This is a genomic window from Pseudomonas sp. Sample_16 (genome assembly GCF_004307665.1).
In the GTDB taxonomy this organism is placed as follows: Bacteria; Pseudomonadota; Gammaproteobacteria; order Pseudomonadales; family Pseudomonadaceae; genus Aquipseudomonas.
In genome coordinates, this window is the sequence record NZ_RCOB01000176.1 from 1 (window position 1) to 56,097 (window position 56,097).

General features: G+C 59.1%; 53 protein-coding genes and 1 tRNA gene. 37 read left to right on the forward strand and 17 right to left on the reverse strand.

What is annotated here, in order from left to right; translation table 11 throughout:
* Positions 1-147 precede the first annotated feature (147 nt).
* The 5 genes from D8U69_RS23235 to D8U69_RS23255 all read right to left on the reverse strand — a co-directional run bounded on the left by D8U69_RS23235 (position 148) and on the right by D8U69_RS23255 (position 7,137).
* Positions 148-615, reverse strand: coding sequence for an SRPBCC family protein (locus tag D8U69_RS23235; protein WP_130904537.1), 468 nt, complete (start codon positions 613-615; stop codon positions 148-150).
* Between the two features lie 28 nt (positions 616-643).
* Positions 644-4,060: a non-ribosomal peptide synthetase gene (locus D8U69_RS23240; RefSeq protein ID WP_130908208.1), complete on the reverse strand. Its 3,417-nt coding sequence runs from the start codon at positions 4,058-4,060 to the stop codon at positions 644-646.
* A 13-nt stretch (positions 4,061-4,073) separates the two neighbouring features.
* Positions 4,074-5,003 (reverse strand): diiron oxygenase, encoded by a 930-nt coding sequence (locus tag D8U69_RS23245; protein ID WP_130908209.1) that lies wholly within the window; start codon positions 5,001-5,003, stop codon positions 4,074-4,076.
* Positions 5,000-5,776 carry a DUF3050 domain-containing protein gene (locus D8U69_RS23250; protein ID WP_130908210.1) on the reverse strand — a complete coding sequence of 259 codons (777 nt, stop codon included), beginning with the start codon at positions 5,774-5,776 and terminating at the stop codon, positions 5,000-5,002. The genes D8U69_RS23245 and D8U69_RS23250 overlap by 4 nt, the downstream gene beginning before the upstream one ends.
* 650 nt (positions 5,777-6,426) lie before the next feature.
* On the reverse strand, positions 6,427-7,137 hold the full coding sequence (locus tag D8U69_RS23255; protein WP_130908211.1) for a GntR family transcriptional regulator: 711 nt from the start codon (positions 7,135-7,137) through the stop codon (positions 6,427-6,429).
* A gap of 197 nt (positions 7,138-7,334) precedes the next feature.
* Here D8U69_RS23255 and lapG point away from each other — a divergent pair, with 197 nt between their 5' ends.
* The 3 genes from lapG (at position 7,335) to D8U69_RS23270 (ending at position 10,785) form a co-directional block, all read left to right on the forward strand.
* Positions 7,335-8,027 carry a cysteine protease LapG gene (gene lapG / locus D8U69_RS23260; RefSeq protein WP_130908212.1) on the forward strand — a complete coding sequence of 231 codons (693 nt, stop codon included), beginning with the start codon at positions 7,335-7,337 and terminating at the stop codon, positions 8,025-8,027.
* Positions 8,028-8,040: 13 nt separating this feature from the next.
* Complete coding sequence (gene lapD, locus D8U69_RS23265; protein ID WP_130908213.1) at positions 8,041-9,987, forward strand: cyclic di-GMP receptor LapD; 1,947 nt, start codon at positions 8,041-8,043, stop codon at positions 9,985-9,987.
* Between the two features lie 480 nt (positions 9,988-10,467).
* On the forward strand, positions 10,468-10,785 hold the full coding sequence (locus tag D8U69_RS23270) for a DUF6124 family protein (protein WP_130908214.1): 318 nt from the start codon (positions 10,468-10,470) through the stop codon (positions 10,783-10,785).
* A gap of 134 nt (positions 10,786-10,919) precedes the next feature.
* On the opposite strand, the gene D8U69_RS23275 is transcribed toward D8U69_RS23270, so the two are convergent.
* Positions 10,920-11,285, reverse strand: coding sequence for a hypothetical protein (locus D8U69_RS23275; protein ID WP_056852035.1), 366 nt, complete (start codon positions 11,283-11,285; stop codon positions 10,920-10,922).
* Between the two features lie 226 nt (positions 11,286-11,511).
* Between D8U69_RS23275 and D8U69_RS23280 the strand changes: the two genes are divergently transcribed.
* Genes D8U69_RS23280 through D8U69_RS23295 form a run of 4 tightly spaced genes read left to right on the forward strand, consistent with a single transcriptional unit; the run spans position 11,512 to position 15,199 of the window.
* On the forward strand, positions 11,512-12,402 hold the full coding sequence (locus tag D8U69_RS23280; RefSeq protein ID WP_056852036.1) for a TauD/TfdA family dioxygenase: 891 nt from the start codon (positions 11,512-11,514) through the stop codon (positions 12,400-12,402).
* A gap of 17 nt (positions 12,403-12,419) precedes the next feature.
* Positions 12,420-13,445, forward strand: a complete 1,026-nt coding sequence (locus D8U69_RS23285) for an ABC transporter substrate-binding protein (protein ID WP_056852037.1) — start codon at positions 12,420-12,422, stop codon at positions 13,443-13,445.
* 5 nt (positions 13,446-13,450) lie between these two features.
* On the forward strand, positions 13,451-14,311 hold the full coding sequence (locus D8U69_RS23290; protein WP_130904529.1) for an ABC transporter ATP-binding protein: 861 nt from the start codon (positions 13,451-13,453) through the stop codon (positions 14,309-14,311).
* Between the two features lie 21 nt (positions 14,312-14,332).
* On the forward strand, positions 14,333-15,199 hold the full coding sequence (locus D8U69_RS23295; protein ID WP_130904528.1) for an ABC transporter permease: 867 nt from the start codon (positions 14,333-14,335) through the stop codon (positions 15,197-15,199).
* Positions 15,200-15,256: 57 nt separating this feature from the next.
* Here the strand turns inward: D8U69_RS23295 and D8U69_RS23300 are convergent, their stop codons facing one another.
* Complete coding sequence (locus D8U69_RS23300; RefSeq protein WP_130904527.1) at positions 15,257-16,117, reverse strand: RHS repeat-associated core domain-containing protein; 861 nt, start codon at positions 16,115-16,117, stop codon at positions 15,257-15,259.
* Between the two features lie 313 nt (positions 16,118-16,430).
* On the opposite strand from D8U69_RS23300, the gene D8U69_RS23305 reads away from it, so the two are divergent.
* The 4 genes from D8U69_RS23305 (at position 16,431) to D8U69_RS23320 (ending at position 21,751) form a co-directional block, all read left to right on the forward strand.
* On the forward strand, positions 16,431-17,348 hold the full coding sequence (locus D8U69_RS23305) for a LysR family transcriptional regulator (RefSeq protein ID WP_130904526.1): 918 nt from the start codon (positions 16,431-16,433) through the stop codon (positions 17,346-17,348).
* A gap of 217 nt (positions 17,349-17,565) precedes the next feature.
* A complete protein-coding gene (locus tag D8U69_RS23310) occupies positions 17,566-19,098 on the forward strand; it encodes an MFS transporter (protein ID WP_130908215.1) in 1,533 nt (510 codons plus the stop codon).
* A 26-nt stretch (positions 19,099-19,124) separates the two neighbouring features.
* Entirely contained in the window at positions 19,125-20,189 is a 1,065-nt protein-coding gene (locus tag D8U69_RS23315) for an HlyD family secretion protein (RefSeq protein WP_130908216.1), read from the forward strand.
* A complete protein-coding gene (locus tag D8U69_RS23320; RefSeq protein WP_130908217.1) occupies positions 20,186-21,751 on the forward strand; it encodes an efflux transporter outer membrane subunit in 1,566 nt (521 codons plus the stop codon). The genes D8U69_RS23315 and D8U69_RS23320 overlap by 4 nt, the downstream gene beginning before the upstream one ends.
* A gap of 7 nt (positions 21,752-21,758) precedes the next feature.
* Here D8U69_RS23320 and D8U69_RS23325 read toward each other — a convergent pair whose 3' ends face one another.
* Both D8U69_RS23325 and D8U69_RS23330 read right to left on the reverse strand, forming a co-directional pair.
* Positions 21,759-22,517, reverse strand: coding sequence for a slipin family protein (locus tag D8U69_RS23325; protein WP_130908218.1), 759 nt, complete (start codon positions 22,515-22,517; stop codon positions 21,759-21,761).
* 2 nt (positions 22,518-22,519) lie between these two features.
* On the reverse strand, positions 22,520-23,050 hold the full coding sequence (locus D8U69_RS23330; protein ID WP_056852045.1) for an NfeD family protein: 531 nt from the start codon (positions 23,048-23,050) through the stop codon (positions 22,520-22,522).
* 196 nt (positions 23,051-23,246) lie between these two features.
* On the opposite strand from D8U69_RS23330, the gene D8U69_RS23335 reads away from it, so the two are divergent.
* Both D8U69_RS23335 and D8U69_RS23340 read left to right on the forward strand, forming a co-directional pair.
* Positions 23,247-23,708, forward strand: a complete 462-nt coding sequence (locus D8U69_RS23335) for a YbaK/EbsC family protein (protein ID WP_056852046.1) — start codon at positions 23,247-23,249, stop codon at positions 23,706-23,708.
* A gap of 113 nt (positions 23,709-23,821) precedes the next feature.
* Entirely contained in the window at positions 23,822-24,067 is a 246-nt protein-coding gene (locus D8U69_RS23340) for a DUF2789 domain-containing protein (protein WP_056852047.1), read from the forward strand.
* Between the two features lie 4 nt (positions 24,068-24,071).
* Here the strand turns inward: D8U69_RS23340 and D8U69_RS23345 are convergent, their stop codons facing one another.
* Both D8U69_RS23345 and D8U69_RS23350 read right to left on the reverse strand, forming a co-directional pair.
* Complete coding sequence (locus D8U69_RS23345) at positions 24,072-24,356, reverse strand: type II toxin-antitoxin system RelE/ParE family toxin (RefSeq protein WP_130908219.1); 285 nt, start codon at positions 24,354-24,356, stop codon at positions 24,072-24,074.
* Positions 24,353-24,631, reverse strand: coding sequence for a hypothetical protein (locus tag D8U69_RS23350; RefSeq protein WP_056852049.1), 279 nt, complete (start codon positions 24,629-24,631; stop codon positions 24,353-24,355). Before D8U69_RS23350 ends, D8U69_RS23345 begins: the two co-directional genes overlap by 4 nt.
* Before the next feature lie 198 nt (positions 24,632-24,829).
* Between D8U69_RS23350 and D8U69_RS23355 the strand changes: the two genes are divergently transcribed.
* The 7 genes from D8U69_RS23355 to D8U69_RS23385 all read left to right on the forward strand — a co-directional run bounded on the left by D8U69_RS23355 (position 24,830) and on the right by D8U69_RS23385 (position 32,380).
* Positions 24,830-25,258 (forward strand): MarR family transcriptional regulator, encoded by a 429-nt coding sequence (locus D8U69_RS23355; RefSeq protein WP_130908220.1) that lies wholly within the window; start codon positions 24,830-24,832, stop codon positions 25,256-25,258.
* Positions 25,255-27,327, forward strand: coding sequence for an FUSC family protein (locus tag D8U69_RS23360; protein WP_056852051.1), 2,073 nt, complete (start codon positions 25,255-25,257; stop codon positions 27,325-27,327). Before D8U69_RS23355 ends, D8U69_RS23360 begins: the two co-directional genes overlap by 4 nt.
* Positions 27,324-27,533, forward strand: a complete 210-nt coding sequence (locus D8U69_RS23365) for a DUF1656 domain-containing protein (protein WP_056852052.1) — start codon at positions 27,324-27,326, stop codon at positions 27,531-27,533. Before D8U69_RS23360 ends, D8U69_RS23365 begins: the two co-directional genes overlap by 4 nt.
* Positions 27,530-28,417, forward strand: a complete 888-nt coding sequence (locus D8U69_RS23370; protein WP_130908221.1) for an HlyD family secretion protein — start codon at positions 27,530-27,532, stop codon at positions 28,415-28,417. Before D8U69_RS23365 ends, D8U69_RS23370 begins: the two co-directional genes overlap by 4 nt.
* Positions 28,414-29,862 (forward strand): efflux transporter outer membrane subunit, encoded by a 1,449-nt coding sequence (locus D8U69_RS23375; protein ID WP_056852054.1) that lies wholly within the window; start codon positions 28,414-28,416, stop codon positions 29,860-29,862. Before D8U69_RS23370 ends, D8U69_RS23375 begins: the two co-directional genes overlap by 4 nt.
* A gap of 94 nt (positions 29,863-29,956) precedes the next feature.
* Positions 29,957-30,592, forward strand: coding sequence for a hypothetical protein (locus tag D8U69_RS23380; protein WP_056852055.1), 636 nt, complete (start codon positions 29,957-29,959; stop codon positions 30,590-30,592).
* A gap of 282 nt (positions 30,593-30,874) precedes the next feature.
* Complete coding sequence (locus D8U69_RS23385) at positions 30,875-32,380, forward strand: YdgA family protein (protein ID WP_130908222.1); 1,506 nt, start codon at positions 30,875-30,877, stop codon at positions 32,378-32,380.
* Between the two features lie 123 nt (positions 32,381-32,503).
* Here D8U69_RS23385 and D8U69_RS23390 read toward each other — a convergent pair whose 3' ends face one another.
* Positions 32,504-34,033, reverse strand: a complete 1,530-nt coding sequence (locus D8U69_RS23390; protein WP_130908223.1) for an apoptosis inducing factor family protein — start codon at positions 34,031-34,033, stop codon at positions 32,504-32,506.
* 139 nt (positions 34,034-34,172) lie between these two features.
* On the opposite strand from D8U69_RS23390, the gene D8U69_RS23395 reads away from it, so the two are divergent.
* Together D8U69_RS23395 and D8U69_RS23400 are read left to right on the forward strand one after the other, a co-directional pair.
* On the forward strand, positions 34,173-34,736 hold the full coding sequence (locus D8U69_RS23395) for a YbhB/YbcL family Raf kinase inhibitor-like protein (RefSeq protein WP_056852058.1): 564 nt from the start codon (positions 34,173-34,175) through the stop codon (positions 34,734-34,736).
* Positions 34,737-34,833: 97 nt separating this feature from the next.
* Positions 34,834-35,064, forward strand: a complete 231-nt coding sequence (locus D8U69_RS23400; RefSeq protein WP_236708393.1) for a hypothetical protein — start codon at positions 34,834-34,836, stop codon at positions 35,062-35,064.
* A gap of 82 nt (positions 35,065-35,146) precedes the next feature.
* Here D8U69_RS23400 and D8U69_RS23405 read toward each other — a convergent pair.
* Positions 35,147-35,223, reverse strand: a tRNA-Arg gene (locus D8U69_RS23405).
* Positions 35,224-35,572: 349 nt separating this feature from the next.
* On the opposite strand from D8U69_RS23405, the gene gabD reads away from it, so the two are divergent.
* The 3 genes from gabD to D8U69_RS23420 all read left to right on the forward strand — a co-directional run bounded on the left by gabD (position 35,573) and on the right by D8U69_RS23420 (position 39,828).
* Complete coding sequence (gene gabD, locus D8U69_RS23410; RefSeq protein ID WP_130904517.1) at positions 35,573-37,015, forward strand: NADP-dependent succinate-semialdehyde dehydrogenase; 1,443 nt, start codon at positions 35,573-35,575, stop codon at positions 37,013-37,015.
* A 184-nt stretch (positions 37,016-37,199) separates the two neighbouring features.
* Positions 37,200-38,477: a 4-aminobutyrate--2-oxoglutarate transaminase gene (gabT, locus tag D8U69_RS23415; protein ID WP_007994487.1), complete on the forward strand. Its 1,278-nt coding sequence runs from the start codon at positions 37,200-37,202 to the stop codon at positions 38,475-38,477.
* 136 nt (positions 38,478-38,613) lie between these two features.
* Positions 38,614-39,828, forward strand: a complete 1,215-nt coding sequence (locus tag D8U69_RS23420; protein ID WP_056852061.1) for a response regulator — start codon at positions 38,614-38,616, stop codon at positions 39,826-39,828.
* 53 nt (positions 39,829-39,881) lie between these two features.
* Here the strand turns inward: D8U69_RS23420 and D8U69_RS23425 are convergent, their stop codons facing one another.
* On the reverse strand, positions 39,882-40,871 hold the full coding sequence (locus D8U69_RS23425) for a sensor domain-containing diguanylate cyclase (protein ID WP_130908224.1): 990 nt from the start codon (positions 40,869-40,871) through the stop codon (positions 39,882-39,884).
* 261 nt (positions 40,872-41,132) lie between these two features.
* The gene (gene desA, locus D8U69_RS23430) at positions 41,133-42,314 is read right to left on the reverse strand and encodes a delta-9 fatty acid desaturase DesA (protein WP_056852063.1); all 1,182 of its coding nucleotides are present in this window, start codon (positions 42,312-42,314) and stop codon (positions 41,133-41,135) included.
* A 148-nt stretch (positions 42,315-42,462) separates the two neighbouring features.
* Here desA and dibA point away from each other — a divergent pair, with 148 nt between their 5' ends.
* The 6 genes from dibA (at position 42,463) to D8U69_RS23460 (ending at position 48,717) form a co-directional block, all read left to right on the forward strand.
* A complete protein-coding gene (dibA, locus tag D8U69_RS23435) occupies positions 42,463-44,379 on the forward strand; it encodes a phosphodiesterase DibA (RefSeq protein ID WP_056852064.1) in 1,917 nt (638 codons plus the stop codon).
* A gap of 237 nt (positions 44,380-44,616) precedes the next feature.
* Positions 44,617-44,799 carry a sulfur starvation response protein OscA gene (gene oscA, locus D8U69_RS23440; RefSeq protein WP_007975618.1) on the forward strand — a complete coding sequence of 61 codons (183 nt, stop codon included), beginning with the start codon at positions 44,617-44,619 and terminating at the stop codon, positions 44,797-44,799.
* A gap of 78 nt (positions 44,800-44,877) precedes the next feature.
* Complete coding sequence (locus D8U69_RS23445; RefSeq protein WP_056852065.1) at positions 44,878-45,891, forward strand: sulfate ABC transporter substrate-binding protein; 1,014 nt, start codon at positions 44,878-44,880, stop codon at positions 45,889-45,891.
* A 129-nt stretch (positions 45,892-46,020) separates the two neighbouring features.
* Entirely contained in the window at positions 46,021-46,839 is an 819-nt protein-coding gene (gene cysT, locus D8U69_RS23450) for a sulfate ABC transporter permease subunit CysT (protein WP_056852066.1), read from the forward strand.
* 12 nt (positions 46,840-46,851) lie between these two features.
* Positions 46,852-47,724, forward strand: a complete 873-nt coding sequence (gene cysW / locus D8U69_RS23455) for a sulfate ABC transporter permease subunit CysW (RefSeq protein ID WP_130908225.1) — start codon at positions 46,852-46,854, stop codon at positions 47,722-47,724.
* A gap of 3 nt (positions 47,725-47,727) precedes the next feature.
* The gene (locus D8U69_RS23460) at positions 47,728-48,717 is read left to right on the forward strand and encodes a sulfate ABC transporter ATP-binding protein (protein WP_056852068.1); all 990 of its coding nucleotides are present in this window, start codon (positions 47,728-47,730) and stop codon (positions 48,715-48,717) included.
* Between the two features lie 144 nt (positions 48,718-48,861).
* On the opposite strand, the gene D8U69_RS23465 is transcribed toward D8U69_RS23460, so the two are convergent.
* A complete protein-coding gene (locus D8U69_RS23465) occupies positions 48,862-49,383 on the reverse strand; it encodes an Mpo1-like protein (RefSeq protein WP_130908226.1) in 522 nt (173 codons plus the stop codon).
* Between the two features lie 84 nt (positions 49,384-49,467).
* Here D8U69_RS23465 and D8U69_RS23470 point away from each other — a divergent pair, with 84 nt between their 5' ends.
* The 3 genes from D8U69_RS23470 to D8U69_RS23480 all read left to right on the forward strand — a co-directional run bounded on the left by D8U69_RS23470 (position 49,468) and on the right by D8U69_RS23480 (position 51,738).
* Positions 49,468-50,154, forward strand: a complete 687-nt coding sequence (locus D8U69_RS23470; protein ID WP_130908227.1) for a Crp/Fnr family transcriptional regulator — start codon at positions 49,468-49,470, stop codon at positions 50,152-50,154.
* Between the two features lie 110 nt (positions 50,155-50,264).
* Complete coding sequence (locus D8U69_RS23475; RefSeq protein ID WP_056852071.1) at positions 50,265-50,513, forward strand: helix-turn-helix transcriptional regulator; 249 nt, start codon at positions 50,265-50,267, stop codon at positions 50,511-50,513.
* Positions 50,506-51,738: a type II toxin-antitoxin system HipA family toxin gene (locus D8U69_RS23480; RefSeq protein WP_130908228.1), complete on the forward strand. Its 1,233-nt coding sequence runs from the start codon at positions 50,506-50,508 to the stop codon at positions 51,736-51,738. The genes D8U69_RS23475 and D8U69_RS23480 overlap by 8 nt, the downstream gene beginning before the upstream one ends.
* Here D8U69_RS23480 and D8U69_RS23485 read toward each other — a convergent pair whose 3' ends face one another.
* A complete protein-coding gene (locus D8U69_RS23485) occupies positions 51,739-52,743 on the reverse strand; it encodes an AraC family transcriptional regulator (protein WP_056852073.1) in 1,005 nt (334 codons plus the stop codon).
* 100 nt (positions 52,744-52,843) lie between these two features.
* Here D8U69_RS23485 and D8U69_RS23490 point away from each other — a divergent pair, with 100 nt between their 5' ends.
* The 3 genes from D8U69_RS23490 to D8U69_RS23500 all read left to right on the forward strand — a co-directional run bounded on the left by D8U69_RS23490 (position 52,844) and on the right by D8U69_RS23500 (position 55,862).
* Positions 52,844-53,917 carry a fatty acid desaturase gene (locus D8U69_RS23490; RefSeq protein WP_130908229.1) on the forward strand — a complete coding sequence of 358 codons (1,074 nt, stop codon included), beginning with the start codon at positions 52,844-52,846 and terminating at the stop codon, positions 53,915-53,917.
* Between the two features lie 384 nt (positions 53,918-54,301).
* Positions 54,302-54,883 carry an alpha/beta hydrolase gene (locus D8U69_RS23495; protein WP_130904514.1) on the forward strand — a complete coding sequence of 194 codons (582 nt, stop codon included), beginning with the start codon at positions 54,302-54,304 and terminating at the stop codon, positions 54,881-54,883.
* A 55-nt stretch (positions 54,884-54,938) separates the two neighbouring features.
* A complete protein-coding gene (locus tag D8U69_RS23500) occupies positions 54,939-55,862 on the forward strand; it encodes a sigma 54-interacting transcriptional regulator (protein WP_056852076.1) in 924 nt (307 codons plus the stop codon).
* The last annotated feature ends 235 nt before the right edge of the window (positions 55,863-56,097 follow it).

Genomic DNA, 56,097 nt, shown 5'->3' on the forward strand with positions numbered 1-56,097 from the left:
ATCGCCGATGGTAGTGTGGGGTTTCCCCATGTGAGAGTAGGTCATCGTCAAGATTCAAATTCAAAACCCCTGTCTGCTAACGCAGACAGGGGTTTTGTCGTTTCAGGGCAGCCAAAAGCCGTTGGCGGTCACCGCAAAACAAAAGCCTTATACAAATAACTTCAACACATTGTTCATCGCATCATCGGCAAAGCCCTGGACGAACGCCTGGAACCCTGGCATCGCGTCAGCACCTCCCTGCGCCGGTTCGGCGATGATCGTCCAGGTCGCAACGGATTTGCCTGAATCAATGGGAGTCACCTGCATCGCCGCCCACAGATTGGCCACACCCAGGGTGTTGTAGATCGTGGTCCAGGTCATGCTCATCGTGTGATCGTCGTGGGAGTTGAGTTGCTCGACGACAAGGTTGCCGTCCCTGAAGTGCTTTTTGCGCAGGGAAGCCACTCCCTCACCCGTCATTTCAATGTGCGACAGCGCAGGTATGAATCGGTCGAAGCCGGCAAAGTTGCCGACAACGGCCCAGACCCGTGCGGCCTCGGCAGGGATTTCCACCGAGGATACAACGTGGCAGCCTTGTGGATTTTGGATCAGGGTATCGGGTTGCAGAGTGCTCATGGTTTTGCTCCGTGCGGGTTGGGATGACTCAGATGAAATTGATTTCCTTGAGGTAGTCGCAGCCACGGCGCAGCAGCGCCGTGGTCTTTTCCGGATAACACGCGCCCATCTGCCACACACCGGCCTGGGCGTTGTCGTGACCGATCATCGAGATGTCGCCGATGTCTTCTTCAAAGCCGTTGAGGTAGAAGCCGAGCACGCCGAACAGCGCGTTATCGCTGTCGACCCGAGCCAGTTGCTGCTGCCAGTCTGCAACGCTGACCAATGAAAATTCCTGCCCGGCTTCACGAAACGACGCCACGTATCGGTCCCAGCTCAGGGGCTCGGGGTTGTGCAGGTTGAACACCGCTTTTTCCGACTGATAGCGGCTGGCATGGAAGGCGATGAAGCGGGCGAGGAAGTCCACCGGCATCAGATCGAAATTCAGCGCGAACTCCGGCACCTGGCCCAGTTGGATCGAGCCTTTGAGCATCAACATCAAACGGTTCTTGTGTGGCTGGCAGACGCCTGTAAGGCTGTTGAAGCTGATGTTGCCGGGGCGATAGATATTGACTTGCACACCGCGCTCCCGCGCCCGTTGCAGGATCCGCTCGCCGACCCATTTGGACAGGTTGTAGCCGTTCTTGATGTAGATGGGTGGAGTCTGCGCGGCGGGCAGCTCCAGTACCTTGCCATCTGCGGAAACCGCGCTGGAAGCCGAGAGCGTCGAGACGAAGTTGAAGATCTTTTTGCTGTGTCCTTCGCAAAGCCGCAGGCATTCGAAAATCGGCTCGACGTTGTCCCGCGCCAGCGATTGGTAATCGAGTACGTGATTGACGTTGGCGGCGTTGTGCACCAAGGCGCCGAACTCTCGATCCAGGCGCAGGTAAACCTCGTCGGCCAGGCCCAGGCCTGGCTGGGTGATATCTGCCGCGTACACCCGCACCCGACTCAGGTCCAGATGCTCCAGGCGGTTCTCACGCAACGCCTGAGCAAACCGCTCAGCCGCCGTTTGCCCGTTGCCGTCGCGGACCAGACAAGCGACTTCACTGGCGCCCCACCCCAACAGCGCTTCGACGATGTGCACCCCGACGAAACTGTTGGCGCCGGTGACGATGACTTTGTGTACATCGCCCAGACGGCTGATGGGCAATGGCTGCACATGCAGTTCGCGAGAGGCATCGGCCAAGGCTCGGTCGCTCAATACTTCTTCACGGCCTGAACCCCGCACCAGTGTCGCAAGCTTGGTGATGGTAGGCAGTTCGATGAAGCGGTTGATCGATATGCTGCGACCGAATTCTTCGCGCAAACGCAGGAGCATGCGCGACAACAGGATGGAGTGACCTCCCAGATTGAAGAAGCTTTCATCGGTGGAAATATCGCCGGCCGGCAACTCCAGCAGATCGGCCCAGATCTCCAGCAGCAGCGCTTCATCGGCATTGACCGGCAGGCGTCGCGGGGTGTTTTCGCTGACACTGACCGGCAGCGCCAGCAGCGCTTTGCGATCGACCTTACCGTTGCTGGCGTACGGCATGCCCGCCAGTTCGGTCCACGCCACCGGCTGCATGTACTCCGGCAGATACTGCATGGCGTGAGCCTTCAGCGCATTGCGCGCCATACCGCCATGGTGTTCTTGAGGCTGTGCAAGGAAGGCCAGGATTCGACGATGGCTGTCGATCACCACCGCCACTTGGCGGTACAACTGGCTGTCGCGCAGGCAGCGTTCGATCTCTTCTGGCTCGACTCGGAAACCGCGAATCTTTACCTGATTGTCGCGCCGTCCGCACAGCTCGATCCCTTCGTTCGTCCACTTCGCCATGTCCCCGGTGCGATAGACACGCAAGTGCTGGCCATCAGGCAACGTCAGGGTCAGATAGCGTTCGGCGGTCTGCTGCGGGTTGTTCAGATAACCCAGGCACACACCGGGCCCTGCGATGTACAACTCACCGACGGCATGCTCTGTCACCGGTTGCAAATCATCATCGAGGATCAGCACCTGACTGTTGGCGATCGGATCGCCGAGGGTCCGGTTGTTGTCATCTCTTTGCAACTGCCGCGCAGTAATCAGCACGGTGGCTTCGGTGGGGCCATAGAGGTTGTGGAGATTGCCTTGGCGAGTCAGTTGCTGGATCACCCACGGCTCGCAGACATCACCACCCGTCATCACGTGTTCGAGGTTGTGCAATGACTCCAGCGGCAGAATGCTCAGCAGCGCTGGTGGCAAAAAGGCGTGGCTCAGTTGCCGAAGACGGATCAGCTCCACCAGTTGCAGCGGATCGCGGCGCTGGTCTTCAGCAGGCACGATCAATTCGGCACCCTGCAGCAGCGTCGGGAAAATATCGATCAGCGATGAGTCAAAGCTCAGTGAGGAAAATTGCAGAACCCGACTCGCTTCGGTCAGCTGCACATAGTCGGCATACCATGCGGTGAAGTGAGCAAGATTGGCCTGGCTGAGCAACACGCCTTTGGGCTGGCCGGTGGTTCCCGATGTGTAGAGGGCCATGCACGGCGCCTCAAGCACGGGGCGTTGACGCATCAACGGTTGCTCAAGATTGACGTCGCTGGCATCGATCGAAGTGATATCGATTCCCGGCATTTGCGCGGCAAGCGGATGCCGACCGTCATGCAGGAGTAACACCGCGCCGGCATTTGACAGGATGAACCGCTGACGTTGCAGCGGATGGCTTGGTTCCAGGGGTAAATACACCGCGCCGCTGCCCAGAATCGCCAGGATCCCTGCGTACAACGCGCTGCATTTCGGCAGGCAGATTCCCACCACCAACGGGGCTTCATGCTGGCTGAGCAAGGGCTGCAATCGCTGCTCGATAGCACGGCTCAGGGTGTGCAACTGGCGATAGTCGAGGGTGGTCCCGGCAACGGTCAACGCAGGCCTGTCGGCACTCTGAATGAAACGCTGTTCAAGCCGTTCGATCATCGGTATTTCGGCGAGCTCCAGCAGCCATGGTGCAGCGGTTGCATTACGGCGATGGATGTAAGCGAGGCTGTCGAGATACAGCAGGTTTTCGAACGTTGCGAAGTGAGGGCAAATGGCCGGTTGTGCAAGCAGGAAATACTCAGCGTCGCGGGAGTAGCGACTGACCAGCAGGGCGACGTGATCCACCAGTTCCTTGATTGCGCGCAGACGCAGTGCCTGACCATTGCCCGAGGGTTCATCGGCAATCGGCACGCGACTGACCAAAGTCGCATCAACGGTGAATAACAGATCCAGCGGCGATAATCCTGAAGCTGGCGAAGGGCCGATGCCCAGCTGCAGCGTCAGGCGCGGTGCAGGACTGAAAACAAGCGGGTTCAGGCTGGCATCATCGATCATCAGATCCAGATGCTCCGGCAAGGGTGCATCGATTGTCGTTACCCGTGTCAGTGCATGACCGTGTTGTTCGAGTTCCAGCGCCAGGTCGGTCAGGGCCTGGCTGTGGCCGGCAAGCAGAATTTCGAGACGTCTCATGACAGGTTCCTCGTCAAAGCAAATAGTCACTCAAGGCGCTTTGCACGCACGGCGAATCGAGCAGCGAACTGCTGCGGAAAAACCGCACGATGTTGGCGACCAGCGGGTGATGGCGATTGATCGGGAAGGCCAGGCCGGACACCTCATTCTTGAGGGATTGGCGCGCGGCATCGCTGATCTGCAAGGCGTCGATCAGTTGGAAGTCAAAGGCCTTCTGGATGTCGTTGGTCAGGTAGTGGCTGATGAACACCGGGAGGATTTGCGCGATGCACTCGCGGTCGGCTGCGCTTGCGGTGTGCCAGTAGATGCGCACCATCCGCGACCAGAATCCGGAGTGCCGGCCCTCGTCGAGCAAGTGGTCGGCCATCAAGCCCTTGATCGACTGCTTGACGGTATCGTCCTTGGCGAACGCGGCAACGTCACCGGTCACGGTGTTTTCGGCAATCGCCACGCAGATCAGCTCCACAGCGCTGCGCAGGTGTTCCGGTGCCATAGCGATGGCTGCCGGGATCGCCCGGCTCAACTCGATTTCTTCAGGCAGCCCGATGGGTGTGATGCCAGTCATGGCGATGGCCTGCTGCATGAAATCCATGGCGACCAACGCGTGGTAATCCTCATCGACCACCACCGTCATGGCGTCGTAGCGACAGGCGAACGGGAATGCCACGGCGAAGCGATTCTTGGCAATGCTACGGGCGGTCTTGTCGACGATTTCCGTTTCGAAGATCACCACGTCATTGATGAATTTGTAGAGCGTCTGCACCAGGGCGAAGTCGCGCTGCTCCGGGCACTCGCGCACAAACGTCTGGCTGAGAACCAGCGGTTGCCGGCTCAGCGGATAAATCAGCCTGTCGTCGTTCTCCAGCAGGCGACGCGGGCGTGTGCGGATGGTGGCGCGACTCTCCCAGGCATCGGCGAACGACAGATAGTCGGCGGCGTTCATGGGTTCACCTCCGCCAGAGGCTCGTTCATGCTCAGGCGCAAGCCGTCCCACAGAGCGATGCGACTGTCTACGGCGGCGATGGCGCTGGCGTACACGTCTGCTTCGCGTTGCGGGTCGCTGTCGACCAGTCGCGCGAGCAGTCGTTCTGCAGCGGGGCCGTGGTCTTCAGCGTCGACCTCGATGTGGCGTTCCAGGTAGTAGCGAAATGTCGGGGCTTGTTCGATACCGATACCCCAGTCGTCGAGGATGCGCTGGAACATTTGTGGAATCACACTCTCGCGGCCATGCAGAAATGCCGCTGCGACACTGTGGCCAGGCGCATGCAAGGCGGTGTGCAGCGTATGGCGCACGAACCGCGCGGCCGCCGGGTTCACCTTGATACTTTGCAACGCTACGTCATAGCTCACGCCTTCCTGCTGCAGCGCCACAAACCGCTCGACGGCGGTCGTACTCGCGCCGACTTCGCGCATGGCATCCAGGTACAACTCGAAATGGCTGTAGTGGCCTTGAGCGGGGCGGTCATCGGACTCTTCGCCCAGTATGATCTCGTTGATCAATCGTGCTGCCTGCGGGTCGCGTGGCGGGAGCCAGGGCAATTGCGTACAGGTCAGCTCCTGTTGCAGTCGTTTGGTCAGCGACATGAAATCCCAAACCGCAAAAACATGGGTTTCCATAAAACGCCGCAATACTGGAAGTGAGTGTATTTCGGAGAATATCGGGTGCGCACTCAGTTGCGATTTTTTTTGTTCAAGATGCTCTTTGGTTGGTTTCATCGGCGAGCCTTTAGTTGTCTGGTACGAAGGAGTGGTCACTCTTTATTGTTGGTAAAAGTTTTCTTGTGGCGAGCGAATGCCTCAATCTGAATGATTTTGTTAAGGTGCTGTAAGGGCTGCTGCTGTGGCTTCTCAGCCGGCGCCATATGTCGGCCTGGAAAAACTAGTACACAAATTAAGTGTCGGGCAAGTTATTTTTCAGATATTTTAAAGTTCAACTTTTTCGGGCGCGGCAAGTTTCTATAAGACTTTTTGAATAAGTTTTATTTGGTCGTAGTTGCTCCTTCCGTCTTTTAAAAGTCAGAATTTTAATAAAGAGTGAATGCCTCACTCGAAGCAACTTTCTGGGTTAAATCGTTGAAGTGATATGAGGGGGAAGTTCGCCGGGAATAGCGCCGACTCTCCTGTTCCCGTGGCAAGGCTCCTTCCGTAGGTTCCTGGTGCGGGGGACTGCTGCTTAATTGCGATGCGTCGCCCCGTTCATGGGTTGTCGGCACCCCAGGAGTGAGCGTAATTCAAGACAGCCGCTATCACCGAATTCGGGAATCGGAGAGGGCATAAGGGGATGGGAAATTTGTAAGTGGATCGTTCGGTTTCAAGCGGGCTGGGCGCGGCATGACGGAAAGGGAGCAAGCTCCCTCATCACTGTTTTACTTCGAGAATTTTCGACTTTGGGCTTCAGGGCTGGCGAGGTAACGGGTGATGACCTCGACGCCACGATTGAGGTGATGAACCAGCAACTTCACCGAACTGTCGACATCCCGCTCTTGGGCAGCATGCAACATGGCCCGGTGGTCTTCCTGGGACAATTTACCCAGGCCCATTGCTTCCAGATTGAAGCGCAGGAAGCGTTCTTCCTCGTTCAAGCCATCTTCCACCAGTTTCAGCAGGCGCTTATTGGGTGCCTTGCTGTACAGCGACATGTGGAACAGGCGATTGAGCCGGCCGATTTCGCTGTAGTCGTGTTCGGTTTCCAGCTCATCGATATAACGGGCGGCCTGTTCGAGGTCAGCAATCTCCAACAGCGGCACCGACATGCGCAGCGCCTCGGACTCCAACAGTATCCGCAGGGCATAGGTTTCCGCAGCGTCGCCTTGAATCAGCGGCGCGACAACCGCGCCTTTATGGGCGACCACGTTGAGCAGCGCCTGTGCTTCGAGCTGACGCAGGGCTTCGCGCACCGGCATACGGCTGACACCGAAGAGGTCGGCCAGATCTTGCTGGCGCAGAGCGATGCCGCAGGGCAGGCGACCATCGAGAATCGCCGAACGCAGGGTTTCCTCGATGACTGAGCGAGCCAAGTGAGCGGGAATCGGCCCGTTGACCTTGATACTGCTGAGCGGATTGGGCTTTTGTGTCACTACTACGCACCCTGATTGGCTATTTGGTTTTTTGGATCCAACTGACACTAGTAACTGCCTGGAGGCTTGTCAAACGCGCAACGCAGCGCTTTCTTTGAGTCTAGCGCGCCCTTGGTGATCTCACCGTGCCATTGTTTTTTGGCGGATTAACCTACACCATCAACCGACTTCCAACTGTCTACCCTGGATGCCGCGCATTGCCAGTACGTTTCCCGATACCCCGGATGTTGTGCTGGCTGTGCGGTGCGATGCTGTTGGCCGGTGTAATGCTGGGCGATGTACTGGGCGATTGGGATTTCTCGTCGATCAGCCGCCGGGCGCAGGCATTGTACGGACCTTTGGGCGAAGGTCAGCAGCGTATTGATGACTGGCAATACTTGCTGGCCAGCCAGAACAAGGCCAGCGAACTGGAACAGCTCGACCGGGTCAACCGGTTCTTCAACCAGCGCATACGCTACGTCGAAGATGCCGACCTGTGGCATCAGGCCGATTACTGGGAAACACCGGTCGAAGCCCTGTTCAAAGGCGCCGGCGATTGTGAGGACTACGCTATCGCCAAGTATTTCAGCTTGCGTCATCTGGGCGTTGCCAGTGACAAGCTGCGCATCACCTACGTGAAGGCGCTGCAATTGAATCGTGCGCACATGGTCTTGACCTATTACGCGAGCCCCCAGGCCATGCCGCTGGTGCTCGACAGCCTGATCGATGATATCCGGCCAGCCAGCCAACGAACGGATCTGTTGCCGGTCTACTCTTTCAATGCAAACGGGTTGTGGTTGCCCGGTGCCAAGGGCAACCAGAGGGTCAGTGACAGCAAGCGTCTGTCTCGTTGGCAGGACGTGCTGAAAAAAATGCAGGCCGAAGGATTTCCGGTCGAGTCGATTAACTAGGAGCCGCCCACAGATGTCATTGTTCAAACAGCTGTTGATCGCAATCTGTCTGTTCCTGGTCATCGCCTTCACCGGTAGCTTCATGGTCAGCCTGGAGAGTTCGCGAACTCAGTATGTCAATCAGCTGCGTTCCCATGCCCAGGACGCCGCGACGGCGCTGGCGCTGTCCCTGACGCCGAACATCGATGATCCGGCAATGACTGAGTTGCTGGTCAGTTCGATTTTCGACAGCGGCTATTACGCGAGCATTCGCGTGGTCGATCTGGCAAACGACAAAACGTTGGTCGAGCGCAGCGGCATCCCGGCCGATACCGATGTCCCGGCCTGGTTCGTCAAATTGATCGGGCTGGAACCTGCCGGTGGCGACGCGATCGTCAGCCGTGGCTGGGAGCAGGCCGCGCGGGTCGAAGTGGTTAGCCACCCCATGTTCGCCCTGGCCAAACTGTGGCAGAGCGCGTTGGGCAGTCTGGCGTGGTTGCTGCTCTGTGGGGTGGTCAGCGCGATACTGGGTGCGCTGTTGTTGCGGCGCCAGTTGAAACCGCTGGATTACATGGTCCGGCAGTCCCACGCCATCGCCCGTCGCGAGTTTCTCAGTTTGCCTGACCTGCCGCGCACCCCTGAATTGCGGCGCGTGGTGCAGGCGATGAATCAGATGGTCGAGAAGCTCAAGGCGCTCTTTCGGGAACAGGCCGAGCGCAGTGAAAAACTGCGGGCGGAGTCTTATCAGGACAATTTGACCGGGCTGGCCAACCGGCGATATTTCGAGATGCAATTGCATGCGCGGGTGAGTAACCCTGAACAGGCCAGCTCTGGTTATTTGCTGTTGTTACGGGTTCAGGATCTGGCGGGCCTCAACCAGCGCCTGGGTGGGCAACGTACAGACGAATTGTTGCAGGCGGTCGGCGAGCAACTTTCCAGGGAGTGCGCCCGATACCCGGAAACCCTGAACTTGGTCACACGCATTCGTGGTGGTGAATTTGCCGTGCTGGCGCCGGGGCTGGTGCGCGAAGAAGCGTTGCAGTTGGCGCAGCACCTCGACAGCGCCATGACCAGCCTGCACGCGACCGGAGCGACGGACGTGACCAAGGCGGCCGCGATCGGGTTGGCGCCATTTGTCTATGGCGACGCGCCGCCATCCGTGCTCGCATTGGCGGATCAGGCGTTGGCGCAAGCTGAAGGCCTGGGTGATTCGAACTGGGTCTGCCTTGACCAGAGCGCTTTGGCCGGTGTCGGCGACGATCATCATGCCTGGCACGATCTGCTGGATCAGGCGTTGAAGCAGCGGCGCTTCACCTTGTTTTTTCAACCGGTGGTGGCGAGCCAGGACACGCAATTGGTGCTGCACTACAAAGTGCTGTCACGGTTGATCGACGATCAGGGCCAGAGCATTCCGGCAGGGCGCTTTCTGCCGTGGCTGGAGCGGTTCGACTGGACGGCGCGACTGGATCGCCTGATGTTGGAGTTAGTGCTGGAACAGATGGCCGACCACGAATCGACCCTGGCACTGAACCTGTCTTCGGCAACCGTTGAAGATCCACAGGCATTGAATGCGCTGTTCGAGCTGCTGCGCTCGCATTCCAATCTAGGGCCGCGACTGACCCTGGAAATCGGCGAAGAACAACTGCCCGATCAAGCCATGCTTGAAGATCTGACACGGCGCCTGCGCGAGCTCGGGTTCACGTTGAGCCTGCAACGTTTTGGCGGGCGCTTCAGCATGATCGGCAACCTGGCGCGGCTGGGGTTGGCGTACTTGAAAATCGATGGCAGCTACATCCGTGCGATTGATCAGGAGAGCGACAAGCGCTTGTTCATTGAGGCTGTTCAACGGGCGGCCCACAGCATTGATCTGCCGTTGATTGCCGAACGGGTCGAGACCGAGGGCGAACTGGCGGTGATCCGCGAGTTGGGGGTGTATGGGGTTCAGGGGCGGTTGATCGGGGAGCCGAGGCCTTGGGGGTAGGGTTGCCTGTGAGGTTGCCATCGCTAGCAGGCTAGCTCCCACATGGGCTCATGTCGTACACACTCCCTGCGATCAATACCGATCTACTGTGGGAGCTAGCCTGCTAGCGATGGCGTCAGCACAGACAACACAATTGCTGTGGGAATGTTCCTAGAGGGGACACCGGCGTCGGAGATTTCCTTCAAGTTGTAGTGGTGTCGGTGAACTTGTTTGGCCAAGTGCCCAAGCCTAGTCTGAGTTTGTCACTGAATAAGCAGTGACACGGACGTGCAGGTCCGGGTAAAAGTCCAATCCAGGCAACACCATGGGTAATGCATCGAGTATCTCGTTGTATTCGCTTTATGGCGGCTGTGTGCGGGAGACCTTCGGGTCTGCCGAGGTTTTGGATTGGTTTCCTCGGTCTTGCACCCCGCACATTGCTGCCACCTTATTTGCGTGCAAGCGAACTGGTTTCAGCGCTCAATTTGAGGTAACCAATCCATGTTCAAAGTCACTCCAAATCCGCCGGAAACCCCTGGCGACACTCCCGAAACCAAGCCCCACAAAAACCACCTCTTCACCGTCGCCGACGACATCAACATCGAAGCCCTGTTGGCCAACGCCTCCGAAGATTTACTGTCCATCAGCGCCATCGCCGCCGACCTGGCGGACGATGTGGAAGGCTCACGCCGATCCGTTGCGCTGGCGCTGAGCCGCATGGCTGACGGGGTGCATTTGTTGGTGGAGCGGGCGCTGGATCACCTCGAATCGCCGGAGCTGCTTGAGTGTTTGTTCAAGGACAAGTCGGCGGTGAGCTGAAGATCGCCATCGCGGGCAAGTCGAATCGTCGCACCGCCGCTCCCACAGTGGTTGCAGGTGTTAGCAAAATTTGTGCATCACACATAACTCTGTGGGGCTTGCCCGTGATGGCGTCAGTACAGGCAATAAAAAACTCAGATCACCCCATCCTCATCATCATCCACCAAATGACTCAACCCGCCCAACGCCTCCCGCGCCTGGCTGCGGTCCATGAGTTTGGCCTGTGCCGGCGCCGGCAGGTCGGTGACGAGGATCACACCTTTGTTGATCAGCACTTCGATCAAATCGTCGATGACCCGGATCATTTCCAGGTCGCTCTTGCGCAATTGCTTGAGCTGTTTGATCTGCTGGAGCTGGTTGAGGCTTGTGTTCATCAGTTCATTGGCAAACCAGGCCTGGAGGTCAGGATGGTCGGCCGGCAGCGTTTCCGTGGCTTCGGCGTAGTCTTGGGCTTCGACGCGCAGCAGTTGCCCGGCTGTATCGCGTTGCACGTAGAACATGGAACATTCCTCACAGAGAACCGCGTCATGCTGTCAGCAGCATAGGCGAATTCAGCCATATGGTTATTCGCTAACGGTATTTAAATTCCTTTTCTTATATCTATAAAGTCAACCACCTGCGTACCTGCCGACCAATCGGCGCGCCGCACGACACGAACCAACACGATATCCGTGAGTTTCTGATCGACGCGCGCGCCCTTGAGCGTGCCGTGCGTGGGAGTGATTTATGTCAGCAGCCGTATCCGCAGCGCCAGCCATCGCGCCACAACACTTTGAAGTTCGCCCGTTCAGCGGCGCAGTGGGCGCCGAAATCATCGGCCTGGATTTGTCCCGCCCGATCAATGATCAGGACTTCGCCCGCATCCATCGCGCCCACCTGGATCATCATGTGGTGGTGTTCCGCGACCAGCGCATCACCCCCGAACAACAGATCGATTTCAGCCGCCGTTTTGGCGTGCTGCAGATCCATGTGCTCAAGCAGTTTTTGTTGGCCAACCACCCGGAAATCCTCATCGTTTCCAACATTGTCGAAAACGGCCAGAACATTGGCCTCGGTGATGCCGGCAAGTTCTGGCATTCCGATCTCTCCTACAAGGAACTGCCGAGCCTGGGTTCGATGCTGCATGCCCAGGAACTGCCATCCGAGGGCGGCGACACGCTGTTCGCCGACATGCACAAAGCCTGGGACAACCTGCCGCTGGCGCTACGCAAAGCGGTGGAAGGTCGCTCGGCGGCGCACTCCTACACGGCGCGCTACAGCGAGACCAAGTTCGAAGGCAACTGGCGCCCGACGCTGACTCCGGAACAGCTGGCTCAAGTCGCCGAAGTGGTGCACCCGGTGGTGCGCACCCACCCGGAAAACGGTCGCAAGGCGTTGTTCGTCAGCGAAGGGTTCACCACCCGCATCGTCGGCCTGCCGCAGGACGAGAGCCGGCAACTGCTGGCCGAATTGTTTGCCCACAGCGTGCTGCCGCAAAACATCTACCGCCATCAATGGCAGGCTCACGACCTGGTGTTCTGGGACAACCGTTCGCTGATTCACCTTGCCGCCGGATGCCCCAGCCATCTGCGCCGCAAGCTGTATCGCACCACCATCCAGGGCGACGCGCCTTTCTGATTTGCCGGAGATCGATCATGTCCAAACGTCTTCCATTCACACCGCTGGCCGCCGCCATCGGCCTGGGTTTCAGCCTGATTGCCGGTAGCCTGGTGGCGCCGAGCGTGGCCCAGGCCGAAGGTGAAATCCGCATCGCCGAACAGTTCGGCATCGTTTATCTGTTGCTCAACGTGGTGCGCGATCAGAACCTGATCGAGAAGTACGGCAAGCAGGAAGGCCTCGACATCAAAGTCGACTGGACCCAGCTCTCGGGCGGTGCAGCGGTCAACGATGCGCTGCTCGCAGGCTCGATTGACATTGCCGGTGCCGGTGTCGGCCCACTGCTGACCATCTGGGATCGCACCCACGGCAAGCAGAACGTCAAAGCCGTGGCCTCCCTGGGTAACTTTCCGTACTACCTGGTGAGCAATAATCCGAAGGTCAAAACCATCGCCGACTTCACCGAGAAGGACCGTATCGCGGTGCCGGCCGTGGGTGTCTCCGTGCAGTCGCGCTTCCTGCAATACGCCGCCGCCAAACAGTGGGGCGACAAGGATTTCAATCGCCTCGACAAATACACCATCGCCGTTCCGCACCCGGATGCCACGGCAGCGCTGGTGGCTGGTGGCACGGAGCTGACCGGACATTTCTCCAACCCGCCGTTCCAGGATCAGGCACTGGCCAATCCGAACGTGCACGTGGTGCTCAACACTTACGATTTACTCGGCCCGAACTCACCAACGGTGCTGTTCGCCACCGAGAAATTCCGCAACGAAAACCCGAAAACCTACAAAGCCTTTATCGATGCCTTGACCGAAGCAGCCACGTTCGCGCAGAACGATAAAGGCGCGGCAGCCGACACCTACATTCGCGTCACCAAGGCGAAAATCGACCGCGCGGCGTTGCTGAAAATCATCGACAACCCGCAGTTCGAATTCAGCGTCACGCCGAAAAACACCTACCCCTTGGCCGAGTTTCTTTACCGCGTCGGCGCGATCAAAAATAAACCCGATTCATGGAAGGACTACTTCTTCCAGGACGCCAAACCACTGCAAGGGAGCTGATCGACATGAATGCCCCCTTGCAAGGCCACACGGTCAGCAAACCGGCCACGGCAGCCCAGGCGCTGTTGTCGGTCGATAACGTCAGCCTCGAATACCGCACGCCGCAGCGTGTGGTGCGGGCGACCCATCAAGTCAGTTTCGAGATCGATCCGGCGGACCGTTTTGTCCTGCTCGGGCCGTCCGGTTGCGGCAAGTCGACACTGCTCAAAGCCGCTGCCGGATTCATCCAGCCCGTGGAGGGCGAGATCCGTTTGCAAGGTCAGCGCGTCGACGCACCGGGGCCGGACCGGATCGTGGTGTTCCAGGAATTCGATCAGCTGCCGCCGTGGAAAACCGTCAAGCAAAACGTGATGTTTCCACTGCTGGCTTCGAAAACCCTCAAGCGCAAAGAGGCCGAAGAACGGGCGCTGCACTATCTGGAGAAAGTCGGGCTGGCGGCATTCGCCGACGCTTATCCGCACACCTTGTCGGGCGGCATGAAAGCGCGGGTTGCCATCGCCCGCGCATTGGCGATGCAGCCGAAAATCCTGTTGATGGACGAGCCCTTCGCGGCCCTTGATGCGTTGACCCGACGCAAGATGCAGGAAGAATTGCTGCTGCTCTGGGAGGAAGTGCGCTTCACCTTGCTGTTCGTTACGCACTCCATTGAAGAGGCGCTGGTGGTGGGTAATCGCATCCTGTTGCTGTCACCGCATCCGGGGCGAGTGCGGGCGGAAGTCCACAGCCATCAATACGATTTGCACAGTCTTGGCGGCGTGGCGTTCCAGGAATCGGCGCGGCGCATTCACAGGCTGTTGTTTGATGAAGGCCAGTCGCCGGAAACCGAACACGAACTGGATTTCGCCGATATCCGCATCGCTTATTGAGCCAATTGAAAGGAGGGCTCAATGAGCCAATTATCATCCCCGCGTGAAGCGTTCGAAACGGTTTTACCACCACTGACCAGCGTACCGCTGGAGCGTGAATTGCCCCTCGGCCAACGTCTATGGCAACAGGGTTGGCTGCGCAAAGGCCTGATCCTGATTTTGCTCGCGGTGTTGTGGGAAGCGGTTGCCCGCTACCAGAACAACGACCTGCTGCTTCCGAGTTTTCTGCAAACCGCCAGTGCGCTGTACGACGGCCTGTTCAGCGGTGAATTGCTCGGCAAGGTATGGATTTCCCTGGTGGTGTTGCTCAAGGGTTACCTGATCGGCATCGTCCTGGCGTTTGCCCTGACCACGCTGGCGGTGTCGACGCAGTTCGGTCGCGACCTGCTGAGTACCCTGACCTCCATGTTCAACCCGCTGCCGGCAATTGCACTGCTGCCGCTGGCGCTGTTGTGGTTCGGGTTGGGGCAGAACAGTTTGATATTCGTGCTGGTCCATTCGGTGCTCTGGGCGCTGGCACTGAACACCTACGCCGGCTTCCTCGGCGTCTCGGAAACCCTGCGCATGGCCGGGCGCAACTATGGCCTCAAAGGGATGCGATTCGTGCTGTTCATCCTGATCCCGGCAGCATTGCCGTCAATCCTCGCCGGCCTGAAAATCGGCTGGGCATTTGCCTGGCGCACGTTGATCGCGGCTGAGTTGGTGTTTGGCGCGACCAGCGGCAAGGGTGGATTGGGCTGGTACATCTTTCAGAACCGCAATGAGCTGTATACCGACAAGGTGTTTGCCGGGTTGGCGGTGGTTATTTTGATCGGGTTGCTGGTGGAGAATCTGGTGTTTGATTCGTTGGAAAGGGTGACGGTGAAGCGGTGGGGGATGGTGCGGTGAAAAACATCCCCCACTACTCTTGGATGGGTTGATATCGGAGGAGCGATCGATCGTTTTCTACAATGGCTCTTTTCGATCCCTTATATCCCTCACTCGTTTTTGACTCTCTGGAGATAGCGATCTTTTTACCTCATCTGGGTAGCGCGTCCAGATTGTGATCGTTTCCTTATCTGGAGGTCTCCGAGTTGGGGGAATTGGTGTCCAACTTCTGCCAGGATCTGAGTTAAAACCTCCGCGTTGACCGCCATCGGACGAGCCAGGAAGTGAGGCGCTAGTTCCCTGATTAGGCGTAGAGCTTGGCACCCCTCCGACTTTATGATGCAAACCTCCGACTTTCGCAGTGGTAAGAACTGGATTCGACATTGGCCTGGTCCCAAATGTCAGTGTTCCATTCGTAGGTAGAAAATCCGCCGTGTTGGACAAACCGAGTCCTTTAATGCTCGAGACCAAAGCTGTCACTGGGTTGTTGCTCACGGCAACATTCGCCCGATAGGTATTCACAAAGATATTTTTAACATCCATCAAGTTGGCAAAAGCCTTGCTCAGTACGGGGAAGGGCAAATGCCCTGATGAGTCGGTATTCATGACCGGCTCGCCACCGCAATACATATACGCATTCAACCCACCCTCCCCAAACGGGCTCCAACTGTCCGGGCTATGAAACCGCATCAATCGCGGGTTATAGGCGCGGTAGCCGTTACCCAGCAAATACCAACCGATATTCGCTTCACGCAACTGACCATTGAACCCCAATCGTGTCTCGACTTTCTGTTGAGCGGATTGCTCGCCATAAGCTGAGTAGGCGATGGTGTGGGTGCGGCCATCGACGATTTCGCCAATGACCGAATGGCTGATGTCGGTAGCCAGCAACACTGTGCGTGAACGGCTGCGGTCGTCTTGATCACCAGGTTGGCTCATGCCGGAGTCTCTACGTAAACGGGGCAGGCCTTGAGTTTTACTCGTATGAATCGGTTTGAGAACTATCAGAACTGATAGTGGCGTGAGTCGTTTTTTTGGGCTTGCTTGTGGGTAGGTGGTGTCAGTTCAGCCGCTTTCGCGAGCAAGCTTCGCTCCTACGAGGGGGGTGTGTCGTACGCCAATTTTGCAGCTGCCCAGATCCCCTGTAGGAGCGAGCCTGCTCGCGATGGGGCCGGTACTGCCTGCACCTCATCCAATCGTTGTTTGCTAGCATTGCGTCTGGATCAATCCGGACCAGAAACGAGTGCTCGCCATGCAACTGCCCGACATGAACCTTTTGGTCGCTCTCGACGCCTTGCTCGACGAGGGCAGTGTGGTCGGTGCTGCGCGGCGGATGAATCTGAGCCCGGCGGCGATGAGTCGGACGTTGACGCGGGTTCGCGAGGCGATCGGTGATCCGATTCTGGTGCGCGCCGGTCGCGGTCTGGTGCCCACGCCCAAGGCGCTGGAGTTGCGCGAGCAGGTGCGCGATGTGGTGGAGCAGGCCGCGCAGTTGTTTCACTCGGCTCGCGTGGTGGATCTGAGCAGTTTGCGGCGGCGCTTCAGCATACGGGCCAACGACTTTTTCATTGGCATCTACGGTGGGAAGTTGTTCGACACCATGGAGCGCCAGGCCCCGCATTGCGAATTGCGTTTTGCGCCGGAGGGCGACGGGGATGACGAGGCCTTGCGCGAGGGCCGCATCGATCTGAGCGTCAGCAACAATCGGCCGCTGATGCCGGAAGTGAAAGTGCAGAATCTGTTTTCCACCCAGTTTGTCGGCCTGGTGCGCGAGGATCATCCCTTGCTCGATCAGGAAATCACCGCCGAACGTTTTGCCGGTTACTCGCATATCAGCATGTCCCGGCGCGGTATCGCCCGCGGGCCGATCGATGCGGCACTCAACGCCTTGGGGCTGGAGCGGCGGGTGGCGGTGATCGCGCCGAGTTTTCATGCGGCAATGTTCGCCTTGCCCGATTCCGACCTGATTCTGCCGGTGCCCCGGGAGACGCTGTTGAGCGTGCGCCGATTGGGGCTGAAGTTGCGTTCGTTCACTTTGCCCATCCCGCTGCCCACCATCGTGCTCAGCCAAGCCTGGCATCCACGCTTCGACAACGATCCCGCCCATCGCTGGCTGCGAGAAACCCTGAAAGCCTGCTGCGACGAGACATGGCTGGCCGCTCAGCCTTGATGGCCGCAAGGGCCATTAACACCTATGGATGGTGGTTGCGCTGACGCGGCGGTGTTAGTTTTTTCCGTCATTTTCCTGATGAGGCCGTGATCGCTATCGCTTGATTGACGTGGTTCAAATGCTGCGTCCGACGCACTTATAAATTGCCGATAAGTCAGTTTTCGTCAGCGATGAGCGTTCGTAGACTGCCACCTTCTTTTTTCGGAGTTGTACACCGATGACCTCCCTGACGGCCTCGGCGCCTTTGGCTGCGCCCATGACAGCGGCTGCGCCGATGGTGTTTGGCCCACGGCTTATCATTGGCCTGGTGGGCGTGTTGCTGGCTGTGTTGGTCTCCGGCCTGAACGAGATGGTGACCAAAGTCGCCCTGGCGGATATCCGGGGCGCCCTGGCCATCGGCTATGACGAGGGCACCTGGCTGGTCGCCAGTTACGCTGCGACTTCGGTGGCCGCGGCGGCGTTTGCCCCGTGGTGCTCGGTGACGTTTTCGTTGCGGCGCTTCACCCTGTACGCGATCAGTGCATTCACCCTGTTGGGGGTGCTGTGCCCGCTGGCGCCGAACTACGAAAGCCTGTTGGTACTGCGTACTTTGCAAGGCCTGGCCGGCGGGGCACTGCCGCCGATGCTGATGACCGTCGCCCTGCGATTTCTGCCGGCCAACGTCAAGCTCTACGGTTTGGCCGGTTACACCCTGACGGCCACCTTCGGCCCCGGACTGGGCACGCCGCTGGCCGGGCTCTGGACCGAATATGTCGGTTGGCAATGGACCTTCTGGCAAATCGTCGTGCCGTGCCTGATTGCCATGGTCGCGGTGGGCTATGGCATACCTCAGGATCCGCTGCGCCTGGAGCGCTTCAAGCAGTTCAACTGGCGCGGTCTGCTGCTGGGGTTCCCGGCGATTTGCATGCTGGTGATCGGCATTCTGCAGGGCAATCGGCTGGACTGGTTCGAGTCGAGTTTGATCTGCGGTTTGCTGGTGGGCGGGGTGCTGTTGCTGGTGCTGTTTCTGATCAACGAGTGGTCGCAGCCGATTCCGTTTTTCAAGATGCAGATGCTCGGCATCCGCAACCTGTCGTTTGCCCTGATCACCCTGGCCGGGGTGCTGGTGGTGTTGCTGGCGGTGGTGATTATTCCGTCGAGCTATCTGGCACAGGTTCAGGGATATCGCCCGGTGCAAACCGCACCGATCACGCTGATTGCAGCATTGCCCCAGTTGATCACGCTGCCGTTGGTGGCGGCGCTGTGCAACTTGCGTTGGGTTGACTGCCGTTGGGTGCTGGCGATCGGCCTGAGCATGTTGACGCTGTCCTGCATGGGCGGTTCGCAGCTGACCTCGGCGTGGATTCGCGACGATTTCTATGTGCTGCAACTGCTGCAGATATTCGGCCAACCGATGGCGGTGTTGCCGCTGTTGATGCTCTCGACCGGCAGCATTCAACCCATGGACGGGCCGTTCGCGTCGGCCTGGTTCAACACCGTGAAAGGCCTGGCGGCAGTCATCGCCACCGGGGTGCTGGAAACCTTGACCACCCAGCGTCTGCACTTTCACTCGACGATGCTGGTGGACCGTCTCGGCAATTCGCCTCTGGTCGATAGCGACACTCCGGGCCTTGCCCGTCGCCTGCATGAGCAAGCCGTGGTGCTCGCCGCTTCGGATCTTTACCTGTGCATGGCCGGTGTCGCCGTAGCGCTGATCCTGCTGATTTTCTGGCTGCCGACGCGGATCTATCCGCCGCGCGCACCGACCTGAATGTTCCACTGAAACTGAAGGTTTTTATGACGACTCAATCAAAGCAAAAAGTGGCCGTGAGCGTTGCGGTCGTGATCACGCTGGGCGTTCTGGTTTATCTGCTTTCGCCCAACCTGTTCGGCCAGCGCACGCAGCAGAGCACCAATGACGCTTACGTCTCGGCGGACTACACGCTGGTGGTGCCGCGCGTTGCCGGTTTCATCAAGCAAGTGCTGGTGGAGGACAACCAGCAGGTCAAGGCCGGTCAGTTGCTGGCGCTGATCGATGACCGTGATCTGCGCGCCGCCGCTGAGGCCGCCGCAGCCGAATCGCTGGTGGCGCAGGCGCAACTGCAAAACGCCCGGGCGACTCTGGAGCGTCAAGCCTCGGTGATCGCCCAGGCGCAAGCAAAAGTGATTTCGGCCAAGGCGGAAATGGCGTTTGCCGAACACGAATTGAATCGCTACAACCACCTCGCCGGGGTCGGTGCGGGTACGGTGCAAAATGCACAGCAGGCCCGCACGCGCATCGATCAGGCCAGCGCGCAATTGACCAATGCCACGGCGGTGCTGGCGGCGGAGCGCAAGCAGGTCGACATTCTCGCGGCGCAACGTGACGGGGCTGAAGGTGGCTTGAAACGCGCGCAAGCGAAGCTGGAAATCGCCAGTTATGAGCTGTCGTACACACGCATCGTCGCGCCGCAGGATGGCATGGTTGGCGAACGCGCCGTACGGGTCGGCGCCTATGTCACGCCCGGCAGCAAGTTGTTGGCGGTAGTGCCCTTGGCGCAGGCCTACGTGGTGGCCAACTTTCAGGAAACCCAATTGACGAATGTGCAGCCGGGGCAAGCTGTGCAGGTGCGGGTCGATACCTTTGGCGGTGCGGCGCTGAACGGTCATGTCGAAAGTTTCGCGCCGGCTACTGGCGTGACGTTCGCTTCGGTCAAACCGGACAACGCGACCGGTAACTTCACCAAGGTTGTGCAGCGGATTCCAGTGAAGATTGTGCTGGAACCGGGGCAGCCGATGGCTGAACGGTTGCGCGTGGGGATGTCGGTGGAGGCGCGGATTGATACGGCCAGTGGCAAGGTGAACGAGGTTGTTCAGCGATGAGTTTTTCAGACAAACATCGATTCCTGTGGCGAGGGAGCTTGCTCCCGCTTGAGGGCGCAGCGCTCACGGATTTTTCGGACGCTTCGCCGCTCAGCGGGTGCAAGCGCCCTCGCCACAAGGCGCTAGCCCAGTCAGCAGTGTGGATTTTTAGTCTGTTTGCGTTGGGCGCCTGCACCGTCGGCCCGGATTTCCATAAGCCCGAATCGCCTCAAGTGACCGAGTGGGCCAAGCCTGCAAAAGCCGCCGCCAGTCAGGTCGTCAACGAGACCCTGGGTGAGCGTTGGTGGGAAGTCTTCAATGACCCGAAACTCTCGGCCCTGAGCCAGCGCGCCCTCACCGACAACCTCGACCTGAAGCTCGCCAGCAGTCGCTTGCAACAGAGCCGCGCCGTGCGTCAGGTGGTGACGGCCGATCGCTATCCCACAACCGCCGTCGGCGGCGGTTACGCACGTAAACGCAACAGCGGCGAAGGCCTGATGGACCCGTCGGGGAACAACGGCAACGCCGCCTTCAATTTGTGGGACGGCGGTTTCTCCGCGTCCTGGGAACTGGATTTCTGGGGCCGGGTGCGCCGCGAAACCGAAGCCGCCGACGCCACTCTCGAGGTCGCCGAAAACGATCGTCGCGGCGTGTTGTTGTCGGTGCTCGCCGACACCGCACAAAACTATATTCAGTTGCGCGGTGTGCAAAATACCCGCGCCGTCACCGAGCAGAACCTCGATGTCGCTCGCCACAGTTTGAAGCTGTCGCAACTGCGTCTGGCGGACGGTGTCGCGACCGATCTGGATGTTGCCGAAGCCGCCGCGCAAGTCGCCGCTATCGAGTCGCGCCTGCCGGCGCTCGAGCAACGTCAGGCGCAATTGATCAACGCTTTGAGCCTGTTGATGGGCGAGCCGCCACAAGCGTTGGCTGCCGAGTTGTCCAGCGACGCGCCAGTGCCGCAGACGCCTCGTCAGGTCGCCATCGGGCTGCCATCGCAACTGGCCGAACGCCGTCCGGACATCCGCGAAGCCGAAGCCCGTTTGCATGCCGCGACTGCGAGCATCGGCGTGGCCAAGGGTGATTTTTATCCGCGCATCACGCTGTCGGGCAATGTCGGATCACAGGCCATGCAACTGAGCGATTTCGGCTCGTGGGGCTCACGGGCATTCGGCATCGGCCCGCAGTTCAGCTTGCCGTTGTTCGACGGCGGACGCTTGCGCGGCGTGCTGAACCTGCGTGAAGCCCAACAACAGGAAGCCGCCATTGCCTATCAGCAAACCGTACTGCGTGCCTGGCATGAAATCGACGATCAGTTGAGTGCCTATAACGCCAGTCAATTGCGCCGCGACAGCCTGGCCGAAGCGGTGCGGCAAAACCGGGTCGCCCTGCAGACTGCGCAACGGCAATACACCGAAGGAGTGGTGGATTTCGTCAACGTACTCACCGTTCAAAGCGCGTTGCTGGCGACGCAGGAGCAATGGGTCGAGAGTTCTGCGGGCGTGTCGCTGGCGGCGGTTGGCTTGTACAGGGCCTTGGGTGGTGGCTGGCAGTCGGTGTATACGCTGGCGGCGCAACGCTGAGGGTTTATCACGGCTTCGACGACAAATCGGCCATGCCCTTGAGCAACTCGATCGGCAACGGAAAGACGATGGTTGAACTCTTGTCGCCGGCAATCGAACTCAGTGTTTGCATATACCGCAGTTGCATCGCACCGGGTTGGCGGCCGAGCATTTCGGCCGCTTGCATGAGTTTTTCCGAGGCTTGCAGTTCGCCTTCGGCGTGAATCACTTTGGCCCGGCGTTCGCGCTCTGCTTCGGCCTGTTTGGCGATGGCGCGGACCATCGATTCATTGAGGTCGACATGCTTGATCTCGACGTTGGCGACCTTTATTCCCCAAGCGTCAGTCTGGGCGTCGAGCACTTGCTGGATGTCGGTGTTGAGCCGTTCGCGTTCGGCCAGCAATTCATCGAGCTCGTGTTTGCCGAGCACGGCGCGCAACGTGGTTTGCGCCAATTGGCTGGTGGCCATGAAAAAGTCCTCGACCTGGATGATCGCTTTTTGCGGATCGAGCACGCGGAAGTACAGCACCGCGTTGACCTTGACCGAAACGTTATCGCGGGTGATCACGTCTTGCGCCGGTACGTCGAGGACCACCGTGCGCAAGTCGACGCGGACCATTTGCTGGATCACCGGAATCAACAGGATCAGGCCGGGGCCTTTGACCTGCCAGAAGCGTCCGAGCTGGAATACGACACCGCGTTCGTATTCACGCAGGATGCGGAAAGTCGCCCCTGCCAATGCGATCAACAGCAGCAGTAGCGCGACAAAACCCAGTTGCAAACCCATGGCTATTCTCCAGCCGCCACCGCGTCAGTCGCGGCCACTTCCAGCGTTAATCCGTTGCGCCCCACCACGCGGACCCGCTGCCCGATGTGCAGCGGTTTGGTGCTCGACACTTGCCAGCGTTCACCCTGCAAATGCACCCAGCCGTGAAAAGCATCGCCAGCCTGCAATGACAACACTGGCGTCACGCTGCCCAGCAAGCCGGCGTCGCCGCTGACGTTTTGTCGTGGTCGGGTTTTAAGGGCACGGATCAGCAGGAATATCAGTAGCAATGCGCTGATCATTCCCAGGCCGATCATCAACGGCACGGGCATTTCGGCGTTGGTCAGGATTACCGCGCCGATCACGAACATCACGATCCCGCCCAGGCCGATCACGCCGTAATTGGGCAGGGCAGCCTCGGCAATCAGAAAGGCGATACCAAAGGTAATGAGCCAGATTCCGACGGGATTGGTTGCCGGCAGGCCGGCATCCGCCGCGAGCGCAGAGCCGCTTAATGCCAACAACAAGGCAAAGGCACAACAACGCGTTTTCACGTGACCCTCCGGGAGAGTCGCCAGTGGTTCTGTATTCAGTCTAGTTGACCCGGCATCTGTATGATTTTTGCTCAGATGTCGACTTGTCCGATGGGCGGATTTCCCGTCGAACCGGCCCGGCGGGCCTAGACTTTTACTACGCAGAATAGCGTTAACCAGCGTCCGCCAGGCATTGTTGCGGACATCGAGGTGCATCATGCGTATGGCAAGAACCGTGCAGCGAAGCCTGGAGAAGGCTCAATGCGACTATGACATCGTCAGCCATCCCCACTCGGCCAGCAGCCTGGAAACGGCGCGAGTCGCGGGCATTCCTGCGGAGCGGGTGGCGAAGTCGGTGATCCTGGATGATCACCATGGGCATTATCTGATGGCCGTGCTGCCCGCCAGCCGTCATCTGGACCTGAGCAAGGTCCGCAGCAGTGGTGAGTGGCAGGTATCCCGGGAAAGCAATCTGCCGCATCTGTTCGAAGACTGCGAACGCGGTGCAGTGCCTGCCCTGGGTGAAGCCTATGGGTTGGACGTGGTCATCGATCCATTGCTGACCCGGCAAAAAGACATCTACCTGGAAGCCGGCAACCACACCAACCTGCTACACATGAACATGCCGGACTTCCTGAAAATGCTGCCGCATGCGGAGGTGCGGGAATTGAGCCACTGAATTTGAGTTTTGCTGTGCTTGTGCTGCCGTCTTCACGGGCAAGCCTCGCTCCTGCAAAGCGAGGCTTGCCCGCGAATGCTGCGAGTCACCTACGTCACCCAATGGAGTCAGACATGGAAAACCCAACCCACAGCCTCCCATCCCTGTTCAAGCAACTGGGCCTGGACGACGACGCTGAAAGCATCGACAAATTCATCGCCACCCATTCACCGCTCAAACCCGAACTGCATCTGGCGGACGCGTTTTTCTGGAGTCCGAGCCAGGCGGAGCTTTTGCGTAATGAAATTCTGGATGACGCCGATTGGGCCGAGGTGGTGGATCAGTTGGATGTGATGTTGAGGAAGGGGCGGGGACTGTAGGGGCTCAACTCTTCTCAGGCGGCCACTGTCGGGACGTGTGAACCACCGCGAGTATGCAGATGGAGTCCGCCCAAGACTCATAAACAATGCGGTAATTCTGGTGGGGGATCAGTTCGCGCGTGCCTGCAATGACTCCTGCAGGGCCACTTTCCGGGTAATGGGCAAGCCGGGCTATCGCATCACTGAAACGGGTATCCATTTCGCTGGCTACTTTTGGATTGATGGGATGCAAATAATCCCAAATGTCTGCACGGTCCTGTGCTGCTTGTTTCGTCCAGATTATTTTCATTCTTGCAGGGACACCTGCATGCGCCTGGCAGCGAACTCTGCTTCAACCTTATCGTTCGTCAGAACGTCGCCGTTGCGTATCGAAGCACGAGCGATGTCCACTTTGCGTTGCAAGAACGCATCGTACTCGCGCGACTCTCGTTGGGATTGAACAAACTGACGCATCAACTCCCTCACTATTTGCGAGGCTGGACGATGAGCAGCTTCCGCCTCGGCCATAAACTGTTCGCGCAATTCAGACTCAAGTTTCATTGTAAAAACCGCTTGCTTTGACATGGCTGGACTTCTCGGCATTTGTATTGAAAAAGTATATACGTTTTCAGTATCGCAGTTGACAGCAAGGGTGCACGCTCTCCGACTGGCGGGGAATTTGTTTCAAAACTTGACGAAAAATCCCCTCGAATGCGATATTGATAGTTAGCAAGCTAACAGTGTGTGTTTCCCCCCGTGCCAAATTCCCTCGACGCTCTCCAGATGAATATCAGCAGCTCCATGGTGGTGGCCGCCCGGCATTGGCGAAAGATCTGCCAGACCACGCTGGTCAACTATGGAATCTCCGAAGCCTGTGCCGTCCCCTTATTGATGATCGGGCGATTGGGCGAGGGTGTGCGGCAGGTGACGGTGGCTCAGGCGGCGGGGATGGAAAGTCCGTCCCTGGTGCGCTTGCTGGATCAGCTGTGCCATGCCGGTTACGTCTGTCGTACCGCCGATACCCAGGACCGGCGCGCAAATTGCCTGAGCCTCACCGAAACGGGGCGAACCCTGGTGCAAGCCGTCGAAGTCGAATTGGTGCGACTGCGTAACGAAGTGCTCGAAGGCATTGACCCGCTGGACCTTGAAGCCGCTCTGCGTGTATTGAAGGCCTTCGAGGCGGCCGGGCACCCTTCGGAAACTCATCCGTGAGCGGTTTTTTTGCAGGCATGCCTCCAGCGCGCGACTGGTTCTACGGCGTACGCACTTTCGCGGCTTCGATGATCGCGCTGTACATCGCGTTGCTCATGCAGATGCCGCGTCCTTATTGGGCGATGGCCACGGTGTATATCGTTTCCAGCCCGTTTGTCGGCCCTACCAGTTCCAAGGCGCTATACCGCGCAGTCGGCACCTTCCTGGGCGCCGCTGCTGCGGTTCTGTTCGTGCCGATGTTTGTCCAGAGTCCATACGTATTGGTGGTGGTCATCGCGCTATGGACCGGAATTCTGCTGTTCCTGTCCATGCATTTGCGCACCGCCAACAACTACGCCTTGATGCTGGCCGGCTACACCTTGCCGTTGATCGCGCTGCCGGTGGTGAACAATCCATTGGGTGTGTGGGACGTGGCCGAAGCGCGTACCGAAGAAATCTTCCTCGGCATCGCCGTCGCGGCGGTGGTGGGCGCCATGTTCTGGCCCCGGCGTTTGGCCCCGGTGTTCAATGACTCGGTGAGCAAGTGGTTCGCCGACGCATCGACTTACAGCCTGCGTTTTCTTGGGCGCGATGTGCAGCCGGAGGAAGTCAGTGCATTGCGCGCTTCGATGGTGACCACCTTCAACACCCTTGAGTTGATGATCGGCCAGTTGCCCCACGAAGGCGCGCGACCGCAAACCGTGCGCAACACCAAGGAACTGCGCGGGCGGATGATTCACCTGTTGCCGGTGATCGATGACCTCGACGATGCGCTCTACGCGCTGGAGAGGCGCACACCGGAGCTTGTGGAGAAGTTCACGCCGCTACTGGTCGCCGCCACGCAATGGCTCGAGCACAAGGAGGCGGACCTCGACCGCTGGCAGGCGTTGAAAGACCAACTCCAAGCCCTGCAACCCGACGCCGCCGCGCTGGAAGATCGCAAGCAACTGCTGTTCTCCAACGCCATCTATCGCCTCGGTGAATGGATCGACTTGTGGCAAGACTGCCGCAGCCTGCAACAGGCTATCCAATGCGAAAGCCAGGACAGCTGGCGTGCGGTCTATCGACACTGGCGCCTGGGACGTCTGACGGCATTCCTGGATCGGGGGCTGATGCTCTATTCCGCCGCGTCCACCGTGATGGCGATCATTGTCGCCTCGGTGCTGTGGATTCTGCTTGGCTGGACCGATGGCGGCGCGGCGGTGATTCTGGCGGCAGTGGCGTGCAGCTTCTTTGCTTCGATGGACGACCCGGCGCCGCAGATTTACCGGTTTTTCTTCTGGACGGCGATGTCGGTGTTGTTCGCCAGCCTCTATCTGTTTCTGGTACTGCCCAACCTGCATGATTTTCCAATGCTGGTGCTGGCGTTTGCCGTGCCGTTCATCGTCATTGGCACCCTGACAGTCAAGCCGCAGTTCTACCTCGGCATGCTGTTGACGCTGGTCAACACGTCGTCGTTCATCAGCATTCAAGGCGCCTACGACGCGGACTTCCTCAGCTTCGTCAATTCCAACCTCGCCGGGCCTGTGGGGTTGCTGTTCGCGTTCGTCTGGACCCTGATCGCCCGCCCATTCGGTGCAGAACTGGCGGCCAAGCGCCTGACCCGTTTTGCCTGGCACGACATTGTCAGCCTCAGCGAACCGGCCACTTTGGCCGATCACCGCAAACTGGGTGTGCAGGTCCTGGATCGGCTGATGCAGCATTTGCCGCGTCTGGCCATGACCGGTCAAGACACCGGCATCGCGCTGCGGGAGGTCCGTGTGGCGTTGAATATGCTCGACCTGCTCGCCTACACGCCACGGGTTCACGGCGTGCCGCAGGCGTTGTTGCATCAAGTGGTGGCCGAAGTCGGCGAGTATTTCAAGGTTTGCCTCAAGGCCGGTGAACGCCTGCCGGCACCGAGTCCGTTGCTGATGACCCTCGACCGTACCCGACGCGCCCTTGCCGGCGCGGGTGACGATGAAACCCGTCGGCATCTGCTGCACGCCTTGAGCGGCTTGCGCCTGGCGTTGTTGCCCGGTGTCGAATTCGTGGGTTCTGCCGAGCCTGAAGAACCGCTTCCCCATGGCATCGATGGAGCGCCTTTATGATCGGTGATCTGGATATCAGCGGGGTGTTCCTGCCCACGCTGCTGGTGTTGATGGGTATTACATATCTGCTCTACCTGTTGGTGCACGGGGTGCTGACGCGCCTGCACTTTTACCGTCTGGTCTGGCACCGGGCATTGTTCAACGTGGCCCTCTACGCCTTGTTGCTTGGCGCCGTGGATTCACTCAGTCGATACCTGATGACATGAAAAAACCGTTTCTAACCCTTGGTCGCGTGGTGCTGACCCTGTTGATCGTGAGCTTCGCCGTGGTCGTGGTCTGGCGCATGGTGATGTATTACATGTTCGCGCCCTGGACCCGGGACGGGCACATCCGTGCCGACATCGTGCAGATCGCGCCGGACGTTTCCGGGCTGATCCAGCAAGTGGAAGTGCGCGACAACCAGTTGGTCAAGCGTGGCCAAGTGTTGTTCAGCATTGACCAGGACCGTTTCAAACTGGCCCTGCGCCAGGCAAAAGCGGCGTTCGCCGACCGCCAGGAGACCTTGGCCCAGGCCCAGCGCGAGGCCAAACGTAACAAGGGCTTGGGCAATCTGGTGCCGGGCGAGCAACTGGAAGAAAGCCAGTCGCGGGTGGCCCGCGCCCAGGTCGCGCTGATGGAAGCGCAGGTGGCGGTCGACAGTGCGCAGCTCAACCTCGACCGCTCGGTGATCCGCAGTCCTGTCGATGGCTACGTCAACGACCGCGCGCCGCGCACCCAGGAGTTCGTCAGCGCCGGGCGCCCGGTGTTGTCGGTGGTCGACAGTAACTCCTTCCACATCGACGGGTATTTCGAAGAAACCAAGCTCAACGGTATCCACATCGGCCAAAGCGTCGATATCCGTGTGATCGGCGACAATGCGCGCTTGCGCGGACACGTGGAAAGTATCGTCGCCGGCATCGAAGACCGCGACCGCACCAGCGGTAATAACCTGTTGCCCAACGTCAACCCGGCGTTCAGCTGGGTGCGGCTGGCCCAGCGTATTCCGGTGCGGATTGCTTTTGATGACGTGCCGGCGGATTTCCGCATGATCGCCGGACGCACGGCGACGGTATCGATCATCGACGATCACAACCGGGGGCCCGCGCAATGAGCAAGGCTTCGGGTTTGGCGGTTGCCGGATTAGGCCTGTTGCTGTCGGCATGTCAGGTGGTCGGCCCGGATTATAAAGTGCCGGACGCAGCCGCCATCCAGCGCAAGGACTTGCAGGGTGAACTGGCGGTGGAGGGCAAACCGGTGGTTTCGCAGCCGGTGCCGGCCGATTGGTGGCGTCTGTATCAAGACCCGCGACTCGACCAATTGGTCCAGCAAGCCATGGCCTCCAACAGCGATTTGCGCGTGGCCGCAGCCAACCTGTCCAGGGCGAGGGCTCAGGTCGATGAGGCTGAGGCCGCGGGCGGGTGGAGTGGCGGGGTGAAAATGGGCGCCCAACGCTTGCAGGAATCCGGGGAAGCGTTCCTGTTGCCGGAAAAAGTGCCGGTGGCCAACATCGGCGATATCGGCATCAGCGCCTCGTACCAGTTTGACCTGTTCGGCACATTGCAACGCGGCATCGAAGCGGCCAAGGCCAATGCCGATGCGACCCAGGCTGCCGCGGATACCGCACGCATTACCTTGGTGGCCGATGTGGTCCGCGCCTACACCCAGGTGTGCGCGGCCAACGAAGAGCGGGAAATTGCCCAGCACTCCCTTGATCTGCAAGCCCAGAGCACCTCGCTGATCCAGCGCCTGCGCGACGCCGGGCGTGGCGACGAAACCCAGGTCACGCGCTCGCAAACCCAATTCAAATCTTTGCGCGCCGATATGCCACGTTATGAGGCGGCGCGTCAGGCAGGGCTGTTTCAGCTTTCGATGCTGCTGGCCAAACCGGTGGATCAACTGCCGTCGGGCACGGCGACCTGTGCAGAATTGCCGAAAATCGCCCAACTGATGCCGGTGGGCGATGGCGCATCGTTGCTCAAGCGGCGTCCCGACATACGGCAGGCCGAGCGTCGACTGGCGGCAGCGACCGCCACCATTGGCGTCGCCACGGGGCAGTTGTACCCGGACATCAGCATTGGCGCGACCATCGGCACCGTGGGTATTCTCGACAACCTCGGCGAGCCGTCGACCAATCGCTGGGGCTTCGGGCCGTCGTTATCCTGGACGGTGCCGACCAACGGCGCCCGAGCGCGCATTCACGAAGCCGAGGCGGCCACCCAGGGCGCGCTCGCGCATTTCGACGGTGTCGTGCTCAACGCGATCCGCGAAGCCCAGACCGGCCTGGCCCAGTATTCGGCATTGCTGCAACGCCGTGATGCCCTGGCGGACGCCGAGCAATCGGCGAAACTGGCGGCTGACCAGACTCACCGGTTCTTCCAGGCCGGCCGCGCCTCCTTTCTGGCCGACTTGCAGGCGACGCGCACCTACATCGACGTCACCGCGCAACTGGCGGCGGCGAATACCCAGGTTGCCGCCAGCCAGATCAATTTGTTCCTGGCGTTGGGCGGTGGCTGGGAAAGCGGACGAACGCAAGCGTCGAACTCCGGCAAACCCTGAGGCCGTTGCTATGCTTTGAAGTGTTGGAAGGGCGCCCCCGTGCAAAGCGCCCTTGCCGCATACAAGGCTCGCGCAGGTCATGGGGAAACCAATAATGAAAAACCCTTATGCTCTCGGCTTTTGGTGCGCCGTCGTGGCGTTATTGCTGCTTTCGGCCACCTATTTCTACGGCATCATGCTGGCGCATCAGATCGACAAGGCGCTGGTGTTCCTCGACAGCGCAGTGGCGCTGATCGCCGTGATGTCCGTTGCGGTGGCGGCCTGGGCGTGCGTCCAGACTCAACGGATCAAAAAAAGACAACTCCAGCAAGGCAAGACGTTGCTGCTGATCTGGGACACCAAGGTCGCGTTGCGTCGGGTCGAAACGGTGTTCGATCGTTATTTCTGGGGCAGTTACTGGCAGCCGGGACGTACCTTCCAGGAAGTCATGGGTGAACTGACCGGCACGCCGCTGGAAAAAAGCCTGGAAACCCTGAAGAAGCAATGCCTGGAACTGGACAAACAAGTCGAGGACGACGGCCGGCACTGGCTGAACAACGCCCGGGAACTGGCCGATGTCGCCACCGCCATGGCCCGTGAACGCTATCAGCTGGATTTCTGCGACCCGCGTGCAGAAGTGACGGGCGGGGCGGTGATCAACCGGGATTTTGAAGTGCTGGTGTACACCTGGACCGCGCGACTGAAAACCTTTGATCATCAGCTCGATGAGATTGAAGTGCAGTATTCCTGACTCCGCGTTGGCCGAACCTACGCCATCGCGGGCAAGCCTCGCGCCTACAAGGTTACGCCAAACCTGCAGGAGCGAGGCTTGCCCGCGAAAGCGATCTCATCAACACTAAAACATTCCTGCCTTACAAAAGCGCCCGGACACTCTTTCACCTTTAATCATTGGGCCGCTGCGCATGCCTGATGCTAATCTGCACCTCACTTTCAGCGCAGTCGTGACCGTAACCCGTCATGGGTTCAGGGAAGACGACCACACCTTCAACAACGGACATTGAACGGGTCATACATGAATAAATCAGCAGGCGTGCTTCTGGGAATTGTTGTCGCCATTGGTGCGATCAGCGCTGGCGGTGCCTGGTTTACCGGCACCAAAATCGAAGGGGTGTTGAACACTTCCCTGGCGGATGCCAACAAGCAACTGCAGGCCGCACTGGTCGGTTACAAGGGCACCGCATCGCTGGAGTTGGTTTCGCTGGAGCGTCATGTATTCAGCAGCACCGCGCACTATCGCCTCAAGGGCGAAGGTGAAATGTTCGGTGAGGCTCCGGTGGAATTGCTGTTTGTCGATCACATCGAACACGGCCCGTTGCCATTTTCGCGCCTGATGTCGCTGAAGTGGCTGCCCGTCATGGCCACCAGTCACTACGAACTGGAAAAGACGCCACTCACCGAAAAATGGTTCGTCGCCGCCAAGGACGCCTCTCCGCTCAAGGGTGTAGTCAACATCGGCTACGACAATTCCACCAACGGCACGCTGGAATTGCTGCCACTGGAAACGGCGCTGGATGACAAGTCCAGCCTGAAGTTTTCCGGCCTGAAGGTGGACGTCGCGGCCAGCGCCCAGGCGCAGAAGGTCAAGGCCGATGGCTACATGGACAGCCTGAAGCTGACCACCGTCTCCGAGGATCAAGCACCGGTTCAGGTCGAATTGAACGGCCTGACCCTGGCCAGCAACCTGAGCAAAAGCACCTATGGCTACTACACCGGCGACAACACCGTCGAGCTGAGCAACAGCAAAACCACCTATGGCGCCAAGCAATCGGTGCTCGGGTTGAAGAACTTCGAAATGAAGAACCACACCGAGGAGTCTGGCACCAGCGCTTCCGGGCGAGCCGATTACAAGATCGGTGAAGTGTCGCTGAACGGTAAGGCCGTGGGTTCTGCGCACATGGCCTTGAGTCTGAAGAATCTCGACATCCCGTCCACCATGGCATTGATGCAGATTTATCAGACCAAGCTGCAACCCTACGAGCAGGCCGCTGCCGAGGCCGCCGAAGCCGGGCAACCGGTTCCGGAATTGAATCTGACGGAAGCCGAAGAAGCGCAGCTCAAGACCAATCTGGAGCAATTGCTCGCCGCCGGACCGCAAGTGGCCCTGGAGAACCTCTCGTTCAATACCAGTAACGGCCAGAGTAAAGCCAATCTGGTGCTGGACCTGACCAAGCCGCAATCGATCGATCTACCGGCCGATCAGTTGGTCAGACAGCTGATCGCATTGCTGGACTTCAATCTGCAAGTGTCCAAGCCAATGCTCGTTGACGTACTTACCGTACAGTCGCAGATCGACGGCCAGACCGACGCCAAGCTGATCGCCGATCAGGCCACGGCTACCGCCGACATGTTCAGCAGCATGGCCGTGGGCTCGCAGTTGGCGAAACTGGACGGCAACAACATCGTCACTAGATTGCATTACGCCAACAATCAGGTGGACTTCAACGGCCAGAAAATGACCCTGGAAGAGTTCGTCGGGTTCGTGATGAGCAAGTTCGGTGGGGTTGGCGAAGTCCAGTAAAAACCTTTAGTTACACCGCAACGCCCGGCCTCTGCACACAGCAGGCGCCGGGCGTTTTGCTGTCTGGTGATGGGCACGGCTGAGCGCGCCCGTCGATCATCGCCCGCGACCATCCGACCGAATTCAAGGTGCATCACGGATAAGTCGCCATGCGTTATCCACCGGCAGCGGCTGTTTCATCCGTTCGGCGAGCATTGCCATGTTTCGCTCCTCATCGCAGGCAACGGCGGCGATCACCAGGCCGTTTTTGCCGAACAGCCCGATAAAGGGCGGCTTGAACGGATCACCTTTGAATTCGACTTCATCCCAGCTTTGCGCATGGCCAAGGTAGTCGTAGTTCTTGCCGAAGTGCCACGTCCAGAAATACGGCACATCGAGGTAATGCTCATCGCCGCCGAGCATGTTGGCCGCTGCAATCCGTGCCTGCTGCTGGGCCAGGCGCCAGTGTTCGATGCGGCAGGGCTGGCCGTTGAGCGGGAAGGTGGCGATGTCACCGGCGGCCCAGAGCCCGTCGGTCACGCGCATGCCGCCATCGACGCGCAGCGAATGATCCTTTTCCTGGGGCAGGTCGGCAAACGGTGCCGTGGCCGGGCTGACGCCGATCCCCACCAGCACCAGGTCCGCTGGCAGTCGCTGGCCATTGTCCAGGCGTACGGCTTCGACTTTATGGGTTCCTTCTATCTGCGTCGCTTCGCCCTCGGCTCGGTACACCACGCCATTGGCCTGGTGCAGGGCAAGAATCGCTTTGCCGACGGTCTCGCCGAACTGTTTTGCGAATGGCACCGGTTGACGCGCAAGGACGGTAACCTCGAGCCCGAACTGGCGCAGGGCTGAAGCGGACTCCATGGCGATAAAACTGTCGCCGATGATCACTGCATGCTGACCGGGTCTGGCACTTTCCAGAATCTGTTGTGCATGGGCTCTTGAGCGCAAAACGAATACTTGTGGCAGGTCGGCGCCGGGCAGCTCCAATTGTTTCGGTGCGCCGCCGGTTGCCAGCAGGGCGGCGTCATACTGCAGCGACTGGCCGTCGCTCAGTTGCAACGTGCGGTTGGCGCAATCGAGGCTCGTTACTTCGGCATTGATGCGCTCGATGCGTTGCTCGCGGTAGAAGTCGTCATCACGCAACGCAGGGATTTCTTCCGGAGGCGTTTCGCCGGCAATCACGAATTTGCTCAGCACCGTACGGTCGTATCCGGCGCCGGCCTCGCGGTCGATCAACAGCACTCGGCCGCCGAAACCCAATTCCCTCAAGGCCGATGCCGCCGCCGTACCTGCGGCGCCGGCACCGACAATCACGAAAGTACGCGCGTCATCGGCGGGCGGGGTATGCGCATCCCGTAGCGCTTGATCGTATACCCAGACCTCTCCATCACGCACTTCGAGCGGATAACGCTTGAGGCTGTCCAGTGCGGGTGGCTCACACAACCCGCCATCTTCGATGCGAAACTGTGCCTTGTGCCACGGGCACGTCAGGCGCCCATTGCACAGTGCACCCTCGGCGAGTGGCGCCCCGGCGTGGGGGCACTCACCCTGATAAGCACGCAATTGATCGCCCACCTTCAGCAACAGGATCTTGCGCTGCTCGATCTGCACTTCCAGACCTTGGTTTTCAGGGACGTCGGTAAAACGGGCAACGCGATGCAGGGTCATGATCGCTCTCCAGACAGGCGTTTCTCTAAAGAGTCTGGTGCCTGTTGCGAGGTTCATCCAATTGGCACTGCCACCGCGTGAACGGTCCGGCTATAGTTTGCACGCCGACGACGGCCCAACACGCACAAGGTGCTCCGGAATGCCCCGATTGACCTCTCTGAAACCTTGGCTCGCGGCCGTAGCCGTGGTTTTTTGCGTGCAACTTCCGGCACACGCCGCCCAGGAGCGTTTCACCCTGAACATCCCGGGTGTATCGGACGACCGCTTGTTCACATCGGCCGCCGCCAGCGATGCGCCGGGCTGTGGCGGGCATAACGTTTCACCGGCATTGGCCTGGAACGCCGGCCCGGCCGGCACCCTCAGCTACGCCATTGTCATGCACGACCCGGATGGCCAAAAAGGGCAGGGCGTCGATCACTGGCTGCATTACGGCATCAAGGCCAGCACGCATCAGATTGCGTCCGGCGTCGGCGCCAAATCCGCGCTTGAAGGCGTGGGCGGCACCAACAGCAAAGGCACCACCGGTTACATCGGCCCATGCCCGCCGGTGGGCGACAGCGCGCACCATTACATCATCCAGCTCTACGCCCTGGACCTGGCCCCGGATGCACTGCCCGCCGGCCTGACCCGCACGCAGTTCCTGGAAAAAATCAAAGGCCATGTGCTGAAAAACAGCAGCGTGGTGCGGCGTTACCATCGCTGAAGATTTTTGCGCCCCGACTCAGGAATTGCAGGAAAACCGATCGGTTAACACGCTCGACAATTTGGCATAAAGGCCCGAAAGCGCGCACTATCGGGCCATAGTCGATGCGTTGGAGGATGCCGTGACAAAAAAAATCGACCGCATCGCCCAAATGCTCAACTGTCCGGAAAAGGGCGAGGAACTGCGGCGAGCAGTGACCGAAAGTCGTAAGGATTTTCTGCTCAATCAGCCGGAAGAAGCCGTTGCTGAAGAAGACGATCTCGAAGAGGAATTCTTTGAGGACGACGAAGATGATGAGTACGACGAGTTTGACTGGACGACAGAGTGAGAAAAAACCGCTTCGGCGGTTTTTTTGTGGCAACAAAAAAGCCCCAGTCCCAAAGGGCCTGAGGCTTTCTGTTTACAGCGTATGGTGCACCAGGCGGGATTCGAACCCACGACCCCTGCCTTCGGAGGGCAGTACTCTATCCAGCTGAGCTACTGGTGCGATGCGGGCGCCATGATACTCATATGCACTGCGGGCGTCCATGCTGCTGAATCGCCTGCGTTTTTCCAAAGCGTAAGCTGCGTTTGCTACGTTGATCAGAAAAATTGAGTAAAAAAGACCTTTTCGTTCTTTTTTTCGAACGCCCTATTGTCCTTTACCCCCTTTGATCCTAGGATTCGTTTGAGATTTCAAACGCTCTTGTCTGGGTGCTGAACCGCACGCGTTCATTCCGTGCGCTATTTTGTGCTTCAGCCCGGTGAATGATTTCCCTGACGGCAGCCTACCGAGGCGCCTTTCTACAATCATAATTTGCTCCGCATACATTGCGGTGCTGTTAAGGAAAGCCGACATGCAGCTTAAAGACACCCAGTTGTTCCGCCAACAAGCCTTCATCGATGGCGCTTGGGTTGATGCGGACAATGGTCAGACGATCAAGGTCAACAACCCGGCAACGGGCGAAATTCTGGGCACCGTGCCGAAGATGGGCGCTGCCGAAACCCGCCGTGCCATCGAAGCTGCTGACAAAGCGCTGCCGGCCTGGCGTGCACTGACTGCCAAAGAACGTGCGAACAAGCTGCGTCGCTGGTTCGAGCTGATCATCGAGAACCAGGATGACCTGGCTCGCCTGATGACCCTGGAACAAGGCAAGCCATTGGCCGAAGCCAAGGGCGAAATCGTTTACGCCGCGTCCTTCATCGAGTGGTTCGCCGAAGAAGCCAAGCGCATCTACGGTGACGTGATTCCGGGCCACCAGCCAGACAAGCGCCTGATCGTGATCAAGCAGCCAATCGGCGTGACCGCTGCCATCACACCGTGGAACTTCCCGGCCGCGATGATCACCCGTAAAGCCGGCCCGGCCCTAGCCGCCGGTTGCACCATGGTGCTCAAGCCTGCTTCGCAAACTCCGTTCTCGGCTTTCGCCCTGGCTGAACTGGCCCAGCGTGCTGGCATTCCAGCTGGCGTGTTCAGCGTGGTGTCCGGCAGCGCTGGCGACATCGGCAGCGAACTGACCAGCAACCCGATCGTGCGCAAGCTGTCCTTCACCGGTTCGACCGAAATCGGTCGTCAACTGATGTCGGAATGCGCCAAGGACATCAAGAAAGTGTCCCTGGAACTGGGCGGCAACGCGCCGTTCATCGTGTTCGACGACGCAGACCTGGATAAGGCCGTCGAAGGCGCGATCATTTCCAAATACCGCAACAACGGCCAGACCTGCGTTTGCGCCAACCGCCTGTACATCCAGGATTCGGTCTACGATGCGTTCGCCGAGAAGCTGAAAGTGGCAGTCGCCAAGCTGAAGATCGGTAACGGTCTGGAAGACGGCACCACCACCGGTCCGCTGATCGACGAAAAAGCCGTGGCCAAGGTGCAAGAGCACATTGCTGACGCCGTTGCCAAAGGCGCTACTGTGCTGTCCGGTGGCAAGTCGATGGAAGGTAACTTCTTCGAGCCGACTATTCTGACCAACGTGCCGAACAACGCGGCCGTGGCCAAGGAAGAAACCTTCGGCCCACTGGCGCCGCTGTTCCGCTTCAAAGATGAAGCCGATGTGATCGCGATGTCGAACGACACCGAATTCGGCCTGGCCTCGTACTTCTATGCTCGCGACCTGGGTCGTGTGTTCCGTGTGGCAGAAGCTCTGGAATACGGTATGGTCGGCGTCAACACCGGCTTGATCTCCAACGAAGTCGCGCCGTTCGGCGGCATCAAGGCCTCGGGCCTGGGCCGTGAAGGCTCCAAGTACGGCATCGAAGATTACCTGGAAATCAAATACCTCTGCCTGGGCATCTAAGCCCGGTAAAGGATCGCTTCAAGCGCAAAGGGCACGAGAGCGCTGTCCCTTTGCGCCGCTTCAAACCGGAATTTTCTCGGCGACCGGGAACGCTGTGGCAGTCGATCATCGCATGCTGCCGCCGCTGTTCCCCGTCGCTTTATCCTTGAACCACACCGCCCGATGAGCGGTGAATGAGGAATGTATGAGCAAGACTAACGCTTCTTTGATGGCCCGCCGCACTGCTGCTGTTCCACGTGGTGTTGGCCAGATCCACCCGATCTTCGCCGACTCCGCGAAGAACGCGACCGTAACCGACGTTGAAGGTCGTGAGTTCATCGACTTTGCCGGCGGCATCGCTGTGCTGAACACCGGCCACGTGCACCCGAAAGTCATTGCCGCGGTGACCGAGCAGCTGAACAAGCTGACCCACACTTGCTTCCAGGTTCTGGCTTATGAGCCGTACGTAGAAGTGTGCGAAAAAATCAACGCCAAGGTGCCAGGTGATTTCGACAAGAAAACCCTGCTGGTCACCACCGGTTCCGAAGCCGTGGAAAACTCCATCAAGATCGCCCGTGCCGCCACTGGCCGTGCCGGCGTGATCGCGTTCACCGGCGCTTACCACGGTCGTACCATGATGACCCTGGGCCTGACCGGTAAAGTCGTGCCTTACTCGGCCGGCATGGGCCTGATGCCAGGCGGCATCTTCCGCGCGCTGTACCCGAACGAACTGCACGGTGTGAGCATCGACGACTCGATCGCTTCCATCGAGCGCATCTTCAAGAACGACGCCGAGCCGAAAGACATCGCCGCGATCATCATCGAGCCGGTTCAGGGCGAAGGTGGTTTCTACGTCGCGCCTAAAGAATTCATGAAGCGTCTGCGCGCTTTGTGCGACCAGCACGGCATTCTGCTGATTGCGGACGAAGTGCAGACCGGCGCTGGCCGTACCGGCACCTTCTTCGCCATGGAACAGATGGGCGTTGCCGCCGACCTGACCACTTTCGCCAAGTCCATCGCTGGCGGCTTCCCGCTGGCCGGTGTTTGCGGCAAGGCCGAATACATGGACGCCATCGCACCTGGCGGCCTGGGCGGCACCTACGCCGGTAGCCCGATCGCTTGCGCCGCGGCCCTGGCCGTGATGGAAGTCTTCGAAGAAGAGCACCTGCTGGATCGTTGCAAAGCGGTCGGCGAGCGTCTGGTGACTGGCCTGAAAGCTATCCAGGCCAAGTACCCGGTGATCGGCGAAGTCCGTGCCCTGGGCGCGATGATCGCGGTCGAGCTGTTCGAAAACGGCGACAGCCACAAGCCGAACGCTGCAGCTGTAGCGTCCGTCGTGGCCAAGGCGCGCGACAAGGGTCTGATCCTGCTGTCCTGCGGCACCTACGGCAACGTTCTGCGCGTTCTGGTACCGCTGACTTCGCCGGACGAGCAACTGGACAAAGGCTTGGCGATCATCGAAGAGTGCTTCTCCGAGCTGTGATCTCCTAGTGTGACCTGATCGACAAAAAACCCGCTTCGGCGGGTTTTTTTATGCCAACCGAAATGTAACCCGCGCATTAGCGCTGTATCGAAAGGCCAGCATTCGCTAAGGTTCAGACATTGCCAGGGAGAGCTGTATGACCGTCGTCAATTTACCCGCCGTTCCGAGAGTACTGATTGCCGAAGCCGACCCTTGGTCCCGGGATCTGCTCAAGGAAGTGTTGTTGAACGTTCGCTGCGACGCGCGACTGGATCTGTGCGCCGATGGCCATCGGGCGTTGGAGCTGTTGGCGCAAAACCCGTATGACCTGGTGATCGTTGACTGGGAATTGCCGGGCGTCGATGGCCTGAATGTGTTGCGCAATGTCCGTCAACGCAAACGCAATCCTCCGTTGCCCTTCATCCTGATGAGCAGCCGCAACGACAGTGCGAGTGTGCGCGAGGCGTTGCCCTTGGCGCCTACCGCGTACCTGACCAAGCCGCTGAACATGGAAAGCCTGACCCAACGGCTGCAGGATCTGCTGCTCAGCGCCGGCCAGGAGGTGTCGTGCGAAATCCCGGCATTGGCGCCAGGCATGACATTGTCGGTGTTCCTGGAGCGTCGTCGTGAACTGGCCGAAGGCGCGCCGTTGATGACCGATGTGCAGTTGGCGGTCAAACGCAGCCTCAACCCCAATGGTCTCGACCTGACGGTGCTGGAAAGTGAAATTCGCACCGATCCCCAGATTACTGCCGTGCTGATCGCTGCCGCCAACAGCGCGGCCCAGCACCATGGTGCCGCCGTACAAACCTTGTCTCAGGCGCTGCATCGACTGGGTACCGGACAAAGCATGAACCTGATTCTGGGGTTGGCGCTCAAACGCAGTGCCCGGCTCAGCGACCCGTATCTGGCGGACTACGCGGAGCGCTATTGGGACCTGTCGCTGCACACGGCGGAATACGCGCGAACCCTGGCGCGCCTGCTCGACCTGGATCAGGCGCGTTGTTACTGCGCTGGCATGCTGCATCGCTTGGGTGATTTGGCGTTGCTGCGTTGCTTGCAGGAATGGAAGCAGGCCGGTGGCGAGTTGGACGAGCAAGAGGAGGTCGGAGAAGCGCTGGCCGAATTCGGCGCCGCCTATGGTTCGGCATTACGTACGCGCTGGCGGCTGCCTTTGGAGCTGCGAGAGCTGATTGCCGCGGTCTACCAGCTCGGTGGCGGGGTTTATTCGCGCGAAGCCCTGGTGATGAACATGGCGGCGCAACTGGCGCGGTTGACTGAGCATGAAGGCATCGAAGAGCTGGCCAGGAGCCGAACGGCGAGGTTACTCAAGATCGGGTTGCCGGAGTTGATGCGGATGCGCAAAAAATAGACTCACCCCTAAACACTGTGGGAGCGAGCCTACAGGGGGCTGTGCTGAGCCGCTCAGGCAGTGACGATCCGGTTCTTGCCTTCGCGCTTGGCCTGGTACATCGCGGCATCTGCGCGAGCAAACAGGCTGTCGATGTTTTCGTCTTCAGCTGTGAGGCTGGTCAGGCCCTGGCTGACGGTGATGCCAAATGCTTGGCCGTCATGGTTAAAGCTCAAGCGCTGGATCTCCCGTTGCAGACGCTCGGCCACCTGCAGGGCCATCTCCGGTGAGCAGCCGGGGAAAATCGCTGCGAATTCTTCACCACCAATTCGCCCGAACAGATCGCCGCGACGTAGCGCTGCGCGGCCGCTGTCAGCAATCCGTTGCAGCACGTTGTCGCCTTCCTGGTGACCGTAAGTGTCGTTGATCACTTTGAAATCATCGATGTCCAGCATCAGGAACGACAGCGGCATGCCTTGCTGCCTTGCCAGTTCGAATTCCTGATGCGCACCGTCGAAGAAATGTCGGCGATTGCTGCTCTGGGTCAGGGCGTCGGTAGTGGCCAGGCGTTGCAACTCGGTTTCCATCTGCTTTTTTTCGGTGATGTCTTCCGCGATACCCACGATGATCAGTGGCAGGCCGGGGTCCGTCTGACGGTTGATAAAACATTTGTCGCTGAGCCAGCGCACCTTTCCGTCCCCATCGATGATCCGGTATTCGCGGTCTTCGACAGCACCTTTTTCCAGCACCTGTGCCAGGCTGCTCTCGGCGTATTCCAGGTCGTCGGGATAGATGCTGTCGCGCCACTGATTGAAGTCGGACAGCAAAAGGTCGGCGGAGCGGCCGAAAATCCGTTCATAAGCGGGGCTGACATACAGCACCTGGCGGGTTTCCCAGTTGAATGCCCAAAGTACGGCGTTGACGCTGACCAGCAGGGTGCTGAACAGCTGTTCGCGCTCACTCAGGCGCGCCACTTCGCCTTGAGCGTGCATCAGCGCCAACAGGGTTTGTGCGGCTTCTGGCCACTGCGCAGGGGATGAGTCTCGTTGGTTTCTATTGACCATTGGCACAAATCTCAAAGGACGTGCGCCGCTTGAGGTTCGAAAGCGGCCATAACGAAGCCCGCCGGGGCGGCGAAGTGTCTTTGAGATGGGGGATTTGCAGCGAAGTTCCCGCTTTTTTTGGCGAGGGGGCTTGCTCCCGCTGGGCGGTCCTGACAACGCGTTTTATTTGTCAGGTTGGCGGCCGCTTCGCAGCCGAGCGGGAGCAAGCACCCTTGCCACAGTGAGGCGGTAGGGCGCAGGGAGCAAGCACCCTTGCCACAGTCAGGCGGTAGGGCGCAGGGAGTAGGTTTTCAATTGGTCAGCGAAATCACGCAGGGATTGAATCCCGCTGGCTTCAGCTTCGTGTACCCAGTCCTTGATGGCAGCCAGCATGTCATGACCATTTGAGCTGGTTTTGACCCAGATCTGCTGCAGGGCCAGGCGTTTCTCGTAAATGACCTTCAACGCCTGGCTGTGCTCGAGCATGTTCTGGATGCGTACGTGGTGCTTGTCATCCAGCAGGCTGGTCTCCCGGGAGAGCAGGCGCTTGGCGCGGTGGAACTGGTGACGGACCGAGTGATCGACTTTCTCCAGCTCTTGCTTGACCAGCGGGCCGATCACCAATTTGCGGTATTGGGCCATGATCTGGAAGCGGTTGTTGAGGATCGCCATCGCGGTGTCCATGTCGAGGCTGCCTTTGCCCTCGACGCGGTGTGCAATCGGCGCGACCCGCTGGACCTTGGCCAGACGCAGGAAGCTGAACACTTGAATCCATGCCCAGCCCATGTCGAATTCCCACTTCTTCACCGACAGTTTGGCCGAGTTAGGGTAGGTGTGATGGTTGTTATGCAGTTCTTCGCCGCCAATGAGAATGCCCCAGGGCACCAGATTGGTCGCCGCATCGCGGCATTCGAAGTTGCGGTAACCGACGGCATGTCCCAGGCCATTGACCACGCCGGCGGCCCACACGGGAATCCACATCATCTGGACGGCCCAGATGGTGATGCCGATGGTGCCGAACAGCAGCAGGTCGATGACGCCCATGATCGCCACGCCCAGCAGCGGGAAGCGGGAGTAAAGGTTGCGCTCGATCCAGTCTTCGGGGCAGTTCTTGCCGTAGATGCGCAGGGTCTCGGGGTTTTCCGCTTCGGCGCGATAAAGCTCGGCGCCTTTGCGCAGCACGGTGGACAGGCCTTTGACGACCGGGCTGTGCGGGTCGTCTTCGGTTTCGCATTTGGCGTGATGCTTGCGGTGGATAGCGGTCCACTCACGGGTGTTCTGCGCGGTGGTCAGCCACAGCCAGAAACGGAAAAAATGTTTCAGGCCCGCATTCAGCTCCAGCGAGCGGTGGGCTGAATAACGGTGCAGATAGACCGTGACGGCGACGATTGTCACGTGGGTCATCAGCAGGGTGACTGCCACCAGCGACCAGGGCGACAAGCCGAGAAAACCTTCGTACCACATAGGCTATAGGGCCCTCGATAAATAAAAAAACAGCCGTTGCATTATCACTAAGCCCGCGCAGAAAACCAGTCGCCCTTTCAGATAAGAGTGGCTGGATGTTTCTTTAAATCTATAATCCCGGCAATTTTGTAGGGACATGGACCGTCGTATGTCTGCCAGCTATCGCGATGCCTTGCGCGCAGCGCTGCTTTACCTGTTGCTTTCTGTGGTCTGGCTGCAGGCTAGTGACTATTTATTGAACAGTTTCTTCGATCACTCGCTCGAGCGGTTGCGATGGCAACTGATCAACGGTTACCTCTGGGTGGCGGTGAGCGCCGGGTTGATCTTCATTGCCCGTGCCCGGCTGTTTCGATGTCTTGGCATCGGCGCCAAACTGCGCGAACGCAGTGAGGATCGCGAGCGATTGCGTCAGGCGGCCGCCGTGTTTGATTGCACCCGCGAAGGGGTGTTGGTCACCGATAGCGACGGGCTGATTGTCCATGTGAATCGCGCCTTCATGGAGATCACCGGCTATCAAGGTGAAGAGGTGTTGGGGCAGCGACCCAGTCTGTTCAAATCCGGTCGTCATTCGGCGGATTTCTATCAGGCGATGTTTGCCACCCTGGACAATTTGGGCGAGTGGAGCGGGGAAATCTGGAATCGGCGCAAAAGCGGGGAAATTTACCCGCAATGGCAAACCATCCGCCTCATTTTCGATGACCAGGGGCGACGCAGCCATTTTGTGGCGGTGTTTTCCGATATCAGTGCGGTCAAGAATTCCGAACACGAGCTGATGCACCTGGCGCACCACGACCCGCTGACTGATTTGCCCAATCGCTTGCTGCTCACCGATCGTGCCGAACAAGCCCTGGCCTCGGCGCAGCTTCACAAACGCGGTTGTGCATTGCTGGTGGTGGATCTCGATCACTTCAAGATGATCAACGACAGCCTTGGGCATCCCATTGGGGATCAGTTGCTCAAGGCTGTAGCCGGGCGTCTGAAAGGCATGTTTGACCCGGGCATCACACTGGCGCGACTGGGCGGCGACGAATTTGCCGTGTTGGCCGATTGCTGTCCGCAACTGATCCAGGCAGCTGCGCTGGCGCAACGGATCATCAACGGCCTCAAAGAGCCTTTCGCTATCGAGGGGCGCCAACTGTTTATCAATGCGAGCATAGGCATCAGCCTGTTCCCCAGCGATGCGTTGAGCGCCGAACAACTGTTGCGCAATGCCGATTCGGCGCTGTTCAAGGCCAAAAGCGCGGGTCGCAACGGATATGCGCTCTACACCGAAGAATTGACTGCCCATGCTCAGCAACGGGTCGAAGTCGCATTCCAATTGCGTCAGGCGCTGGAACAGCAGCAATTACGGGTTTATTACCAGCCGGTGCATGACTTGCAAACCAGCTGCTTGATCGGTGTCGAGGCGCTGGTGCGCTGGGAGCATCCACTGCGCGGCCTGGTGTCGCCGGCAGAATTCATCCCCGTCGCCGAGCGCACTGGGCTAATTGCCGAAATCGATGCCTGGGTGATGCAGCAAGCGTGTCAGCAGATGTGTCAGTGGCGGCAGGCCGGTGTTGAAATTTCGTTTGTCGCGGTGAATGTTTCTTCGCGATTGTTCGCTCGTCGTGAGCTTTATGGGCAAGTGGCGCAGGTCCTGCACGAAACCGGGCTGGAACCTGCTTGCCTGGAGCTGGAAGTCACCGAAAGCGCGGTGATGGAGGACCCGGAGGTCGCGCTTGAGCAAATGCATCGACTGCGCGAGTTGGGCGTGCGCCTGGCCATCGACGATTTCGGCACCGGTTATTCGTCATTGCTGCGGCTAAAACGCTTGCCGGTGCAGAAACTCAAGATTGATCAGGGTTTCGTCGCCGGTCTGCCTTGGGATGAAGACGACTCGGCCATTGTGCGGGTCATCATCGCCCTGGCGCAGAGCATGGGAATGCAAGTGCAGGCGGAGGGCGTCGAAACGGTCGAGCAGGCGGCGTTCCTGCTTGAGCACGGCGCTGATCAGGGCCAGGGGTACTGGTTTGGTCGGCCGGTGCCGCCAATGGAGCTGGATTGGGCCCGAACCCCCATCATCTGATCGTTCCCCATGCTCCGCGTGGGAACGCATCCCGTGGCGCTCTGCGTCACCCTGAGATCAGGGACGAAGAGCGTCCCCGGCGGTATTCCCACGCGGTGCGTGGGAAGATAAGTCTTTTAGTTATATAAACATTCTCAAATAGTCTTTTTAAGAATATCTGCGCCTCTCTACTATTGGTTTCACGCCGTAAGCAGTGCCGCCACTGCCAGGCAACCACACAGTCGAAGGAGCAGCACCATGAGCGCATCTCTGCGTAGCGTTGACGGTCAGGACGAAGCAACCATTCTGCGTGAAATCCAGAGCGCCCTGCGCGATCTGCGATTCGGCGCCGTGGAAATCACAGTGCACAACGCCCAGGTGGTCCAGATCGAACGCAAGGAAAAATTCCGTTTGCAGCAGCCGGGCAACAAGCCGGGCTGAAGCTTGCGATCCTTGAGCCGGCACCGCGATTCCTAAAATCCATAAGAACTAGCCAATAGAATTCCAGGAGCTTTCACCATGTCGTCGATTCGCCATTTCGCTTTGGCCGCTCTGGCCAGTGCTCTTTTTGCCGGTACCGCGGTTGCCAAGGATTACGAGCTGTTGAACGTGTCGTATGACCCGACCCGTGAGCTCTATCAGGAATACAACGCTGAATTCATCAAGTCCTGGCAGAAGGACCATGCGGGCGATACGGTGAAAATCCAGCAATCCCACGGTGGTTCTGGCAAACAAGGCCGGGCGGTCATTGATGGTCTGCGTGCCGACGTGGTGACGCTGGCGCTGGCCGGTGACATCGACGAAATCGCCAAGCTTGGCAAAACCCTGCCAGCGGATTGGCAAAAGCGGCTGCCGGAAGCGAGCACGCCGTACACGTCGACCATCGTGTTCCTGGTGCGCAAGGGCAACCCTAAAGGCATCAAGGATTGGGGCGACCTGATCAAGAACGACGTGTCGGTGATCACGCCGAACCCGAAGACTTCCGGCGGCGCACGCTGGAACTTCCTTGCGGCGTGGGCCTACGGTCTGAAAGCCAATGGCGGCAACGAAGCCAAGGCTAAAGAGTATGTGCAGACCCTGTTCAAGCACGTACCTGTGCTGGATACCGGTGCTCGCGGTTCGACCATCACCTTCGTCAACAACGGGCAGGGTGACGTGCTGCTGGCCTGGGAAAACGAAGCTTTCCTGGCGCTCAAAGAAGATGGCGGCGCCGACAAGTTCGACATTGTCGTACCTTCTTTGTCGATCCTCGCCGAGCCGCCGGTGGCGCTGGTCGACAAGAACGCCGAGAAAAAGGGCAACACCGAGATCGCCGAGGCGTACCTCAAGCACCTGTACAGCCCGGCCGGTCAGGAAATTGCGGCGAAAAACTTCTATCGTCCACGTGACAAGGACGTGGCCGCCAAGTACGCCCAGCAGTTCCCGAAACTGGAGCTGGTGACCATCGACAAGGATTTTGGCGGCTGGAAAACCGCGCAACCGAAATTCTTTAATGACGGCGGCGTGTTCGACCAGATCTACCAGGCGCAGTAATCTGAACAATCCGGATTCATTGTGGCGAGGGAGCTTGCTCCCGCTTGAGTGCGAAGCGCTCATTAGAAGCAGGGACCGCTGCGCAGTCCAGCGCGAGCAAGCTCCCTCGCCACACAACCAAGGACTTTTATGTCGCGTCGTATCTCCCCCGTCATACCCGGCTTCGGGCTGACGCTGGGGTACACCTTGGTGTACCTCAGTCTGATTGTGCTCATACCACTGGCGGCGATGTTCGTGCACGCCGCTCAACTCACCTGGGATCAGTTCTGGGCAATCATCTCGGCACCACGAGTGCTGGCGGCGTTGAAGCTGAGCTTCGGCACCGCACTGTATGCCGCGATCATCAACGGCATCATCGGCACGCTGCTGGCGTGGGTGCTGGTGCGCTATACCTTCCCGGGGCGCAAAGTCATCGACGCGATGATCGACCTGCCGTTCGCGTTGCCCACCGCGGTGGCGGGCATCGCGCTGACTGCGCTTTACGCCCCCACCGGGCTGGTCGGTCAGTTCGCCACGGACCTGGGTTTCAAGATCGCTTACACCCCTCTGGGCATCACCCTTGCCCTGACTTTTGTGACACTTCCATTCGTAGTACGTACCGTACAGCCAGTATTGGCCGATATCCCCCGTGAAGTCGAAGAAGCGGCGGCGTGCCTGGGTGCGAAGCCGTGGCAGGTGTTCCGTCATATCCTCGTGCCGGCACTGCTGCCGGCCTGGTTGACCGGCTTTGCCCTGGCCTTTGCCCGCGGGGTTGGCGAGTACGGTTCGGTGATTTTCATCGCCGGTAACATGCCGATGAAAACCGAAATCCTGCCGCTGCTGATCATGGTCAAGCTCGACCAGTACGATTACACCGGCGCTACCTCCATTGGTGTACTGATGCTGGTGGTTTCTTTCATTCTGCTGCTGCTGATCAACCTGTTGCAGCGGCGCATCGAAACCCCATAAGGAGGCGCGAACATGTCCCAATCGTCTATCGCGGCCGCCTCTTCGGCCAACGCTGCCCGCCGTGGCAGTGCGACTTCGCGGCGCATCCTGATCGGCCTCGGCTGGCTGATCTTTTCCCTGTTTCTGTTGCTGCCGCTGTTCATCGTGGTGTCCCAGGGTTTGAAGCTCGGTATCGGTGCGTTTTTCACCGCCATCTTCGAGCCGGATGCGTTGTCCGCCCTGAAACTCACGGTGATCGCCGTGCTGATTTCGGTGCCGTTGAACCTGGTGTTCGGCGTCAGCGCCGCGTGGTGCGTGAGCAAATACACGTTCCGTGGCAAGAGCATGCTGGTGACGCTGATCGACCTGCCGTTCTCGGTATCGCCGGTGATCGCCGGTCTGGTCTATGTGCTGATGTTCGGCGCCCAGGGCCTGTTCGGCCCGTGGCTGCAGGATCACGACATCCAGATCGTGTTCGCCTTGCCGGGCATTGTGCTGGCGACGATTTTCGTCACCGTGCCGTTCGTGGCCCGTGAGCTGATTCCGCTGATGCAGGAACAAGGCACCCAGGAAGAAGAGGCCGCGCGCCTGCTCGGGGCCAATGGCTGGCAGATGTTCTGGCACGTCACCGTGCCCAACATCAAATGGGGCCTGATCTATGGCGTGGTGTTGTGTACTGCGCGGGCCATGGGTGAGTTCGGTGCGGTGTCGGTGGTGTCCGGGCACATTCGCGGGGTGACCAACACCTTGCCGCTGCACGTCGAGATCCTCTACAACGAATACAACCACGTGGCCGCGTTCGCCGTGGCGAGCCTGTTGCTGATCCTGGCGCTCTTCATCCTGCTGCTCAAGCAGTGGAGCGAAAACCGTATCAACCGCCTGCGCGCCAGCGCCGCGGAGGAATAATTCATGTCGATCGAAGTGCGTAACGTCAGCAAGAATTTCAATGCGTTCAAGGCGCTGGACAACATCAGCCTGGACATTCAGAGCGGCGAGCTCGTCGCGTTGCTCGGCCCATCGGGCTGTGGCAAGACCACGCTGTTGCGGATCATTGCCGGCCTGGAAACCCCGGACAACGGCAGCATCGTGTTCCACGGAGAAGACGTGTCCGGCCATGACGTGCGTGATCGCAACGTCGGTTTCGTGTTCCAGCACTACGCCCTGTTCCGCCACATGACGGTGTTCGATAACGTCGCGTTCGGCCTGCGCATGAAGCCGAAGAACCAGCGCCCGAACGAAAGCCAGATCGCGGCGAAAGTCCACGAACTGCTGAACATGGTGCAACTGGACTGGTTGTCGGATCGCTACCCGGAACAACTCTCCGGTGGTCAGCGTCAGCGGATTGCGCTGGCCCGTGCCTTGGCGGTGGAGCCCAAAGTGCTGCTGCTCGACGAACCCTTCGGTGCCCTCGACGCCAAGGTCCGTAAAGAGCTGCGCCGCTGGCTGGCGCGCCTGCACGAAGACATCAACCTGACGTCCGTTTTCGTGACCCACGACCAGGAAGAAGCGATGGAAGTCGCCGACCGCATCGTGGTGATGAACAAGGGCGTGATCGAACAGATCGGCTCACCGGGCGACGTCTACGAAAACCCGGCCAGCGATTTCGTTTATCACTTCCTGGGTGACTCGAACCGGTTGCATCTGGGCGAGGACAATCACGTGCTGTTCCGCCCGCACGAGGTGTCGTTGTCGCGGCATGAACTGGACGATCACCATGCGGCCGAAGTGCGTGATATTCGTCCGTTGGGCGCGACGACGCGGGTGACCTTGAAGGTAGAAGGGCAGAGCGATCTGATCGAAGCCGAAGTGGTGAAGGATCACGACAGTCTGATCGGCTTGGCCAAGGGCGAGACGTTGTTCTTCAAGCCCAAGGTCTGGCAGAAAGTCGCCAACATTTAATCCCTCCAGCCGATCGTTCCCACGCTCTGCGTGGGAATGCCTCATGGGACGCTCCGCGTCCAGTGACGCAGAGCGTCACGGTATGCATTCCCACGCAGAGCGTGGGAACGATCAGTAGGAGCGAGGCTTGTCCGCGAAGGCGATCTACGCCGCAGCGCCTTTCTGACGCAAACGCACACCACCCGCCCGCGCCTCGATCTGCTCCTTGAGCTCATGCCGCATCCCCAGCAAGAACGCCAGTTCAGCCACCACAAACAACGGCCCGACGATCAATCCCGTCACGTCATCGACAAAGGCCGGCTTGCGCCCCTCGTAGTGATGCCCGACGAACTGGATCGCCCAACCGATCACGAACATCGCCATGCCGCTGCTCAACCAGACCAGGGTGCTTTGCTGCGCCAGTACTTGACCCGCCCAGACGCACAGCCCCAGCAACACGGTCATCAGTACTCCGAGGCGCAGCTCCAGGCGCAGGTAAAACCACGCCGACGCCAACGCCACCAGCATTGCCGGTGATAACCAGCCCCCGGCCCACTGCGGACGCGACAGCAACACGGCCACCGCCACCACGATCAGAGGAATGCCGATAAAGTGAGTGGCGATGTTGCGCGGATCACGGTGGTACGCGGCGTATTGACTGAGATGGTCAACCAGGCTTTTTTTCATTGTTATTCCTCCTGTAGGGTGATCGATCATGCCCCGGGGCCGTTCTTCGCTCTGTCAGCCAGGCGACAATCTCTAGGAGTTTTCATGGATATGCAGGTCTGGCGTCCACGCCTGCTGCGCGGTCAGTGGTTCAGTCATCTGCCTGTTTCCCTACAGGATAGTCTGTTGGCAGCGGCCAGGTTGCGGCGCCTGTCTCCGGGGCAGCGCCTGTTCAAGCGCGGCGATCCGCCCTGTGGGCTGTATGCGGTGCTTGAAGGTGCGATGCGCATCGGTGCGGTGAATGAGCAAGGCAAAGAGGCGTTGTTGAGCGTGGTGGAGGCACCGCACTGGTTTGGCGAAATCGGCCTGTTCGATGGCCAGCCGCGCACCCACGATGCGTTCGGCCTGGGGCATTGCACCCTGGCGCATATCCCGCAATCGGTTTTGCTGGCGTTGCTCGAAGAACAGCCGGTGCATTGGCGCCAGTTGGCCTTGTTGATGAGTCAGAAACTGCGCCTGACCTTTATCAATCTCGAACAGCTGAGCCTGATGCCGGCCCCCACTCGACTGGCCCACCGCTTGTTGATGATTGCCACAGGCTACGGCGAAAACGACCCACCGCGCCGCGTCCTGCAATTGCCTCAGGAACAACTGGCGTCGATGTTGTCGCTGTCGCGCCAGACCACCAATCAGATCCTCAAGGATTTGCAGGGGCAGGGGATTATCGGGTTGAGCTACGGCGAAATTGAAATCCTCGATGCCGTGCGATTGCGGGCATTGGCGATGGTTTGATGCCTCGTGTGGGTAAAAAAGCGGCTGGACTTTAATTCGGAGATGCATTAAATACAATGCAAAGTGTGACAAATTTCAATTTTGCACTGTATACGAGGCAAGGTAGCACTATGGAAAATCTGGGTGAGCTGATCCGAACCTTACGCAAAGAAAGAAAACTCTCCCAACAGGCACTGGCACAGCAGTACGGAATGAGCCGTGCGACTATCTCTGGAATCGAAAACAACACCCTCTCCGAAATTGGCCTGCGCAAGGTCGAGGCAATCCTCAACGGATTTGGTTATGAACTTACCGCCGTACCGCGGCAATCGAAGCGGCCGACACTGGATAGCCTGAAAAAGGTGAACTTCCATGGTTGAGCTGCAGCAAAGGGATCGGCTGGCGATCAGTGTTTCCAGCAATGCCGTCGGAATTCTTGGTCGAGGCCAATCGTCCGCTGACAGCGTTTTTGCCTACGCCGAAAACGCATCAGAGCAAGATGCCGTTTCTTTGATCATGCCGGTACGCCTGGAGAGCTACGCGTGGGAGCCAGGTGTTCCTCCGGTTTTCGAGATGAACTTGCCGGAGGGGGCTTTGCGCGATGAGTTGACTCGTCGTTTCAGCAAGGCTGTCCGAGGCTTTGACGACTTTTCGATGCTTGCTATCGTCGGCCCGCACCAACTCGGCAGAGTGAGCATTTCACCGGCGCAGGACGGGCTCGACCAGCCACCTGAAACCAGCTTGGCGGACCTTCTTGTGCATGATGGTGCGCAAGGATTGTTCGACGACCTCTTGCACACGTATGGCCAGTACTCGGGCGTTTCCGGTGTGCAGCCGAAAGTTCTGATTCGTGATAGCGGGTCAACCATCGATCGACTGTCCCATCGGGGGGCGACACATCTGGTTAAAACCTTTCACCCGGAACAATACCCGCAACTCGCTGCAAACGAATATTTCTGCATGCGGGCTGCATTGCACTCGGGGCTTGAGGTGCCGAAGTTTGAACTGAGTGATCAAGGTAGATTCCTGATCGTTGAACGCTTCGACCTGAACGACAAAGGTTATTTGGGTTTCGAGGATTTTTGCGTGCTTAACGCCTGGCCTTCAAAAGCCAAATACGACGGCTCATATGAAGGTATTGCCAGACAGATCAAAGCGTTCGTTTCTCCTTCAATGCTCAATCAGGCGCTTGAGTCGTTTTTCAAAATCGTCGCACTTTCATCGGGTTTGAAGAACGGCGACGCGCACCTGAAAAACTTTGGCGTTCTCTATGAGGATTGCGCAGCCGATGCGCAAATCAGTCTGGCCCCTACCTACGACATCATCACTACGTCGGTCTACATCAAGGCCGACAGCATGGCGTTACTGTTGGGGGGATCGAAGGCGTGGCCAAAGTACAAAATGCTGATGCGCTTTGGTCGGTCTGCCTGCAACTTGACCGAAGGGCGCTGCAACGAGTTACTGCAACAAGTCGGCCATGGTATGGAAGTAGCGATGGACGAGATGGTCCAGCATATCAAGGCAAACGGTTCCTTTGCCCGGATAGGCGCGCAAATGCTGGAGCAGTGGCAAGCAGGCATTGCGCGTAGTCTGGTAAAAAACTAATCAGCGCAACCCATCCCGAAACTGTCCCGGTGTCATCCCGGTCCAGCGTTTGAACGCGCGGCTGAAGCTGCTGGTGTCGGCGAATCCGAGCAGATAACTGATCTCGCTCAGCGAAACCTGCGGGTCGCGCAGGTGCAGCAGGGCAAGGTTCTCGCGGCTTTCGTTGAGCAGCGTATCGAAGCGACAGCCTTCGTCCGCCAGGTGCCTTTGCAGGCTGCGCAGGCTCAGGTGCAGGGCCTTGGCGATGTGTTCGGCACTGGGTTCGCCTTCGGGCAGTTGTTCTTCAATGGCGTCGCGGACCTTGCGCTCCCATGTCAGCGGCTTGAGTTGCGCGAGGGTGCGTTTGAGCACGGTTTCGTTGTGCTCGGCCAGCTCCGGGTTGGCGTCATCCAGGTGGCTGTCGAAGTCGACAAGGGCGAATTCCAGCCGATCTTCCTCGGCGCCGAAGTACACGGGTGAGCGAAAGGCTTTATGCCATGGGTGCGCGTCTGCCGGTTCCGGGCGCCGCAGGTACGTCGCCAGTGGCGCGTAATCCCGGCCCAGGCGATTGCGACAGGTGCGCACGTAAATCGCCATGAACGCATCGATGGCTTCGAAGGCCGGGGCCGGGTTGCCGCAGGGAATTTTCAGATGGAAGCGGTAGCGATCCTCGTCGCGGATCAGCTCCAGTTCCAGGGCATCGCTGACCACCTGGTGATAACGCACGATGCGCTCGAATACTTCGCGCAGGCTGCCGCTGGCCACCAGCGCATAGCCCAGGGCGTGAAAGGTGGTCGGGCTGACGAAGCGCGATACGCGCAAACCAAGCGCCGGATCGCCGCTGGCCTGTACCGCCAACTCCCACAGACGCGTGGTTCCGGACAACGGATAACGCGCGTTCGGGTCCTCCATCAACTGCGGATCGAGTCCCGCTTGCCGGCACAGGCTGGTGCTGTCGACGCCCAGTGCATCGAGTTGCTTGCGCAAGGCGCGGGTCCAGCTGGCGAGTGAGGTCGGTTCAGTCATGCTGATTGGCGCTTCCGGTCAACAGGTTGGCGTTCACGGCTACCGCTGCAAAGGGGCGCGGCAGGCACGATGCGAACATCAATAACCAGAGGATGGAAGCATGGACCGTACTTCTGCAAGCCCCCAACGACTGAATGCTGCTCAACGATCGGCACATATTCGCGAAGTGGTGCTGGCCAAGGGTGTCGAACTGCGGGAGCGCTACCCGATTCTCAAGCATCAGGACGCTATCGGTGCGAGCATTCTGGCGTTCGCATTGGCCGGCATGATCGGTTCGGCAGCGCTCTACATCAGCGGACACATGGCCTGGTGGGCGTGCCTGTTGCTTAACGCGTTTTTTGCTTCGCTGACCCATGAGCTGGAACACGATCTGATTCACAGCATGTACTTCCGTAAACAGAAGGTGCCGCACAACCTGATGATGGGGCTGGTGTGGCTGGCCCGCCCGAGCACCATCAACCCATGGATTCGCCGTCACCTGCACCTCAATCACCACAAGTTTTCCGGCTCTGAAAACGACATGGAAGAGCGCGCGATCACCAACGGCGAGCCATGGGGTTTCGCCCGGTTCTTGATGATTGGCGACAACATCATGTCGGCGTTTATCCGCATGTTGCGAGCCAGGACATGGGCACACAAGTTCAGCATCATCAAGCGCACCTTGAAGGTCTATGCACCGCTGGCGCTGGTGCATTGGGGGGCGTGGTATGTGTTTCTCGGTTTTCATGCGGCCAATGGCATTGCGCAACTGATAGGCACGCCGATCGATTGGTCGGCGACGACGTTGTCGGTCATGCAGGTGATCGACATCGCGGCAGTCGTGATCATCGGCCCGAATGTACTGCGCACGTTTTGCCTGCACTTCATCAGCTCGAACATGCACTACTACGGCGACGTGGAACCGGGCAACGTCATGCAGCAAACCCAAGTGCTGAATGCATGGTGGTTATGGCCGTTGCAGGCATTCTGCTTCAATTTCGGCAGCAGCCACGGGATTCATCATTTTGTGGTGAAGGAGCCGTTCTACATCCGCCAGCTGACAGTGCCGGTTGGTCACAAAGTAATGCGCGAGATGGGGGTGCGGTTCAACGATCTCGGCACCTTCGGCCGGGCGAACCGGTTTGTGCGCAAGGAAACTACAGAACCACAGCAAGTGCGAACCGCTCAGGTGTGAGCACTACACAGGAAACTCAAATCTGTTCGTTCGTCATAAATCTGACCCAAAGGGACGTTAGGTTATGACGCAGGAAGGAGGCCCGGCGAAGGATCGCCTTATGTCATCAAGTGCTAACAAAGTAATCAAATATTCCTTTATTGGATAACCGTTTTAGCCAATCATCGGCTTCCGGTGTTGCTGATCAGCACTGACAGAATTTGAGTTTCCGGGGGCCGTCTCCTTGGCAGGGTGCGGCCCCTTTTTTATTCCGCAAGAAACACCAACCCACCAATTGTTTTTATATTCCAATCAGGCCTTAATAAATAGCTTCTTATTCCTTAACGAATATAACTCTCCTCCCTATACTCGATCGGGAACAGACACGCAGCAGGAGAGTTCCCCATGCGCAACGAATCGATTCGCTACCTGATTGTGCCGGGCTGGCAAGGATCGCCAGAAGATCATTGGCAAAGCCATTGGCAGAAAAGTTTGCCGAACAGCGCACGGGTCGAACAGGCCGACTGGTTGACACCGCGCCGCGAAGACTGGGTAGCGGCCTTGGCTGAGGCGATCGCGGCTGACAGCACTCCGGTCATTCTGATTGCCCACAGCCTGGGATGCATCACCGTCGCCCATTGGGCTGCGACGGCGCCCGTGCAGTTCTTGCGGCAGGTGCGCGGCGCCTTGCTGGTCGCACCGGCAGACGTCGAGCGTCCGGCCTGTGCGCCGGCCCTGCGTAATTTCGCACCGATTCCGACTGACCTGCTGCCATTTCCCAGCCAGGTCGTCAGTTCCGATAACGACAGTGCCGTCAGTGCATCGCGAGCGTTGGAGCTGGCGCGCAATTGGGGAGCCGAAGCGGGCATCCTCGCAGGTGCCGGCCACATCAACGTCAAGTCCGGACATCAGCGTTGGGAGCAGGGGTTTGCCTATCTCTATCGCCTGCAAAACCGCATGGAACAACACGCCCTGCGCCGCGCTTGAACACTTTCCTTAGTTAACGCCCCCGTCTCCCGGCGGTTTTGGGCGGGAGTCTGCCATGAGCTTTGAAACCTTCGGTCAGCCGCTGCTGACCTTTCCCGATGCTGAAAAAAGTCCCCTGAGCATTCGCGCCAAGGCGTTGGTGTTCGTCGATCCGCGCTCCCGGCAATTGCGCCAGGAGCTGGAACAACTGGCACCGCGCTCGATTTCGGTGCTGATCCGTGGCGAAACGGGGAGCGGTAAAGAATTGTTGGCGCGGCACATCCATCGCGCCAGCGATCGTGGCGGATTGTTTGTGTCGGTCAATTGCGGCGCGATCAGCCCGACCTACGCCGACGCTGAATTGTTTGGCTATGCCGCAGGCAGCTACAGCGGTTCGGCGAGCAGTCGCGCGGGATGGTTTGGTTCGGCCAACGGCGGCACGCTGTACCTGGACGAGATCGGCGACTTGCCGCTGCCGATCCAGATCAAACTGCTCGCCGCGCTGGAAAACCACGAAGTGACACGCGTTGGTGCCCAGCAGCCGAGCCCGGTAGATGTGCGTCTGGTAGCGGCCACCAGCATCGATCTGGCCCAGGCGGTTGCCGCCGGGAAATTCCATGAGCGGCTCTATCACTACCTCAGCGAGGGGCAGCTCGAACTGCCAGCCTTGCGCGAGCGGGTCGGCGACATTCTGTCGTTGGCCGAATACTTCCTGGGTATCTACAGCCAACGCCTCGATCTGCCGGTGCCACTGATCAGCGAAACCGCGCAACACGTGCTGGAGCGACACAGTTGGCCGGGCAACACCCGCGAACTGGAAAATGTCATTCACTTTGCCTTGCTGGTGAGTACCGGCGACGAGATTCTGCCGGAGCATTTGAATTTGCCGGATGAAGGGCTGGCGCAGATTGAACGGCAACTCCAGCAGATACTCGACAAGGGCTCCGCGTCTGAAAAAGCCGCCCTGAAACAAATACTTAAGCAGGCTGGCCTCCTGTAACCCGAGAACGCCGCAGAGTCTCAGGAGCCCTGCGTTATCGTTTGGCGACCCTCGCGAGCAGGCTCGCAACCAAGGGAATGCGCGGGCTAGAGCTGTATGAACAAAATGGAATATGAAGCTGAATAAAGGTTATTGTTCGGGAATAAAAAATCCCGGTATTGTCCGCTTCACGCCAGCGATAGCACTTCACTGGCACACGTACTGATAGCCGTCGCCACAAGCGACTGTGATATTC

What these genes read in the sequence shown, in the direction of transcription:
- D8U69_RS23235 (WP_130904537.1), bottom strand. Translation starts at nt 615, where the DNA reads ATGAGCACTCTGCAACCCGATACCCTGATCCAAAATCCACAAGGCTGC.
- cysT (WP_056852066.1), top strand. Translation starts at nt 46,021, where the DNA reads ATGTCGCGTCGTATCTCCCCCGTCATACCCGGCTTCGGGCTGACGCTG.
- D8U69_RS23280 (WP_056852036.1), top strand. Translation starts at nt 11,512, where the DNA reads ATGTCAGCAGCCGTATCCGCAGCGCCAGCCATCGCGCCACAACACTTT.
- desA (WP_056852063.1), bottom strand. Translation starts at nt 42,314, where the DNA reads ATGTGGTACGAAGGTTTTCTCGGCTTGTCGCCCTGGTCGCTGGTGGCA.
- D8U69_RS23300 (WP_130904527.1), bottom strand. Translation starts at nt 16,117, where the DNA reads ATGAGCCAACCTGGTGATCAAGACGACCGCAGCCGTTCACGCACAGTG.
- D8U69_RS23270 (WP_130908214.1), top strand. Translation starts at nt 10,468, where the DNA reads ATGTTCAAAGTCACTCCAAATCCGCCGGAAACCCCTGGCGACACTCCC.
- D8U69_RS23310 (WP_130908215.1), top strand. Translation starts at nt 17,566, where the DNA reads ATGACCTCCCTGACGGCCTCGGCGCCTTTGGCTGCGCCCATGACAGCG.
- D8U69_RS23355 (WP_130908220.1), top strand. Translation starts at nt 24,830, where the DNA reads ATGAATATCAGCAGCTCCATGGTGGTGGCCGCCCGGCATTGGCGAAAG.
- D8U69_RS23460 (WP_056852068.1), top strand. Translation starts at nt 47,728, where the DNA reads ATGTCGATCGAAGTGCGTAACGTCAGCAAGAATTTCAATGCGTTCAAG.
- oscA (WP_007975618.1), top strand. Translation starts at nt 44,617, where the DNA reads ATGAGCGCATCTCTGCGTAGCGTTGACGGTCAGGACGAAGCAACCATT.
- D8U69_RS23485 (WP_056852073.1), bottom strand. Translation starts at nt 52,743, where the DNA reads ATGACTGAACCGACCTCACTCGCCAGCTGGACCCGCGCCTTGCGCAAG.
- D8U69_RS23470 (WP_130908227.1), top strand. Translation starts at nt 49,468, where the DNA reads ATGGATATGCAGGTCTGGCGTCCACGCCTGCTGCGCGGTCAGTGGTTC.
- D8U69_RS23420 (WP_056852061.1), top strand. Translation starts at nt 38,614, where the DNA reads ATGACCGTCGTCAATTTACCCGCCGTTCCGAGAGTACTGATTGCCGAA.
- D8U69_RS23335 (WP_056852046.1), top strand. Translation starts at nt 23,247, where the DNA reads ATGCGTATGGCAAGAACCGTGCAGCGAAGCCTGGAGAAGGCTCAATGC.
- D8U69_RS23275 (WP_056852035.1), bottom strand. Translation starts at nt 11,285, where the DNA reads ATGTTCTACGTGCAACGCGATACAGCCGGGCAACTGCTGCGCGTCGAA.
- D8U69_RS23390 (WP_130908223.1), bottom strand. Translation starts at nt 34,033, where the DNA reads ATGACCCTGCATCGCGTTGCCCGTTTTACCGACGTCCCTGAAAACCAA.
- D8U69_RS23295 (WP_130904528.1), top strand. Translation starts at nt 14,333, where the DNA reads ATGAGCCAATTATCATCCCCGCGTGAAGCGTTCGAAACGGTTTTACCA.
- D8U69_RS23305 (WP_130904526.1), top strand. Translation starts at nt 16,431, where the DNA reads ATGCAACTGCCCGACATGAACCTTTTGGTCGCTCTCGACGCCTTGCTC.
- D8U69_RS23345 (WP_130908219.1), bottom strand. Translation starts at nt 24,356, where the DNA reads ATGAAAATAATCTGGACGAAACAAGCAGCACAGGACCGTGCAGACATT.
- D8U69_RS23315 (WP_130908216.1), top strand. Translation starts at nt 19,125, where the DNA reads ATGACGACTCAATCAAAGCAAAAAGTGGCCGTGAGCGTTGCGGTCGTG.
- D8U69_RS23500 (WP_056852076.1), top strand. Translation starts at nt 54,939, where the DNA reads ATGAGCTTTGAAACCTTCGGTCAGCCGCTGCTGACCTTTCCCGATGCT.
- D8U69_RS23475 (WP_056852071.1), top strand. Translation starts at nt 50,265, where the DNA reads ATGGAAAATCTGGGTGAGCTGATCCGAACCTTACGCAAAGAAAGAAAA.
- D8U69_RS23465 (WP_130908226.1), bottom strand. Translation starts at nt 49,383, where the DNA reads ATGAAAAAAAGCCTGGTTGACCATCTCAGTCAATACGCCGCGTACCAC.
- D8U69_RS23245 (WP_130908209.1), bottom strand. Translation starts at nt 5,003, where the DNA reads ATGAACGCCGCCGACTATCTGTCGTTCGCCGATGCCTGGGAGAGTCGC.
- D8U69_RS23385 (WP_130908222.1), top strand. Translation starts at nt 30,875, where the DNA reads ATGAATAAATCAGCAGGCGTGCTTCTGGGAATTGTTGTCGCCATTGGT.
- D8U69_RS23395 (WP_056852058.1), top strand. Translation starts at nt 34,173, where the DNA reads ATGCCCCGATTGACCTCTCTGAAACCTTGGCTCGCGGCCGTAGCCGTG.
- lapD (WP_130908213.1), top strand. Translation starts at nt 8,041, where the DNA reads ATGTCATTGTTCAAACAGCTGTTGATCGCAATCTGTCTGTTCCTGGTC.
- D8U69_RS23290 (WP_130904529.1), top strand. Translation starts at nt 13,451, where the DNA reads ATGAATGCCCCCTTGCAAGGCCACACGGTCAGCAAACCGGCCACGGCA.
- D8U69_RS23250 (WP_130908210.1), bottom strand. Translation starts at nt 5,776, where the DNA reads ATGAAACCAACCAAAGAGCATCTTGAACAAAAAAAATCGCAACTGAGT.
- D8U69_RS23285 (WP_056852037.1), top strand. Translation starts at nt 12,420, where the DNA reads ATGTCCAAACGTCTTCCATTCACACCGCTGGCCGCCGCCATCGGCCTG.
- D8U69_RS23480 (WP_130908228.1), top strand. Translation starts at nt 50,506, where the DNA reads ATGGTTGAGCTGCAGCAAAGGGATCGGCTGGCGATCAGTGTTTCCAGC.
- D8U69_RS23350 (WP_056852049.1), bottom strand. Translation starts at nt 24,631, where the DNA reads ATGTCAAAGCAAGCGGTTTTTACAATGAAACTTGAGTCTGAATTGCGC.
- D8U69_RS23425 (WP_130908224.1), bottom strand. Translation starts at nt 40,871, where the DNA reads ATGGTCAATAGAAACCAACGAGACTCATCCCCTGCGCAGTGGCCAGAA.
- D8U69_RS23445 (WP_056852065.1), top strand. Translation starts at nt 44,878, where the DNA reads ATGTCGTCGATTCGCCATTTCGCTTTGGCCGCTCTGGCCAGTGCTCTT.
- D8U69_RS23365 (WP_056852052.1), top strand. Translation starts at nt 27,324, where the DNA reads ATGATCGGTGATCTGGATATCAGCGGGGTGTTCCTGCCCACGCTGCTG.
- D8U69_RS23240 (WP_130908208.1), bottom strand. Translation starts at nt 4,060, where the DNA reads ATGAGACGTCTCGAAATTCTGCTTGCCGGCCACAGCCAGGCCCTGACC.
- cysW (WP_130908225.1), top strand. Translation starts at nt 46,852, where the DNA reads ATGTCCCAATCGTCTATCGCGGCCGCCTCTTCGGCCAACGCTGCCCGC.
- D8U69_RS23495 (WP_130904514.1), top strand. Translation starts at nt 54,302, where the DNA reads ATGCGCAACGAATCGATTCGCTACCTGATTGTGCCGGGCTGGCAAGGA.
- dibA (WP_056852064.1), top strand. Translation starts at nt 42,463, where the DNA reads ATGTCTGCCAGCTATCGCGATGCCTTGCGCGCAGCGCTGCTTTACCTG.
- D8U69_RS23325 (WP_130908218.1), bottom strand. Translation starts at nt 22,517, where the DNA reads ATGGGTTTGCAACTGGGTTTTGTCGCGCTACTGCTGCTGTTGATCGCA.
- D8U69_RS23380 (WP_056852055.1), top strand. Translation starts at nt 29,957, where the DNA reads ATGAAAAACCCTTATGCTCTCGGCTTTTGGTGCGCCGTCGTGGCGTTA.
- gabT (WP_007994487.1), top strand. Translation starts at nt 37,200, where the DNA reads ATGAGCAAGACTAACGCTTCTTTGATGGCCCGCCGCACTGCTGCTGTT.
- D8U69_RS23375 (WP_056852054.1), top strand. Translation starts at nt 28,414, where the DNA reads ATGAGCAAGGCTTCGGGTTTGGCGGTTGCCGGATTAGGCCTGTTGCTG.
- D8U69_RS23340 (WP_056852047.1), top strand. Translation starts at nt 23,822, where the DNA reads ATGGAAAACCCAACCCACAGCCTCCCATCCCTGTTCAAGCAACTGGGC.
- D8U69_RS23370 (WP_130908221.1), top strand. Translation starts at nt 27,530, where the DNA reads ATGAAAAAACCGTTTCTAACCCTTGGTCGCGTGGTGCTGACCCTGTTG.
- D8U69_RS23490 (WP_130908229.1), top strand. Translation starts at nt 52,844, where the DNA reads ATGGACCGTACTTCTGCAAGCCCCCAACGACTGAATGCTGCTCAACGA.
- gabD (WP_130904517.1), top strand. Translation starts at nt 35,573, where the DNA reads ATGCAGCTTAAAGACACCCAGTTGTTCCGCCAACAAGCCTTCATCGAT.
- D8U69_RS23320 (WP_130908217.1), top strand. Translation starts at nt 20,186, where the DNA reads ATGAGTTTTTCAGACAAACATCGATTCCTGTGGCGAGGGAGCTTGCTC.